General features: G+C 73.8%; 54 protein-coding genes and 1 tRNA gene (1 of these 55 cut by a window edge). 15 read left to right on the top strand and 40 right to left on the bottom strand.

All coding sequences use genetic code 11. From position 1 onward, the window contains the following. Both egtD and CLV92_RS10975 read left to right on the top strand, forming a co-directional pair. Positions 1-736, top strand: partial view of an L-histidine N(alpha)-methyltransferase gene (gene egtD / locus CLV92_RS10980; RefSeq protein WP_211291072.1) — the 3' portion only. The gene continues 236 nt to the left of window position 1, outside the view; only the last 736 of its 972 coding nucleotides appear in the window; the start codon falls outside the window, past its left edge; the stop codon is at positions 734-736. Continuing rightward, positions 733-1,911: an aminotransferase class V-fold PLP-dependent enzyme gene (locus CLV92_RS10975; RefSeq protein ID WP_104433039.1), complete on the top strand. Its 1,179-nt coding sequence runs from the start codon at positions 733-735 to the stop codon at positions 1,909-1,911. Before egtD ends, CLV92_RS10975 begins: the two co-directional genes overlap by 4 nt. A 37-nt stretch (positions 1,912-1,948) precedes the next feature. On the opposite strand, the gene CLV92_RS10970 is transcribed toward CLV92_RS10975, so the two are convergent. Beyond that, entirely contained in the window at positions 1,949-2,551 is a 603-nt protein-coding gene (locus CLV92_RS10970) for a hypothetical protein (RefSeq protein WP_146099493.1), read from the bottom strand. A 444-nt stretch (positions 2,552-2,995) separates the two neighbouring features. On the opposite strand from CLV92_RS10970, the gene CLV92_RS10965 reads away from it, so the two are divergent. After that, entirely contained in the window at positions 2,996-3,259 is a 264-nt protein-coding gene (locus CLV92_RS10965; protein WP_104433038.1) for a metal-sensitive transcriptional regulator, read from the top strand. 86 nt (positions 3,260-3,345) lie between these two features. Here the strand turns inward: CLV92_RS10965 and CLV92_RS10960 are convergent, their stop codons facing one another. From CLV92_RS10960 to CLV92_RS10950, 3 genes are read right to left on the bottom strand one after another with little or no spacing between them, the layout of a single operon-like run. Beyond that, positions 3,346-4,071, bottom strand: coding sequence for a DUF305 domain-containing protein (locus CLV92_RS10960; protein ID WP_104432878.1), 726 nt, complete (start codon positions 4,069-4,071; stop codon positions 3,346-3,348). A 19-nt stretch (positions 4,072-4,090) separates the two neighbouring features. Then, positions 4,091-4,351, bottom strand: coding sequence for a hypothetical protein (locus CLV92_RS10955; protein ID WP_104432877.1), 261 nt, complete (start codon positions 4,349-4,351; stop codon positions 4,091-4,093). Beyond that, a complete protein-coding gene (locus tag CLV92_RS10950; RefSeq protein WP_104432876.1) occupies positions 4,348-4,566 on the bottom strand; it encodes a hypothetical protein in 219 nt (72 codons plus the stop codon). Before CLV92_RS10950 ends, CLV92_RS10955 begins: the two co-directional genes overlap by 4 nt. A gap of 266 nt (positions 4,567-4,832) precedes the next feature. On the opposite strand from CLV92_RS10950, the gene CLV92_RS10945 reads away from it, so the two are divergent. Both CLV92_RS10945 and CLV92_RS10940 read left to right on the top strand, forming a co-directional pair. Beyond that, a complete protein-coding gene (locus tag CLV92_RS10945) occupies positions 4,833-5,558 on the top strand; it encodes a DUF4396 domain-containing protein (protein WP_158257204.1) in 726 nt (241 codons plus the stop codon). A gap of 189 nt (positions 5,559-5,747) precedes the next feature. Beyond that, complete coding sequence (locus CLV92_RS10940) at positions 5,748-8,051, top strand: putative bifunctional diguanylate cyclase/phosphodiesterase (protein ID WP_104432874.1); 2,304 nt, start codon at positions 5,748-5,750, stop codon at positions 8,049-8,051. Between the two features lie 126 nt (positions 8,052-8,177). Here CLV92_RS10940 and CLV92_RS10935 read toward each other — a convergent pair. After that, positions 8,178-8,261: transfer RNA gene (locus CLV92_RS10935), tRNA-Leu, on the bottom strand. 185 nt (positions 8,262-8,446) lie between these two features. Here CLV92_RS10935 and CLV92_RS10930 point away from each other — a divergent pair. From CLV92_RS10930 to CLV92_RS10900, 7 genes are all read left to right on the top strand, one after another. Then, entirely contained in the window at positions 8,447-9,400 is a 954-nt protein-coding gene (locus tag CLV92_RS10930; RefSeq protein ID WP_245886704.1) for an AAA family ATPase, read from the top strand. Continuing rightward, on the top strand, positions 9,397-10,464 hold the full coding sequence (locus CLV92_RS10925) for a DUF58 domain-containing protein (RefSeq protein WP_104432872.1): 1,068 nt from the start codon (positions 9,397-9,399) through the stop codon (positions 10,462-10,464). The genes CLV92_RS10930 and CLV92_RS10925 overlap by 4 nt, the downstream gene beginning before the upstream one ends. Further along, a complete protein-coding gene (locus CLV92_RS10920; protein ID WP_104432871.1) occupies positions 10,461-12,524 on the top strand; it encodes a transglutaminase TgpA family protein in 2,064 nt (687 codons plus the stop codon). The genes CLV92_RS10925 and CLV92_RS10920 overlap by 4 nt, the downstream gene beginning before the upstream one ends. Positions 12,525-12,602: 78 nt before the next feature. Continuing rightward, positions 12,603-13,676, top strand: coding sequence for a 3-oxoacyl-ACP synthase III (locus CLV92_RS10915; RefSeq protein WP_104432870.1), 1,074 nt, complete (start codon positions 12,603-12,605; stop codon positions 13,674-13,676). After that, positions 13,670-16,324 carry an alpha/beta fold hydrolase gene (locus CLV92_RS10910; RefSeq protein WP_211291049.1) on the top strand — a complete coding sequence of 885 codons (2,655 nt, stop codon included), beginning with the start codon at positions 13,670-13,672 and terminating at the stop codon, positions 16,322-16,324. The genes CLV92_RS10915 and CLV92_RS10910 overlap by 7 nt, the downstream gene beginning before the upstream one ends. Further along, positions 16,321-17,292, top strand: a complete 972-nt coding sequence (locus CLV92_RS10905) for an NAD-dependent epimerase/dehydratase family protein (protein WP_104432869.1) — start codon at positions 16,321-16,323, stop codon at positions 17,290-17,292. Before CLV92_RS10910 ends, CLV92_RS10905 begins: the two co-directional genes overlap by 4 nt. A 102-nt stretch (positions 17,293-17,394) precedes the next feature. Beyond that, a complete protein-coding gene (locus CLV92_RS10900; protein WP_104432868.1) occupies positions 17,395-18,624 on the top strand; it encodes an App1 family protein phosphatidate phosphatase in 1,230 nt (409 codons plus the stop codon). A gap of 396 nt (positions 18,625-19,020) precedes the next feature. Here CLV92_RS10900 and CLV92_RS10895 read toward each other — a convergent pair whose 3' ends face one another. The 30 genes from CLV92_RS10895 to CLV92_RS10745 all read right to left on the bottom strand — a co-directional run bounded on the left by CLV92_RS10895 (position 19,021) and on the right by CLV92_RS10745 (position 47,870). After that, positions 19,021-20,760 (bottom strand): diguanylate cyclase domain-containing protein, encoded by a 1,740-nt coding sequence (locus CLV92_RS10895; protein WP_104432867.1) that lies wholly within the window; start codon positions 20,758-20,760, stop codon positions 19,021-19,023. Further along, positions 20,757-20,993: a carbon storage regulator CsrA gene (gene csrA, locus CLV92_RS10890; RefSeq protein WP_104432866.1), complete on the bottom strand. Its 237-nt coding sequence runs from the start codon at positions 20,991-20,993 to the stop codon at positions 20,757-20,759. Before csrA ends, CLV92_RS10895 begins: the two co-directional genes overlap by 4 nt. 116 nt (positions 20,994-21,109) lie before the next feature. Next, positions 21,110-21,364: a hypothetical protein gene (locus CLV92_RS10885; protein WP_104432865.1), complete on the bottom strand. Its 255-nt coding sequence runs from the start codon at positions 21,362-21,364 to the stop codon at positions 21,110-21,112. Next, positions 21,361-22,110, bottom strand: a complete 750-nt coding sequence (locus CLV92_RS10880) for a PilZ domain-containing protein (protein WP_158257203.1) — start codon at positions 22,108-22,110, stop codon at positions 21,361-21,363. Before CLV92_RS10880 ends, CLV92_RS10885 begins: the two co-directional genes overlap by 4 nt. Continuing rightward, positions 22,107-24,737 carry a MurR/RpiR family transcriptional regulator gene (locus tag CLV92_RS10875; RefSeq protein ID WP_146099492.1) on the bottom strand — a complete coding sequence of 877 codons (2,631 nt, stop codon included), beginning with the start codon at positions 24,735-24,737 and terminating at the stop codon, positions 22,107-22,109. Before CLV92_RS10875 ends, CLV92_RS10880 begins: the two co-directional genes overlap by 4 nt. Further along, complete coding sequence (gene flhA, locus CLV92_RS10870; protein WP_211291071.1) at positions 24,715-26,733, bottom strand: flagellar biosynthesis protein FlhA; 2,019 nt, start codon at positions 26,731-26,733, stop codon at positions 24,715-24,717. Before flhA ends, CLV92_RS10875 begins: the two co-directional genes overlap by 23 nt. Positions 26,734-27,018: 285 nt before the next feature. Then, positions 27,019-28,101 carry an EscU/YscU/HrcU family type III secretion system export apparatus switch protein gene (locus CLV92_RS10865; RefSeq protein ID WP_104432861.1) on the bottom strand — a complete coding sequence of 361 codons (1,083 nt, stop codon included), beginning with the start codon at positions 28,099-28,101 and terminating at the stop codon, positions 27,019-27,021. 98 nt (positions 28,102-28,199) lie between these two features. Next, the gene (locus tag CLV92_RS10860; protein ID WP_104432860.1) at positions 28,200-28,964 is read right to left on the bottom strand and encodes a flagellar biosynthetic protein FliR; all 765 of its coding nucleotides are present in this window, start codon (positions 28,962-28,964) and stop codon (positions 28,200-28,202) included. A 2-nt stretch (positions 28,965-28,966) separates the two neighbouring features. Next, positions 28,967-29,242: a flagellar biosynthesis protein FliQ gene (gene fliQ, locus CLV92_RS10855; protein ID WP_104432859.1), complete on the bottom strand. Its 276-nt coding sequence runs from the start codon at positions 29,240-29,242 to the stop codon at positions 28,967-28,969. Between the two features lie 41 nt (positions 29,243-29,283). After that, entirely contained in the window at positions 29,284-30,186 is a 903-nt protein-coding gene (gene fliP, locus CLV92_RS10850; protein ID WP_245886703.1) for a flagellar type III secretion system pore protein FliP, read from the bottom strand. Continuing rightward, positions 30,183-30,683: a flagellar biosynthetic protein FliO gene (fliO, locus tag CLV92_RS10845; protein ID WP_104432858.1), complete on the bottom strand. Its 501-nt coding sequence runs from the start codon at positions 30,681-30,683 to the stop codon at positions 30,183-30,185. Before fliO ends, fliP begins: the two co-directional genes overlap by 4 nt. Next, a complete protein-coding gene (gene fliN, locus CLV92_RS10840) occupies positions 30,680-31,444 on the bottom strand; it encodes a flagellar motor switch protein FliN (protein ID WP_104432857.1) in 765 nt (254 codons plus the stop codon). The genes fliO and fliN overlap by 4 nt, the downstream gene beginning before the upstream one ends. Then, positions 31,441-32,382: a flagellar motor switch protein FliM gene (locus CLV92_RS10835; protein WP_158257202.1), complete on the bottom strand. Its 942-nt coding sequence runs from the start codon at positions 32,380-32,382 to the stop codon at positions 31,441-31,443. Before CLV92_RS10835 ends, fliN begins: the two co-directional genes overlap by 4 nt. A gap of 135 nt (positions 32,383-32,517) precedes the next feature. Further along, complete coding sequence (locus tag CLV92_RS10830; RefSeq protein WP_104432855.1) at positions 32,518-33,036, bottom strand: flagellar basal body-associated FliL family protein; 519 nt, start codon at positions 33,034-33,036, stop codon at positions 32,518-32,520. A 1-nt stretch (position 33,037) separates the two neighbouring features. Beyond that, the gene (locus CLV92_RS10825; protein ID WP_104432854.1) at positions 33,038-34,141 is read right to left on the bottom strand and encodes an OmpA/MotB family protein; all 1,104 of its coding nucleotides are present in this window, start codon (positions 34,139-34,141) and stop codon (positions 33,038-33,040) included. Further along, entirely contained in the window at positions 34,141-34,914 is a 774-nt protein-coding gene (locus tag CLV92_RS10820; protein ID WP_104432853.1) for a motility protein A, read from the bottom strand. The genes CLV92_RS10825 and CLV92_RS10820 overlap by 1 nt, the downstream gene beginning before the upstream one ends. 2 nt (positions 34,915-34,916) lie before the next feature. Next, positions 34,917-35,246, bottom strand: a complete 330-nt coding sequence (locus tag CLV92_RS10815; protein WP_104432852.1) for a flagellar FlbD family protein — start codon at positions 35,244-35,246, stop codon at positions 34,917-34,919. Between the two features lie 439 nt (positions 35,247-35,685). Then, a complete protein-coding gene (locus tag CLV92_RS10810) occupies positions 35,686-36,990 on the bottom strand; it encodes a flagellar hook protein FlgE (protein ID WP_104432851.1) in 1,305 nt (434 codons plus the stop codon). A 77-nt stretch (positions 36,991-37,067) separates the two neighbouring features. Further along, a complete protein-coding gene (locus CLV92_RS10805; protein ID WP_104432850.1) occupies positions 37,068-37,562 on the bottom strand; it encodes a flagellar hook capping FlgD N-terminal domain-containing protein in 495 nt (164 codons plus the stop codon). 90 nt (positions 37,563-37,652) lie between these two features. Further along, the gene (gene fliK, locus CLV92_RS10800) at positions 37,653-39,275 is read right to left on the bottom strand and encodes a flagellar hook-length control protein FliK (RefSeq protein WP_104432849.1); all 1,623 of its coding nucleotides are present in this window, start codon (positions 39,273-39,275) and stop codon (positions 37,653-37,655) included. After that, complete coding sequence (locus tag CLV92_RS10795; protein ID WP_104432848.1) at positions 39,272-40,372, bottom strand: transglycosylase SLT domain-containing protein; 1,101 nt, start codon at positions 40,370-40,372, stop codon at positions 39,272-39,274. The genes fliK and CLV92_RS10795 overlap by 4 nt, the downstream gene beginning before the upstream one ends. After that, complete coding sequence (locus tag CLV92_RS10790; RefSeq protein ID WP_104432847.1) at positions 40,369-40,818, bottom strand: hypothetical protein; 450 nt, start codon at positions 40,816-40,818, stop codon at positions 40,369-40,371. The genes CLV92_RS10795 and CLV92_RS10790 overlap by 4 nt, the downstream gene beginning before the upstream one ends. Beyond that, positions 40,815-42,140, bottom strand: a complete 1,326-nt coding sequence (locus tag CLV92_RS10785; protein WP_104433035.1) for a FliI/YscN family ATPase — start codon at positions 42,138-42,140, stop codon at positions 40,815-40,817. The genes CLV92_RS10790 and CLV92_RS10785 overlap by 4 nt, the downstream gene beginning before the upstream one ends. Before the next feature lie 29 nt (positions 42,141-42,169). After that, positions 42,170-42,967 carry a FliH/SctL family protein gene (locus CLV92_RS10780; protein ID WP_104432846.1) on the bottom strand — a complete coding sequence of 266 codons (798 nt, stop codon included), beginning with the start codon at positions 42,965-42,967 and terminating at the stop codon, positions 42,170-42,172. Continuing rightward, complete coding sequence (fliG, locus tag CLV92_RS10775) at positions 42,951-43,976, bottom strand: flagellar motor switch protein FliG (RefSeq protein WP_104432845.1); 1,026 nt, start codon at positions 43,974-43,976, stop codon at positions 42,951-42,953. The genes CLV92_RS10780 and fliG overlap by 17 nt, the downstream gene beginning before the upstream one ends. Before the next feature lie 3 nt (positions 43,977-43,979). After that, a complete protein-coding gene (fliF, locus tag CLV92_RS10770) occupies positions 43,980-45,572 on the bottom strand; it encodes a flagellar basal-body MS-ring/collar protein FliF (protein WP_104432844.1) in 1,593 nt (530 codons plus the stop codon). After that, positions 45,572-45,898: a flagellar hook-basal body complex protein FliE gene (fliE, locus tag CLV92_RS10765; RefSeq protein ID WP_104433034.1), complete on the bottom strand. Its 327-nt coding sequence runs from the start codon at positions 45,896-45,898 to the stop codon at positions 45,572-45,574. Before fliE ends, fliF begins: the two co-directional genes overlap by 1 nt. Positions 45,899-45,999: 101 nt before the next feature. Next, positions 46,000-46,395, bottom strand: coding sequence for a flagellar basal body rod protein FlgC (locus CLV92_RS10760; protein WP_104432843.1), 396 nt, complete (start codon positions 46,393-46,395; stop codon positions 46,000-46,002). 67 nt (positions 46,396-46,462) lie between these two features. Next, a complete protein-coding gene (flgB, locus tag CLV92_RS10755; protein ID WP_104432842.1) occupies positions 46,463-46,813 on the bottom strand; it encodes a flagellar basal body rod protein FlgB in 351 nt (116 codons plus the stop codon). A 505-nt stretch (positions 46,814-47,318) separates the two neighbouring features. After that, the gene (locus tag CLV92_RS10745; RefSeq protein ID WP_104432840.1) at positions 47,319-47,870 is read right to left on the bottom strand and encodes a glycosyltransferase family protein; all 552 of its coding nucleotides are present in this window, start codon (positions 47,868-47,870) and stop codon (positions 47,319-47,321) included. Positions 47,871-48,148: 278 nt separating this feature from the next. Between CLV92_RS10745 and CLV92_RS10740 the strand changes: the two genes are divergently transcribed. From CLV92_RS10740 to CLV92_RS10730, 3 genes are read left to right on the top strand one after another with little or no spacing between them, the layout of a single operon-like run. Then, complete coding sequence (locus tag CLV92_RS10740) at positions 48,149-49,159, top strand: Gfo/Idh/MocA family protein (protein WP_104432839.1); 1,011 nt, start codon at positions 48,149-48,151, stop codon at positions 49,157-49,159. 1 nt (position 49,160) lies between these two features. Further along, positions 49,161-50,288: a DegT/DnrJ/EryC1/StrS family aminotransferase gene (locus tag CLV92_RS10735; protein ID WP_146099491.1), complete on the top strand. Its 1,128-nt coding sequence runs from the start codon at positions 49,161-49,163 to the stop codon at positions 50,286-50,288. Next, positions 50,281-50,970 (top strand): DapH/DapD/GlmU-related protein, encoded by a 690-nt coding sequence (locus CLV92_RS10730; RefSeq protein WP_211291046.1) that lies wholly within the window; start codon positions 50,281-50,283, stop codon positions 50,968-50,970. Before CLV92_RS10735 ends, CLV92_RS10730 begins: the two co-directional genes overlap by 8 nt. Before the next feature lie 27 nt (positions 50,971-50,997). Here the strand turns inward: CLV92_RS10730 and CLV92_RS10725 are convergent, their stop codons facing one another. The 5 genes from CLV92_RS10725 to CLV92_RS10705 all read right to left on the bottom strand — a co-directional run. Beyond that, positions 50,998-52,530, bottom strand: a complete 1,533-nt coding sequence (locus CLV92_RS10725) for a glycosyltransferase family 2 protein (RefSeq protein WP_104432836.1) — start codon at positions 52,528-52,530, stop codon at positions 50,998-51,000. 187 nt (positions 52,531-52,717) lie between these two features. Then, positions 52,718-53,086, bottom strand: coding sequence for a hypothetical protein (locus tag CLV92_RS10720; RefSeq protein WP_104432835.1), 369 nt, complete (start codon positions 53,084-53,086; stop codon positions 52,718-52,720). Beyond that, positions 53,083-53,487: a flagellar export chaperone FliS gene (gene fliS / locus CLV92_RS10715; RefSeq protein WP_104432834.1), complete on the bottom strand. Its 405-nt coding sequence runs from the start codon at positions 53,485-53,487 to the stop codon at positions 53,083-53,085. Before fliS ends, CLV92_RS10720 begins: the two co-directional genes overlap by 4 nt. 201 nt (positions 53,488-53,688) lie before the next feature. Further along, on the bottom strand, positions 53,689-55,167 hold the full coding sequence (gene fliD / locus CLV92_RS10710) for a flagellar filament capping protein FliD (RefSeq protein WP_104432833.1): 1,479 nt from the start codon (positions 55,165-55,167) through the stop codon (positions 53,689-53,691). Positions 55,168-55,288: 121 nt separating this feature from the next. Beyond that, positions 55,289-56,299: flagellin (locus tag CLV92_RS10705; protein WP_104432832.1), on the bottom strand; the 1,011-nt coding region annotated here is incomplete at its 5' end.

Raw genomic sequence — 56,299 nt, 5'->3', positions numbered from 1 at the left:
CCTCGTCGAGCTCGGCTCCGGCACGAGCGAGAAGACGCGGCTGCTGCTGGATGCGTTGCGTGACAAGAGGACCCTGCGTCGGTTCGTGCCGTTCGACGTCGACTCCGCCACCCTCACCGCGGCCGGCGCGGCGGTCGCGGAGGCCTACCCCGGCGTGGCCGTCCACGCCGTGGTCGGCGACTTCGAGCACCACCTGGACGTGCTGCCCGCCGGCGGCCGCCGCCTCGTCGCCTTCCTCGGCTCCACCCTCGGCAACTTCGAGCCGGAACCCCGCGCGGAGTTCCTGCACGCGGTGGCGGCCACGCTCGGGCCGCACGACGCACTGCTGCTGGGCACCGACCTCGTGAAGGGCCCGGAGCGCCTCCTCGCCGCCTACGACGACAGCGCCGGGGTGACCGCGGAGTTCAACCGCAACGTGCTGCACGTGCTCAACCGCGAGCTCGGCGCGGACTTCGACCCCGACGCGTTCGACCACGTCGTGACCTGGGACGCGGAGCGCGAGTGGATCGAGATGCACCTGCGCGCGCAGGACGCCGTCGAGGTGCGGGTGCCGGCGCTGGACCTCACGGTGCGGTTCGCGCGCGGGGAGACGATCCACACGGAGGTGTCGGCGAAGTTCCGCCGCGAGACCGTCCAGGCCGAGCTCGCCGCGGCGGGCCTGGAGCTCACGCACTGGTGGACCGACCCCGCCGGGGACGTCGCCCTGAGCCTCGCGGTGCCGCAGGAGCGGACCTGACCGCCCCCTTCGACGTCGCGCGGGCCCGCCGCGAGACCCCCGGGTGCGCCCACGTCGCGCACCTGGACAACGCCGGGGCGGCGCTGCCGCCCGCGGTGGTCACCGAGGCCGTGGTGGCGCACCTGCGGCGGGAGGCTCGCACCGGGGGGTATGCGGCCGCCGCGGCGGCCGCGGGCGACGTGGAGCGCACCTACACCGCGATCGCCCGCCTCCTCGGCTGCGCGCCGGAGGAGATCGCCCTCACCGACAGCGCCACCCGTGCGTGGCAGGTGGCCTTCCACGGCCTGGTGTTCCGCAGCGGACAGCGGATCCTCACCGGCCGGGCGGAGTACGCGAGCAACGTCATCTCCCTCCTGCAGGTCGCCGCGCGCAGCGGAGTCAGGATCGAGGTGGTCGACGACGACGAGCACGGCCAGCTCGACGTGGCGGACCTGCGTCGGCGCCTCGACGACGACGTCGCCCTGGTGGCGGTGACGCACGTCCCGACCAGCGGTGGTCTCGTGAACCCCGTCGCCGACGTCGGCAGGGCCTGCCGCGAGGCGGGCACCCTGTTCCTGCTGGACGCATGCCAGTCGGTCGGGCAGATGCCGGTGGACGTGGCCGAGATCGGCTGTGACTTTCTCGCGGCGACTGGCCGGAAGTTCCTGCGTGCCCCGCGGGGAACGGGGTTCCTCTACGCCTCGCCCCGGACCCGGCACGTGGAGCCGCCGTTCCTGGACCTGCGCTCCGCGGAACTCGCCGCCCCCGACCGGTACGTGGTCCGCGGCGACGCCCGGCGCTTCGAGACCTGGGAGAGCGACGTGGCGGGTCGGATCGGCCTCGGGGTCGCCGTCGAGCACGCCCTCGGCTGGGGCCTCGACGTCATCCGCGACCGCGTGCAGGAACTCGCCGCCGGGCTCAGGGCACGACTGCTGGAGCGGCCCGGCACCGCGGTCCACGACCAGGGCGTGCGCCGCTGCGGCATCGTGACGTTCACCGTCGACGGCGTCCCCGCCGCGCAGGTCCAGGGCGAGCTGAGCGCCGCGGGCGTCAACACCAGCGTCGCCGCCGCCGCCTCCGCACGCCTCGACCTCGGCAGCCGCGGCCTGCCCGACGTGGTGCGCGCCTCGGTGCACTACTACAACGACGAGGAGGACGTGGAGCGCCTGCTCGCGGCGCTCCCGGCGGCGCGGTGAGCGGGCCAGCAGCGGGCCCGGCGTTCGCGCCCACGGGTCACTCGGTGCCTTGAACCCGCCCGGGGTGCACGACCGTCACGGGGACGGCCCGCAGGTCGGGGTCCACCGGGTGCCCGGCGAAGGCGAGGAGGAACTCCGCTGCCGCGCGGTCCTCGTCGGTCAGCCCGGCGAGCGCGGCGGCGACCAGGTGTTCCTGCACGTCGCTGCGGACGTGGTCGATGATCTGCTCGGCGAGAGTCGTCGCGGAGTCGGCGGGCCCGAGCAGGGAGACCGACTCCAGGTGGCGGCGGCGCACGTACGCCGACCAGTGCTGCCATCCGTAGGTGCTGCGAGGTGCGTGCGCGGCGGCCGGGGCGGACCTGAAGCGCATGAAGTTTCCGGAGGTCTGGTCGGCGCGGCCCTTGACCGGCATCGTCGCAGCCCACCAGACACCGCGGACGAAGAACACGATGACCACCTCGTGCCTGGCTTCGACGACGAAGGCGCGCTCCCCCGCGTCGACGAGGGTGCGCAGCAGCACCACGGGATCGCGCTCCGCGCGCAGGCGGTCGTCGCTGAGGCGCTCGACGCGCTCGACGAGCCAGGTGTGGTCCGCGCCCCGGATCTCCGGCCCCCCGGACTGCCCGCCGGCCACGCTCACGACGTCCATGGTAGGCGCGGCCGCCTGTGCTGGGGCGGTGGAGTGGAGGACGGGCCGATGCGCGGACCCGTCGACGCCTCCGTGCATCGCTCGCGCAGCCCCCACCACACCTGAGCGTGGGCGGCGGCACGACCGGCAGTGATCCACTCACCGCAGGAGGCGGATCTCACCTACCATGGGGGGGTAGTGGTCGAGGGGACGAGGGAGACGAGCGTGGGCCGGCGCGAGGATGCCCTGCAGGATCACGGACCGCGGGCCGGGAGCGCGGCACCGCCGCCCCCCAGCGCAGACGCCACTGAGGCCCGGTGGTCCTCGGAGGCACTGGCGTCGAGCGTGGCGGCGGCTTCCGCGGCGGCGCAGGCACTCGACGGGGGCTCCGCGTCCCGGCCCGCTCCCGCAACCGCCGACGGCTGCCCCACCGACTGCGCCGACGACGCTCGGCCGATGATGGATCCCGAGCGGCGCAAGGACGTCCTGCTGCGCCTGGCCAAGGCCGCGGGGCAGGTGCACGGTATCGCACGCATGGTGAACGAGGACCGCTACTGCGTCGACGTGCTCACGCAGATCTCGGCAGTCCAGAAGGCGCTGGACGGCGCAGCGCGGGTGATCACACGCAACTACCTCGAGCGCTGCGTCACGGACTCCATCACCAGTGGCGACCCGCTGATCTACGACGAACTGATGAAGGTCATCGACCGCCGTCGCTGAGCGATCTCCACACGCGCGTCTCCGCAGAGCTCGGGCGGCCCTTTCCGTCGCTCGTCCGCTGGCGGTCGCAGCAGGGCGTCTCGGGGTCAGGACCGTCCGGGTGCGGTCGCCCCGGCGAGGTGGCTCTCCATCACCTCGATCTCGGCCGCCCGCTCCGCGCCCATGCTCGCCGCCAGTTCCCGCAGTCGCGGGTGGGTGGCCCGGCGCTGAGCTTCCTCGGCCATCTCCACACCCAGCCGATGGTGGGCGACCATCATCCGGAGGTACATCGCCTCCGCGTCGGCCGACCCGCCCATCATGCGCTTCCCCATCATGGAGCCGCCCATCATCGGCCGGTCCATCATCCCCTCCCCCGTCGGGAACGTCGGGGGCAGATCCGGATACCACTCACCGCGCCAGGACAGCATCCGGTCCAGCTGCGCACGCTGACTCGTGAGCATGCCGGCCGCCAGCTCCCGGAGCTCCGGACGGGCGGAGTCGGCGATCATCGCCTCGGTGGACATCAGCGCACCGCGGTGGTGCACGGACATCTGATCCAGGAACTGCGCGTCGAACGGCTGTTCCGCGCTGAAGGCACCCATCCGGGGATGCCCGTCTCCGCCCATCATCGGCCGGTCCATCATCGGCCGGTCCATCATCGGCCGGTCCATCATCGGCCGGTCCATCATCGGCCGGTCCATCATCGACGGCGAGGGCGACGCCGCCTCGGCGTCAGAGCGGTGTCCGGCGTAGGCCGCCCCGGCTCCGACACCAGCGGTGAGGGTCGCGGCGGCGAGCACTGTGAGTGCGCGCCGGGTGGGTGTGCGGGGCATGGTCGGTCCTCATTCCTGATCAGGGACCCTCGGGGCGGCTCCCGCTCACGCGTGCAGCCGTGTGGCTGGAGGGTCGGGCAGCGGTGACGCGAAGCTGCGCCAACCGCTCACGGGCCTGGGCCAGATCCCGGTCGACGGAGTCGATCTCGTTGCACGAACGACCTGCACCGGCAGCCATGGCCATGGCGCATCGGCCCCGGCGCATCGGCCGGAGGCAGAAGAAGTACGTCGCGCCGAGCACGGCGATCAGGGTGGTCGCCGGCAGCAGGAGCTCGGTCATGCGGGGTGGTTGCCTGCGGGCTCACTGCGGCGGTGGGTGCGCTCCGCCTCCAGCTGGTCGATCTCCGCCTGGAGGCGCATCAGCTCCACCTGCTTGCTCTTGACGTCTGCCGGCGTCTGTTCGGGCTGTCGCATGCCGCGGACCAGGAACCACATCACCAGTCCCATCCCGACCGGGCACGCCAGCAGGGCGAGGGCGTACAGGGCTTCACTCATGTGTCCTCCATCGGCTCGATCTTCCCTCATCGTAGGTCAACCCCCTGGGGGTAGCAACGCGAACAGCCTGGAATCGCCAGTTTGGGACGCACATCGACGAAGTGGCGTTCGCTACCCCCCGGGGGGTAGCGTTGTCGAGGCCGCGGCGAAGAGGCACGTGAGGCCACCGAGCAGGCGTTGCCGCCGCGGAACCCGCCCGTGCCCCCTGAGGGCGGGTGACCGCGGCCCACCGCCGGCAGAACTCCCGAGGCAGGACGACGATGGACATGAACGAGCACGGGGCGGGACTTCCTGCGTGGGTGTCCCCCCTCGCGTGGGCGTACATCGCACTGACCGCGATCTCGACCGCGACGATGCTCTACCTGATCTTCGTCCGGGGCCCACGACAGCGCTCGCGCATCATGGAGCTGGCATGGCTCCTCGGCGCCACGTACCTCGGCCCCGTGGCCCTCTGGATGTTCCAGCGGGCCGGCGAGCCCCGACCACCCGTGGGGCCGGGGATCGACGCCTCCCCGGGGACCGGCCATCACGCGACCCGACGGCACGACTCGGACACCGCGAGTGGTCAGCGGGCAGCCGTGCGCGGTGGCCTGCTCGGCGGGGCGGCCTCGGCGATCGCGCACCTCGTCGGCGTACCCCTCGTCCTGCTCACCGGGCTCACCCTCGCCGGCGACGCGCTCTGGGCGATGATCGCCGTCATCACGCTGCTCGCCGTCGCCGTTCTCACGCTGATGGAGCACTCGCTGCGACAGCGCCGAGCGTCCACGGCCGGCGGCGCGGGGAGCGCAGTGGCCGTCGCCTTCCTCACCGTGCTCGCCTTCGACGTCGGCATGCTCGGCTGGATGCTGGTCCTGCACTTCGCCGGGCTCATGCCGCACCCCACCGACGTCTCCTTCGTGTTCCTCATGCAGGTCGGCCTGGTGCTGGGGCTGATCGCCGGGTACCCGGCGGTCTCCGTGCTCCTCCGGCGAGGCCTGAAGACCCCCGCGTGAGGTGACCGCCGCCCCGTCGGCGGGAGGTCGCCCGACACGGCGGCCAGGACACCGCGAAGCGTCGCGGCTTCGCCGCCGCTCCCTGCTGGGCCCGGGTGGCGATCATGCTGGAGGGCCGCTCGCCGGAGGTCGGGGCGCGGGGTGCGGGCCGCCCCACACCGGACCGCCGCTCACCTAGAGTGAGGTGCTATGACTGATGGTGCGGGGATCGGGCGGCGGGTGAGGGAGCACCTCGCCCGCACCCGCGCACGGCTCAGCGCCCGAGCGCGGGCTCGACCGAAGGGGCCGGCCGCTCGGGACGCACGCCCCGACACCTTCAGCACCGCCATCCTCGAGGCGGTCAACGTGGGGGTGCTCGCGTGCGACGCCGACGGCAGGATCGTCCTCCGCAATGCCGCGCAGCGCCGCATGAGCGGAGTGTCGGGCGGCGACCTGCTCGAGCACGATCACGTCTGGACCCGGCTGCGCATCGTCAGCGCCGAGGGCGCGGAGATGGAGGTGACGTCGTCTCCGCTCCTGCGGGCGCTCGACGGCGAAGAACTGCAGGACGTCTCCCTCCGCTTCGGTCCCGCAGGGTGCGCCGACCACGAGCTCCGCGACGTCCTGGTCACCGCTCGTCGCATCACGGCCGAGGACGGCACCCTCCTCGGTGCCGTCGCGGCGGTCACCGACGTCACCAGCGAACGGCGAGCACAACGGGAACTGCAGGCCAGCGTCGCCTTCCACGACGCCGTCCTCGCCGCCACTCCCGACCTGATCTACCTCGTCGATCCCGCGACGAACGCGATCCTGTGGATCTCCCGCAACGTCTTCGAGGGTTACGGCTACACGGCCGAGCAGCTGCGCGACATGGGCAGCGACATTGTCGCGGCGATAGCCCACCCCGACGACATCGAGACGCTCACGCGCGCCAACCGGCAGATCCGTGAGGTCGCCGACGGCGAGGTGGTGCGCATCCGCTTCCGCGTCAAGGACGCCGGCGGGGAGTACCGCTGGCTCTCCCGTCAGGTCACTCCCTTCGCGCGCGACGCCAGCGGTGCCGTCACCCAGATCCTCGGCATCGCACAGGACATCACGGAGGCGGTCACCGCCGAGGAACGGATCCTCGCCGCCAGCCTCCACGACGACCTCACCGGCCTGCCCAACCGCCGGCTGCTCCTCGACCGCCTGACCAGCGCGCTCTCCAGGGCGGCCCGCAACGGCGCCCACGTCGCGATCCTCTACTGCGACCTCGACGGGTTCAAGCGCGTCAACGACACCTCCGGCCACCGCGGTGGCGACACCGTCCTCATCGCCACCGCCGAGCGCCTCCGCGCCACCCTGCGGCCGGAGGACACCATCGCCCGCCTCAGCGGCGACGAGTTCGTCGTCGTCCTCGAACCCTCCCCGCAACGGACGCCCGACCAGGCACGCATCGACGCCCTCCGCGCAGCGGACCGCATCCAGGGCGCCGTCCGTGAACCCGTCGCCGTCGACGGCGTGCAGCACTACGTCACCGTCTCCATCGGCATCACGTTCGCCGACGCCGCCGCCGACCCGGCCGAGGCGCTCCGCGACGCGGACAGGGCGATGTACCGGGCCAAGTCCCGCGGCAAGAACACCAGTGCCGTCTACGACGACACCTTCACCGCGACCATCGCCCGGCGCGCCCACATCGAGGGCACCCTGCGCGCTGCCCTGACGCGGCGAGCAGGCGCACTGCGCGGCGCAGCCCGCCCGACCGGGGTGACCGTCCCTGCGGGCGCAGGTGGCGACCCGTCAGCCCTCACGGTGGTCTACCAACCCATCCTGGACCTCACCAGCACGCGGGTCGTCGGTGTCGAAGCACTGGCCCGGCTCCACGACGACGCCGGCGAGGCCATCGGCCCCGACCAGTTCATCCCCCTCGCCGAAGAGGTCGGGCTCATCGCCGAGCTGGGCAGACACGTCCTCCAGACCGCCTGTCAGGACCTCGCCGACCTCCACGCCGTCACGCCCGCCTGGCGCCACCTCAGCGTCTCCGTCAACCTCAGCGCGCGCCAGGCCGCCCGCAGCGACCTCGTCCACGACCTCACGACCGCTCTCACACGCAGCGGCCTCGCACCCCACCTGCTCACCCTGGAGCTGACCGAGACGGCACTGCTCGACGCCGGCCCCGCGACCATGGCCGCCCTGCACACGATCCGGGCCCACGGCATCAAGATCGACATCGACGACTTCGGAACGGGTTACGCGAGCCTGCGCTACCTCGCCGAACTCCCCGTCACCGGCGTCAAGGTCGACCGCTCCTTCACCGCGGGCCTCCCCCACGACCGGATCAGCGCCAGCATCGTCACCGCGGTGACCGGCCTCGCTCGCGACCTGCACATCGACTGCGTCGTCGAAGGCATCGAGACGGAGGAGCAGCTCCAAGCCCTCCCCCCGGGAGTCAACGGCCAGGGGTTCCTGCTCGCGCGCCCCATGCCCCCTGCCCAACTCGCCCGGTTCCTCCAGCACCACCACGCACGGCAGTGAGGAGGCGGAACGTCGTCGAGCACATCGGCCAGGACGCCGCGGGGGCACGCTGCCGCCCGCGACGGAGCGAGAAGTTCAGGAGAGTGGACCAAGAAGAACGGCCCGGGTCATGACCCAGGCCGTGAGTGTCCGAGGGGGGACTTGAACCCCCACCCTCTTACGAGGACTAGCACCTCAAGCTAGCGCGTCTGCCAATTCCGCCACCCGGACGAGTGGCCCGACCGACCCTTCCGGGCCGTTCGAAGCGAGCATGACTCTAGCACGGGGACCGTGATCGCTCGTCCGCCGGGGCGGTCCCCCGGGCTGCGCCGGACGGGCCACCGGCGGTGCTCCAGACGGTGGACCGGGCCCCGCTACGGGTGAGGACCGCGGCGGTTCACGCCCATGCTCGAACCGTGGACACCACCCCCGCCGCAGCGGCACGGGCCCTCGTCGACGCCGTCGAGCAGGTCGTGCGGGGACGCCGCGCCGCGGTGGAGCTGGTCGCCACGGCGGTGCTCGCCGGCGGCCACGTCCTCGTCGAGGACGTGCCCGGCAGCGGCAAGACCACCATGGCCAAGGCGTTCGCCCGCGCGGTCGGCGCCGGCTTCGGCCGGGTGCAGGCCACCTCCGACCTGCTGCCCGCCGACATCACCGGCGGTGGCGTCTGGGACGCCGGCCAGGGGGCCTTCCGGTTCGTGCCCGGCCCGGTCTTCAGCCACGTCCTGCTGGTCGACGAGCTCAACCGCACCTCGCCGCGCAGCCAGTCGGCCTTCCTCGAAGCCATGGAGGAGGGCGCCGTCACCGTCGACGGCGTGCGCCACCCGCTGCCGGACCCGTTCGTCGTCCTGGCCACCCAGAACCCCGTGGAGCAGGTCGGCACCTACCCGCTGCCCGAGGGCCAGCTCGACCGCTTCGCCGTGCGGGTCGTCCTCGGCCCCCTCAGCGCCCGCGACGAACGGCAGGTCGTCCGGGAGCAGTTGCGGGCCGCCACGGTCGACCACCTGCCCCCCGTGACCGACCCCGCCGGGCTGCGTGCGCTGCGCGCGGCCGTGCGCGACGTCCACGTCGCCGACGCCGTCGTCGAGCACGCCGTCGACGTGGTCCGCGCCACCCGCTCCGACGCGCGGGTGCTGCTCGGGGCCAGCGCGCGCGCCGCCATCACCCTCGTGCGGTGCGCGCAGGCCCGCGCCGTGCTCGAGGGCCGCGACTACGCCACCCCCGGAGACGTGCAGGCGCTCGCCGTGCCCGTGCTGGCGCACCGCCTCGTCCTCGCCGAACCCCAGCACGGCACCCAGGCCACGGCCCTGCTCCAGCAGGAGGTCGTCGCGCGCATCGTGCAGCAGGTCCCCGTCGCGCTGCCCCGATGAGAGGACGCACCCCCAGGCGGACCGCCCGGGCCGGCGGGCTGCGCCTGACCGTCGGGGGCAGGTGCACCGCGTACGCCGTGGCCGCCGCGGGCCTCGTGACCCTGGCGCTCGGAAACCCCTGGCTGGGAGCCGTGGCCGCCGCGGCCGCCGCGGTGCTGCTCACGGGACTGCTGCTGCGCCCGCGCCTCGACGGCCTCGTCGTCGAGGTCGACGGGCCGCTGCGCACCGTCGCGGGCGCCACGGTCGAGCACCTCGTCACCGTGCGCGCCACCGCCGGCCACCGCGCGCGCGGCACGGGCGCGGCCCGCCTGGTCCTGCGCACCTCCGGCCTCGCCGACGCGGAGGTCGCCGTGCCCGCCCTCGCCCCCGGCGCCTGCGCCGCCGTTGCCGTCGCCCGCCTCGCGGTGCACCGGGCCGCGACCCGGCTCGGGACGGTCCACGTGCTGGCCACCGACCCGTTCGGAGTCGTCGCGCGCGAGGCCCTGCACCCCGTCGCGCACCGCGTCGTCGTCCACCCGAGCGCGCCCGACGGCCCGCGCGCACCCCTGCCCACCGGGGAGACCCGGGCGGCGGCGTCCCGGCCGGCCGGCCATCCCGATGGGATCCGGCCCTGGCGCAGCGGCGACCGGCCCGCCGACGTGCACTGGCGCAGCACCGCCCGCCGGGGCGTGCCCGTGGCGCGCGAGCGCGAACCGGCCTGCCTGCCCCGCCTCGCCGTCGTCCTCGACGGTCCGCTCGGCACTCCGGCCGGCGCGCACCCCGACGCCGCGCACGGGGAGGTGCTCCTGGGCCGGCTGGGACAGGAGCTCGCCGGGCAGGCGCGCACCGGGCGGGAGGTCGCCGTGCTCGCGAACATGCCCGGCGGGGCCGTGGTCACCGCGGGCCTGGATCGCGCCCCCGCCGGGGCGACGGAACTGCTGGACTGGCTGGCCGCGCTCGGGCCCGCCACGTCCGCCGACGAGGAGCTGCTCGCACGGGCGCGGCGCTGGGCGGGCCCGGGCGGCACCGTCCTGCTCGCCTCCTGCGCCGAGGTGGGGGTCCTCCCGCAGCCGGTGCCGGCGTGAGCGCACCGCACCCGGACTCCCGGGGAGCGGCTGGCGACGGGACCGGGGTGCTGCGGGGCTGCGCGCTCGTCACCCTGCTCTGCGGCCCGTGGGCCTTCGCCGCCACGGGCGTGCTGCCGGTGTGGGCGGCCCTGCTCGCGGCCGCCGTGCAGGTCGCAGCCGCCGCCTCCTGCCTGCTGGCCGCAAGCCCCGCCGGCGTCCGGACCCGCCAGCGCGCCGCCTGGGTGCTGCTGGCGCTGTGCTGCCTCCTCACCTGGTGGCTGGCCGGCAGCGGCGGGAACCCGCCGACGGGGCTGCCCGGCCTGCCCCTGCTGGTCCTCGGCGGAGGGGCCAGCTGCGCCGCGGCGGCCACCACCGCCCGGCACCTGCGCGCCCAGCTCCTGCTCGGCACGTCCGCGACGGTGCTCGCGGCGGGGCTGCAGCCCGGCCCGGCGCTGGCGCCCGTGCTCGTGGTGACCTGGCTCGCCCTGACCGTCGGCCTCGTCCGCGCCCACGCCCCGGCGCTGAGCGCCGCGGCCGTGGCGTTCCCGGTGCGGCCCGGCGACGGCGCCGACCCCGCGCAGCGGCGCCCCGCCCGCGCCGGCACCCCCGTGCTGACGGCCACCGCCCTGGCCCTCGCGCTGCTCCTCCTCGTCCCGGTGCCCAGCGGCGGCGGGGCGCTGGAGGCCCTGGCGGAGCGTCTCGCCGGAACCGAGAGCGCCGCCGCTACCGGACCGGGGAGCGGCGGGCAGCGGCGGGCCGCCGCCTACGCCGGCGGCCGCATGGACCTGAACTCCCGCGGCGCCCTGGGCGACGAGCCGCTGCTGGCCGTGCCCGCCGACTCCCCGGCGTGGTGGCGCTCCGGCGTCCTCGACACCTACGACGGGCGGGGGTGGACGGCCTCGCGCCCGAGCACGTCCTGGTACGCCGACGCCCAGGGCTATGTCGCCGTGGACGCGGACGTGCCGCAGGCCGCGGCCGAGCGCACCGACCAGGTCGTCACCCTCGGCGACTACCCCGCGGCCGTCTTCCCCGGCTTCCCCCGGGCGGCGCGCGTCGACTCCCCGGTCGGCGTCGACGGCTCCGCGCTGCTGCTGGTGGCCGGCACCGCGGGCAGCTACACCGTCGTGGCCACCGAGGTCCCCGGCTCCGGGGCGCGGCCGGGGTCCGAGCCGGGGGCAGCCGCGCACCCCGCGGACACCGCGTCCGCGCTGCACCTGCCGCCGGAGCTGCCGCAGCGGGTGCACGACCTCGCGGCCCGGCTCGCCGCCGGGGCACCGGACCGGTGGGCCCACGTGCGCGCCGTCGAGGAGCACCTGCGCGCCACGGCCCGCTACACCCTCGACGCGCCCGTCCCGGCGCCCGGGCAGGACGCCGTCGACGCCTTCCTCTTCGACCAGCGGCTCGGCTTCTGCGAGCACTTCGCCAGCGCCGAGGTCGTCCTGCTGCGCTCCGCCGGGGTCCCCGCGCGCATCGTCACCGGCTTCGCGGGCGGCGAGACCCGGGATGACGGGCGCCGGGTGCTGCGCGCCCGAGACGCCCACGCCTGGGTCGAGGTGTGGATCCCCGGCCAGGGCTGGACGACCTCCGACCCCACGGCCGGCAGCACCGCAGCCCCCGCCACGGCGTGGGCCGCGGCCGGCTCCTGGCTGCGGCAGCTCCCGCCCGACGGATGGCCGCTGCCGGCGGGTGTCGCGCTGGCGGTCGCCGCCGGCCTGCTGCTGCGCCGGCGCCGGCGCCCGGGCCGACCCATCGGGCCCCCGGCGCCCGCGGCGGCCCCGACCGCACTGCTGGCAGCGCTCGCCGACCTCGACGCGGCCCTCGCCCCGCACCGGGCGGCACGGGGGCCGGCGGAGGACCTGCGCACCTTCGGGTGGCGGCTGCGCGCTCTCGGGGAGCCGGCCGCCGCCGAGGCCGTCGCCGTCGCCGAACGGGCCTGCTACGCGCCCGCGCCGCCCGCCGCAGCGGAGACCGCCGCAGCACGTGCGGCCCTGGCGGCGGCGGCCGCGCGCTGGCGGTCGGCCGGCGCGCGCGTCCCCACCCCCACCCGTGCGGGCGGCGGCGCGCCGGGCCCCCGCTGAGGGCGACGGGCCGAGGGGGCGGTTGCCGGTTAGCCTTGCCCTCCACATCACCTCGGCACCACGGACTTGGGGACGCCCTTGAACGGCAACTCGCACGGGAGCTCCACGCCCAACGCGCAGCGCGCGGGCCGCGCTGGAAGCACCCTCTACCGGCAGAGCAACGCCGCGCTGCTGTCGATCGCGAGCCTGGAGGCGCCCGTCGTGGTGCCCTCCTCCTACTTCGACGAGGTGCTCGCGCCCACGCTGGAGCGGCTACGGCTCAGGCCCGGCCTGCTGGAGAAGGTCGCGGGCGTCTCGGAGCGCCGCTGGTGGTCCAGCGACAGCGGCGCACCCGAGGCCGCGGCCGAGTGCGGGCTGAAGGCGCTGTCCGAGGCCGGGGTCCAGCCCGGCGACGTCGGCCTCATCATCAACACGACGGTGACGCGCCCCCACCTGGAGCCCGCCGTGGCGACCGCCGTGCACCACGCGATGGACCTGCCCAGCTCGGCGCTGAACTTCGACATCACCAACGCCTGCCTCGGCTGGGTCAACGCCCTGCAGGTCGCGGCGACGATGATCGACGCGGGGGCGGTGCGCTACGCGGTCGTGCTCGGCGCGGAGGACGTGCGGCCCATGCACCAGGGCACCATCGAGCGCCTCTCGCGCCCGGAGGTCACCCGCCGCGACTTCCTCGACCAGTTCGCGACGATGACCCTGGGCTGCGGGGCCGCCGCCGCCGTGCTCGGCCGCCTCGACGAGCACCCCGAGGCACACCGCGTCGTCGGTGGCTCCGCCAAGGCCGGAACCGCGCACCACGAGCTGTGCATCGGCGACCTGAACCACATGCGCACCGACGCCAAGCTCATGCTGACCGAGGGCATCGAGATCGTCGCGGACGCCTTCGCCGACGGCGACGCGGAGTTCGGCTGGGCCGACGCGGACCGCTTCGTCATCCACCAGATCTCCAAGGTGCACACCGACACCGTCGTCAAGCGCCTCGGCATGGACCCCGACAAGGTCCCCGTCACGTTCCCCCGCTGGGGCAACGTCGGGCCGATCTCGCTGCCGATGACCCTCGCCGTGACGGCGCCGGAACTGGCCCGCGGGCAGAAGGTCATCGCGATGGGCGTCGGCTCCGGACTGAACTCCGCGATGATCGAGATCGCGTGGTGACGTCCGCGCGGGGAACCGCCCCCGCCCAGCTGCCCCCGGCGGGGCTGCCCGGCCTGCGCCCGGAGTGGTCCCGCCTCGTCGAGGGCCGCGACGCCGAGGGGCAGGTGCGGACCTGGCACGTGCTCGACACGGGATCACCCGAGGACAGCCGGGGCACGCTGCTGTGCCTGCACGGCAACCCGACGTGGTCCTACCTGTGGCGGGACCTGCTGGCGCGGGCGGAGGGCTGGCGGGTGATCGCCCCCGACCACCTCGACATGGGCTTCTCCGAGCGCACCGGAACCCGGCGCACCCTCGCGCAGCGCATCGGCGACGTGCGCGGCCTCGTCGCGGCGCTGGAGCTGACGGGGCGGGTCGTCGTCGTCGGGCACGACTGGGGCGGCGTCATCGCCATGGGCTGGGCGGAGTCGGTGCACGGTCCCGGCAGCCGCCCCGACGGGATCGACCTCGACGGCATCGCGCTGTGCAACACCGCGGCCTCCCACCCCGCGGGCGCGCCGCCGCCCGGGCCGCTGCAGGTGGCGACGGCCCCCGGGGTGCTGCCCCTGGTGACGAGCCGCACCGACGCGTTCCTGCGCACCGCCCTGGCGCTGACCCACCCCCGCCCGCCGGCGGAGGTGCAGGAGGCCTACCGGGCGCCGTACCGCACGCCGGAGCGCCGCCAGGGCATCGAGGCGTTCGTCGCCGACGTGCCCACCGGCGTCCACCACCCCACCCAGGCGCGGCTCGACGAGCTCGCCGCCGACCTGGTGCACCTCGCCGACGTGGACGCCCTGCTGCTGTGGGGACCGAAGGACCCCGTCTTCACCGAGCACTACCTGCGCGACCTGCGCGCCCGGCTGCCGCACGCGGTGGTGCACCGCTTCGAGGGCAAGGGCCACCTCCTGCCCGAGGACGCCGACGTGGCCGGTGCGGTGCTGACCTGGCTCGCCGAGCGCGGTCGCGAGCGGGCGCAGCCGGGCGGGGTGCCGAGCGAGTACCGCCCCCTGTGGCGCTTCCTCGAGGAGCGCGCCGACTCCGACGCCGACGTGGTGGTGGAGGTCCGGGGCGGCGACGACGGCCCGAGCGTGCGGCGCATCTCGTGGCGGCTGCTGCATCGGCGCACCACCGAGCTCGCCGCCGGCCTGGCCGCGCACGGCGTGCTGCCCGGGCAGCGGGTGTCGCTGCTCGTGCCCCCGGGTGCGGACCTGACGGCGGTGCTCTACGCCTGCCTGCGCATCGGTGCGGTCGCGGTGATCGCCGACGCGGGGCTGGGCGTGAAGGGGCTCACCCGCGCGGTGAACGGCGCCGGGCCCGACCACGTCATCGGCATCGAGCGGGCGCTGCTGGCCGCCCGCGCCCTGCGCTGGCCGGGCCGCCGGATCGCCGCCGGGCCGATCTCCGACGCGAAGCTGCGGCTGACGGGCGCGACGACGACGCTGCTGGAGGTCGCCGAGATCGGCGCCCGCCTGCTCGCCGGCCGCGACCCCGCCGACGTGCTGCCCCCGGAGCCCGACCCCGAGGCGCACGCGGCGATCTTCTTCACCTCCGGCTCCACCGGGCCGGCGAAGGGCGTCGTCTACACCCACCGGCAGATGGCCCTCTTCGCCCGCGCCATGGGGCAGGTCACCCGCACCGGGCCCGACTCCGGGCTGGTGACGGCCTTCGCGCCGTTCGCCCTGATGGGCCCCGCCCTCGGCGCCACCTGCGTGGTGCCGGACATGGACGTCACGAAGCCGCGGACGTTGACGGCGGCGGCCCTCGCCGACGCGGTCGTGGCAGGCGGCTCCTCCTCCGCATTCCTGTCGCCGGCGGCCATGGCCAACGTCATCGCCACCGCGGGCGACCTCGACGCGGCGCAGCGGGAGGCGCTGGCCGGGGTGCGCACGCTGCTGTCCGCCGGCGCCCCCGTGCACCCGCGCCTGCAGCAGCGGGCGAAGGAGCTCATGCCGCTGGCCGAGCCCCGCACGCCGTACGGCGCCACGGAGGTGCTGCCGGCCACCGACATCTCCCTGGCCGAGGTGCTGGCGGCCGGGGAGGGCGAGGGCATCTGCGTCGGCCTGCCGCTGCCGGGGGTGACGACCGCCGTTGCGCCGCTGGACGCCGACGGCGCCGCCGCGGAGGAGGTCGTCACCACCGCCGGGGTGACCGGTGAGGTGTGCGTGCGCGCCGAGCACGTCAAGGACCACTACGACCAGCTGTGGCTGACGCAGCTCGCCAGCACCCGCGTGCGGGCCCCGCAGGACCTCGGGGTCGGCCGCTGGCACCGCACGGGCGACGTCGGCCACCTCGACGAGCAGGGGCGGCTGTGGATCGAGGGCCGCCTCGCCCACATCGTGGTGACCGGCGACGGCGTGGTGACCCCGGTGGGCATCGAGCAGCGGGCGGAGACCGTCGACGGGATCGCGCGGGCCGCCCTGGTGGGCGTGGGTCCGCGCGCGGCCCGCCAGCTGGTGGTCGTCGCGGAGGCGAACGAGCCGGTGGCCCGCACCACGGTGGCCGCCCCGCCGCTGGCCCGGGCGGTGCGCGCCGCGACCGGCCGGGACCTGGCGGCGGTGCTCCTCGTCCCGGCGCTGCCGACCGACGTGCGGCACAACTCCAAGATCGACCGGGCGCGCGTGGCGGAGTGGGCCGAGCGGGTCCTGGCCGGGGAGCGGGGAGAGCTGTGAGGGTTCTGGTCACGGGTGCCAGCGGGATGCTGGGCCGGCGCACCGCCGAGGCGCTGCTGGCGCGCGGCGACGAGGTGCGGGTGCTGCAGCGCCGCCCCGCGGGCATCGACGGCGCCGCCGAGGTGCTGGGCAGCGTCAGCGACCGCGCGGCCGTGGACCGGGCAGTGCGGGGCGTGGACGGCGTGATCCACCTCGCGGCGAAGGTGTCCATCACCGGGCCGCTGCCGGAGTACGTCGAGGCGAACGTGCGGGGCACCACGACGGTCGTCGACGCCTGCCGCAGGGCGGGTGTCGGCCGCCTGGTGCACGTCTCCTCCCCGTCGGTGGCACACACGGGCTCGGCGATCGTCGGCGAGGGGGCGGGGCCTGCGCAGCCGGAGCACGCCCGCGGCAACTACGCCCGCACCAAGGCTCAGGCGGAGCTGCTGGCGCTCGCGGCGGACTCCCCCGGCCTCGCGGTCACCGCGATCCGCCCGCACATCGTCCTCGGACCGGGTGACACCCAGCTCGTGCAGCGCATCGCCGACCGGGCCCGCGCGGGCAGGCTGCCGCTCCTCGACGACGGCACCGCCCTCATCGACACCACCTACGTCGACAACGCCGTGGACGCCCTCCTGGCGGCGCTGGACCGCATCGAGCACGCGCGCGGGCAGGCGCTGGTCGTCACCAACGGCCAGCCGCGCACGGTGGCGGAGGTCTTCTCCGCGATCTGCGAGGCGGCGGGGGTCCCGGCCCCGGCGCGGCGGGTGCCCTCGGCGGTGGCGAAGTCGGCCGGCGGCGTGGTGGAGCGCGCCTGGACGCGGCTGCGCCTGCCGGACGAGCCGCCGATGACGAGCTTCCTCGCGGAGCAGCTGTCGACGGCGCACTGGTTCGACCAGCGCCACACGCACGAGGTCCTGCAGTGGTCGCCCAGGGTGGGCATCGACGAGGGGCTGCAGCGGCTGCGAGAGGGCTTCGCACCCGCCTGATCCGGGCCGGCTGCGGCACCGGCCGAGGTTCCGGCGGTGCCCTGCGGGCGCCCGGGGGCACTTCGAGGTGACGTCGCGCCGTCAGCGGGTAGCGTTCCGGACATGACCTCCGGAACCACCAGCACCGGCCCGGCTCCGCTGCGCCGCCTCCCGGAGCACGTGCAGGAGCGGCTGGCCCGCCACTCCCCCGAGCTCGACGCGGACCTCGCGGACCTCACCTCCCCCCTCGAGCCCGGGGAGCACGGCCTGCACCGTGCCGCCCGCATCGAGGACGCGCTCAAGGGTTTCCTCGGCGGGCGGCTGCGGGCCCGGGGATGGCGCTCGCGGGTGCTGGCCTATCCCGGCTACGGCGGGCCCGGCTGGGTGCGGGTGATGGGCCGGGTCCTGCTGTCGCAGCGGCCCACCTCGCCGCTGCGCCAGGAGTCGGCTGCGGAGCGCGCTGTCCGCGGCTGGCGCAACTTCATGACCGTTCCGGTGGCGGGTGCCTCCGTCGTCGTCCAGTTCCCGGGTGCTCCGGGCGTGCCTCCCCGGGTGCTCACGACCGACCGCGGCGGCTACGTCGACGAACGCATCGAGGTGGACCTGCCGCCGGGGGTGCACCAGGTGCACCTGTCCCTGGCCCGCCGGGGCGGGGAGCGCCGCGGCGGCGCGCACCGGTTCGACGCGGCCCCGGAGTCGAGCGGTGAGGCCGCGGTGATCGTCGTGGGGCCCGAGCCCGTGCGGGGCCTGCTCAGCGACATCGACGACACGGTCGTCGTCACCCGCCTGCCGCGTCCCCTGCTCGCGGCGTGGAACACGTTCGTCCTGACGGAGAAGGCCCGTGTGCCGGTGCCGGGCATGGCCGAGCTCTACCACGAGCTGCTCGCCCGCCACGACGGGGCGCCGGTGGTGTACCTGTCGACGGGCGCGTGGAACGCCGCCCCGGCGCTGATCCGCTTCCTGGACCGCTCGGGCTACCCCCCGGGGCCCCTGCTGCTCACGGACTGGGGCCCGACGAACACCGGCTGGTTCCGCGACGGCAGCACCCACAAGCGGACCACGCTGGAGCGCCTCGTCGAGGAGCTGCCCAACGTCACGTGGCTGCTCGTCGGCGACGACGGCCAGCACGACCCGGCGATCTACGGCGACTTCGCCGCGGCCCACCCGGAGAAGGTGGCTGCGGTGGCGATCCGGCGGCTGACGCCGACGGAGAAGCTGCTCGCCAGCGGCCTGTCCCCGACGGAGCCGCTGTCGGTGCCCGCGGGGGCGGAGTCCGTGACGCGGGTCTCCGGCGGCGACGGGTTCGAGCTCATGCACCGCCTGCGCGGGGCCGGTGTCCTCGACGACTGCTGAGGGCGCCCGGACGAACGACGGCGGGGCCGCTCCTCGAGAGGACCGGCCCCGCCGGAGCGTCGTCGACGCGTCGCTGGATGCTCAGAGGCGCACGCGACGCGGGTTCGCCACCGACGTGAGGCTCACCTCGTCGCTGGTGCTGCTCTGACGGTCCTGGGCGGTGACGGTGACGTCCATGGTGACCCCTCTCGTTGCATGAGCCGCGCTGGTTGCGCGGCGGGAGCTCGACTCGGCCTGGACTGCACTGTCCACTCACCCCACGGGGGTGACGGGCCTTCCACCGGCGGATGGCAGATGCCTCACACCGGTGGCCAGAGTCTAGGGACTCCCGACAGCGTCGGCCTCTCGAGAAGGCGGAACTTGAGGCTGCAAATTCGTGACATGCGTCACGTCGGCTCAGGCGGCGCGCCAGCAGGCCCGTCCGGCGGCCTTCGCACGGTACATCGCCTTGTCGGCGGCCTGCAGCAGCTCCTCGGCGTCGAGGCTGCCGTCCGTCATCGCCGCGCCGACGCTGCCGGTCACGAGGATCTCGCCCTTGTCACCGAGGTCGACCGGGATCTGCAGCGCGTCGCAGACGCGGGTCGCGAAGGCCGCCAGCGCGAGCGGGGCGGTGATCTCCTCGCAGACGACGATGAACTCGTCCCCGCCGAGGCGCGCGGCGGTGTCCCCGGCGCGCAGCACCCCGGTGAGGCGGTCGGCGACGTCGCGCAGCAGGTCGTCGCCGGCCTGGTGCCCGAGCGTGTCGTTGACCTCCTTGAAGCGGTCGAGGTCGACGAAGAGCACCGCCACCCCGCCGCCGCGGCGACGGGTGCGGGTGAGGGCGTTGCCGAGGCGCTCCTCCGCCCCGGCGCGGTTGGGCAGTCCGGTCAGGGCGTCGTGCATGGCCGCCCTGATCAGCTCCTCCTCCTCGCGCTTGCGGACGGTGATGTCCTCCACGAACGCCAGGAACGCCAGCTGCCCGTCGCTGGTCGTCGTGGCGGAGATGTGCAACGCCCCCCAGGCGACGTTGCCGTCGGGCATCGGGAAGCGCCGCTCGCGGCGCACCACGTCGGCGCTGCCGTCGAGCAGGGCCTGGAAGTCCGCGGCCGCGGCGCGCAGCGCCTCCTCGTCGGCGTCGGTCAGGGGCTGCCCCTCGTCGCCGAGTTGCACGACGGGGTCGACGAGCTCGGCCGCGGGCGCACCCACGAGTTCGGCGCGGTCGCGCTGCAGGAAGGCGCAGAGGGCGTCGTTGACCTCGTTGATGTAGCCGTCGAGGCCGTAGAGGAGCATGCCGACGGGCCCACGGGCGAAGACCTCGTGGAAGCGGCGCTCGGAGGCGGCCAGGGCGTCCATCGCGTTGATGGTCTCGGTCATGTCCTGGGCGATCCCGACCGCGCTGACCGGGCGGCCCTCCACGTCGCGGTCGGAGACCGTGCTGCGGGCGTGGATCCAGCGCCAGTCCATGCCGGCGGAGATGCGGTACGTGCACTCGACGATCCCGGCGTCCGGCGCGGTGCGCAGCTGCCCGACGGCCCGGGCCAGCGCCGGGGCGTCCTCCTCGTGGACGATCTCGGCGGCTCCGGGCGCGTCCTCGGGGGGCATGCCGAGGACGGAGACGGGCCCGGCGTTGGACCACTCCACGACGGCGCTGGTGAGGTTGACGCGGAAGATGGTGTCGGGGCTGGCGGCGATCACGGCGTCCTGGCGGGCGATGGTCTCCCGTGCCTCCCGGGCCGCGCGCCGCTCCTCGGTGACGTCGCGCAGGACGAGCACCGCTCCGGCGGCGAGGGGGGCGACCCGCACGTCGAGCAGGAGTCGGGCACCCGCCGCGGTCGCCTCGACGTCGAGGCGCAGCGGTTGCGCGCTGGCCGCCTCGACCAGCCACGCGCCGTGCGGGGCCCCCGTCGTCAGTCCGGGGGTGAGGTCTCCCCACGGCTGCTCGGCGGCGGCGCACAGCCACCACTCCAGCCCGCTGCCGGCGAGGAGGTCCTCGGTGTCACGGCCGAGCAGGCGCGCCGCTCCCGGGCTGGCGAAGGCCGGCCGGCCGTCGGGGCCCAGGACGAGCAGCGCCTCCCCGGTCGCGTCCAGGAGCGGGAGGAGTTCCAGGTCGGCACCCGCAGGGCCCTGCACCCGCGCGCCCACGTGCGCGGTGGTCACTGCTGCCGCTTGCGCACTGCCCCCTGGAGGGCGGTGATCGCGTCCTCGCTGGCTGCAGCCGCGGCCACGTTGGCGTCCCGCACGGCGTCGTACACCTCCTGGCGGTGCACCTGGACGTCCCGCGGGGCCTCGATCCCGACGCGCACCACGTCACCGCGCACCTCGAGCACGCGCACGACGACGGCGTCCCCGATGACGAGGCTCTCTCCTGCCCTCCGCGTCAAGACCAACATGGAGTCAGCATAGGGTGACGATGCGTCATGCGCCGCCGCTCCCACCAGGCGTGTCCGGCGGCGGGCGCCCGCCCCGACGAGGCGGCCGGGTCAGGCAGCCGGGTCAGGCGGCCGGGTCAGGCAGTCGGATCGATCGCGTCGCTCCGGCGGCGCCCCGCCTTGCGCAGGGCGTCACCCGAGCCCCCCGCACCGGCGGCCGGCTCGGCGTAGCCGAGGAAGATGTTCCGCACGAGCCGTCCGCCGACCGCCGCGACCAGCAGCGCCAGCGCGAGGTGCAGCAGTGCGGTGTCGACGTCTCCCGTGCCCGTGAGGGCGGCGAACAGCGACGGCGAGGCCATGAGCAGGCCCGCCAGGACGACCAGGCCGGTCATCGGACCCCTTTGCGTCGGTTCTCGATCTGGAGGCGCAGCACGTAGCGGCGCAGGTGGTCCGCCTGCTTGACGGGTTCCACGAAGTTCAGGATGGCTTCGAGCAGGCCGTCCGCGGCGTGCGCGGCCGGCCGGGTGCGCAGGACGGTGACGAGCTGGGCGACCTCGACACCGTCGAGGGTCGCCCGCAGCTCCGCCTGCGTTCCTGCGGGCAGGTAACCCTCCTCGACCAGGACGACACGGGCGCCGCCCTCACTGAGGTCGACGAACCGTGCGCGCACCGGCTTCAGCGGTCCGCCGGGGACGGCCCCCTCCTGGACATCGGCACGCTGGCCCCGGGACTGCAGCGCCTGCACCGGAACGGGCACCGGCACCGGGTTCAGCACCGCGACACCCGTCAGGGCGGCCCGGACGTAGCGGCGCCGCTGCTCGGTGGTGACGGGGGCGAGGGGCGCCAGCCGCCACACCGGGATCGGCGAGCGCTGGACGTCCACGATCTCGAGGCGCTGGTAGCACGCACCGCGATCGCTGCCCCAGGTCAGGAGGACGCCGCGGCCGGGCCCGGCCCAGTCGAGGTCACCGGAGAAGCGGGGCGCGGCGACGATCAGCGTGTCGTCCTCGACGTCCTCCACGCGCGTCGGTGCCTCGACGTCGGGGGCCGACTCGCCGAAGCTCATCGTCACGGTGACCCGGGCGTTGACGGCGGGCCACGAGTCCGTCCAGCCCGCGACCCGCGCCCCCTTGTTCACCGGGCTGCCGTGCCGTCCGCGGGCAGCGCCGCGTCGAGGAGCAGCCCCACCCATGCGCCCGTCGTCGCGGGACGCCCGTCGAGGTAGCCCACGGGCACGCCCAGGGACAGCACGTCCAGCGGGTCGGTGCTCTCCACCGAGCGCGTCACCGCGACCCGCTCCACGGGCGCGCCGGCCTGGCGCAGCGCGGTCACGAGCTCGGTGGCGGTGCTGGCACGGCGGGTGGCGTCGACGGCGACGACGACCGCGGTGGGGCGGAACTCGGCGGCGAAGCGGGCGGCACGCTGGGCGTCGGCCGCGGTGGGCCGTGCGGGGATCGTCACCGTGAGGGGTGCGCTCCAGCCGCGGGCCTGCTCCAGGCGGGCGGCGAGGTCGCCTGCACCCACGCTGGTGTGGCCCTCGGCGCGGCCGATGACCACGGGGGTGTCGGAGCCGATCTCGTCGGCCACCAGGAGGCCGGCCGTCACGACCGCGTCGGGCTCGCCCACGACGAGCACGAGGTCACCCGGGCCGGCGCGCAGCGGAGCCGGGACGGGGATGTCCTGGGCGATGCGGATGGCGGCCTGGGGGTCGATGTGCTCAGCAGCGGCAGCGTGCCCGGTCGGCGCAGAAGTCTCGCTGTAGGTAGTCACGCCATTACCGTACGACGAATCCATGATCTGCGCGCCGGAAGCTGCGTGGTCGCCGACGACGGCCGGGGCGGGCTGCTGCGACGACACCGCGACGGGGGCGGCGACGGGAGCCGCGGACAGCGCCTCCTGGTGCGCGACGGGCTGCACCACCACGGGAGCGGGCTGGATGATCACGGGAGCCGGCTGCACCACGACGGGCGCCGGCTGCACGACCTGGGGCTGCTGCACCACCGGCTGCGGGGCGTAGTGGACGGCAGGCTCCGGCTGCACCACGGGCTGCGGGGCGACGGGCTGCTGCACCACGGGCTGCGGGGCGTAGTGGACGGCAGGCTCCGGCTGCACCACGGGCTGCGGGGCGACGGGCTGCTGCACGACGGGCTGCTGCACCACGGGCTGCGGGGCGTACTGGACGGCAGGCTGCTGCACCACCGGCTGCTGCACCACCGGCTGCTGCACCACCGGCTGCTGCACCACCGGCTGCGGGGCCTGCTCCTGCGGGGCCTGCGCCACCGGCTGCTCCTGCGGGGCCTGCGCCACCGGCTGCTCCTGTGCGGGCTGCTGGGGGGCCTGCTCCTGCGGAGCCTGCTGGGCGACCTGCGGCTGCTGCTGAATGATCGGCTCCTGCTGAACGATCGGCTCCTGCTGGGCGGGCTGCGGCGGGGCGGCGTGCGCGGGCACGGAGGCCTGCGGCTCGACCTGCTCGGGGGCCGCCTCCGGAGCGGAGTGCGCGGCGACGGGCAGGGCGGGCTCGGCGGCCGGTTCAGGCTGCGCCACGGGGGCGGCGTGCGCGGCACGGGGCGCCTCGGGCGCCACCTCGACGTGCGCGGGCGCCGGCTGGGCGGCCTCCTGCTCGCGGGCCGCGACGGGCTGCTCCGGGGTGGGAGCGGCGGCCTCCTCGGCGGTGGCGTAGCCGAGGCCGGTCGTCGGGAAGGTGCGCTCCTGCTCTCCCGCGAGGCCGTGCTTGGAGGCGTACTGGATCGGGGTTCCGTTGGGCTCGGTCACGGCGTCCTCCTCGGGGTGCCGGCCACCGGCGGCCGGCAGGTCGGTGCCCGCCTGCGCTGCGGAGAGCGCGGGGTCGACCGGGAGGGGCCGTTCCGCGGAGGGCGCTGCCTCCGCGGGAGCCGCCTGCTCGGCCGTAACGGAGGGTACCGCGGGAGTGACGTTTGGTGCAGAAGAAGGCATTCCGTCGGTCAGGTGCCGGCGCATGGTGGCCAGGGTGAAGGCGAAGTCGTCGCCCTCGGTGGAGATGGGGCGGTGCGGGGTGGTGACGCGCGGCGCCTCGGCCGCAGCCGCGGCCGCGAGCACGGGGGCGGGGACGGAGGGAGCAGCGGCCACGGGAGCGGCGGCCACGGGGGCCGGCATCGCGGGGGCCGGCATCGCGGGGGCCGGCATCGCGGGGGCCGGCATCGCGGGGGCCGGCATCGCGGGGGCCGGAGCCTCGGGAGTGCCGCGGAAGGCGGCGGCGGTGAAGCCGCCGGCGACGGGGGCGGGGAGGACGGGCGCCACCGACTCCGCCGCGGCCGCGAAGCGGGCGGCGGCGAGGGCGCGGGCGGAGGGCTGTTCCCCGGACTCGGCGGCCGGCGCCGCGACCACACCCACGAGGGAGGCGAGGCGCTCGGAGCCGTCGGCCGCGTCGGCGGCGGCGAGCAGGTCACCGAGGCTGCGCGGTGCCGGCACCTGGTGCACGGGCGCCTGCTGGACGGGCGCCTGCTGGACGGGCGCCTGCTGGACGGGGGCCTGCTGGACGGGGGCCGGGACGGCGGGCGCGGCGGGCCGTGCGGCCTCGGCGGCCTGGGCCGACAGCGGAGCCAGGATCTCGCCCGGCTCGGGAACCTCGACGGTCACCTGGTAGTGCTCCTTCGCGAAGAAGCCGCCCACGCCGCCGGAGCGGACGCGCTCGGCACGGACGATGCGTGCCCCCTCACCGTGCTCCTCGCGCGCCTGGGCGAGGAGGGCGTCGAGGTCAGAACCTTCAAGAAGCAAGTGCGTGGACACTCTTCACCGATCCGATGGTCTCGATGCGGGCGTGGGAGCTGACTTCGCTGTACGAGAGGACGTGCAGTCGCGGCAGCGCGACCTTCAGCAGGCGCCGCAGCGGGGCCCGCAGCGACGGGGCGCAGACGAGGACCGCCTGCAGGCCGGCCTGCTCGACGCGGGCGAGGCAGGTGCTGGCCTCGGTGACGAGGTGGTCGACCGTCCCCGCATCGAGCGCCAGGTTGCTGCCCAGCTCCCCCGGCCGGAGCGCGTCGGCGAGCGAGTGCTCCAGCAACGGGTCGAGGGTCAGGACGTGCAGGACGCCGTCCTGCTCGTGGACCGCGGCGACCGCGGCGCCGAGGGCGACGCGCGCCGACTCGACGAGCCCGTCGAGGTCGGAGCCCTGCTTCGCCTTCAGCGACAGCGCCTCGAAGATGCGGGCGAGGTCGCGGATCGGCACGCCCTCGTCGAGCAGGGCCTGCAGGATCCGCTGGACCTCACCGAGGGTGAGCAGCGCCGGCGTCAGCTCCTCGACGACGACGGGGTGGGTGCGCTTGAGGGTGTCGACGAGGGAGCGGACGTCCTCGCGGCCGAGCAGGCGCGGGGCGTTGCTGCGGACGATCTCGCCGAGGTGGGTGATGAGGACGCTGGCGCGGTCGACGACCGTGGCGCCCATGAGCTGGGCCTGCGCCCGCAGCTCGCCCGGGACCCACTTGCTGGAGAGGCCGAACACCGGCTCCACCGTTGCGCGGCCGGGGAGGCCGTCGAGGTTGTCGCCGAGGGCGAGGACCTGGCCGGGGGGCGCCATGCCGCGGGCGACCTCCACCCCGGAGATGCGCACCGCGTAGGTGGACATCGGCAGGTCGAGGGAGTCGCGGGTGCGGACGGGGGGCAGGACCAGGCCGAGCTCCAGGGCGACCTTGCGGCGCAGGGCGCGCACCCGGTCGAGCAGGTCGCCACCGCTGGAGGTGTCGACCAGGTCGACGAGGTCGGCGGCGAGGACGAGTTCCAGGGCGTCGACGCGCATCTCCTCCAGCAACGTCTCCGTCGGGTCCGGGGCGGGGCCGGCCGGGGCGGGGGCGATGGCCTCGGCGAGGGCGGCCTTGGCGTCGCGCTTGGCGATGGTGGACGCGGCGACGAACGCGAGGACACCGACGATGAAGAAGGGCAGCTTCGGCATGCTGGGGATGAGGCCGAGGACGATGGCCGCGCCGCCGGCGATCTGCAGGGCGGCCTTCTGCTGGGACAGCTGCGTGATGACCTCGGTGCCCATGTCACCGGTGCCGGTGGAGCGGGTCACGATGAGGCCGGTGGCCACCGAGAGCAGCAGCGCGGGGACCTGCGAGGCGAGGCCGTCGCCGATGGTGAGCAGCGCGAACTTCTGGATGGACTCCGCCGGCGCCAGGCCCTGCTGGACCATGCCGATGGTGAAGCCGCCGATGAGGTTGATGATCGTGATGATGATCGCGGCGATCGCGTCGCCCTTGACGAACTTCGAGCCACCGTCCATGGCGCCGTAGAAGTCGGCCTCGGCGGTGACGTCCGCGCGGCGGCGGCGGGCCTCCGCCTCGTCGATCAGGCCGGCGTTGAGGTCTGCGTCGATGGCCATCTGCTTGCCGGGCATCGCGTCGAGGGTGAAGCGGGCGCCGACCTCGGCGACGCGCTCGGCACCCTTGGTGATCACCACGAACTGGATGACGATGAGGATGAGGAAGACGACGAGTCCGATGACGAGCGAGCCCGAGATCACGAAGTGCCCGAAGGCGTCGATGACCTTGCCCGCGTAGCCGTCGGAGAGGACGAGCCGGGTGGCGGCCACGTTGAGGCCGAGTCGGAACAGCGTCAGCACGAGGATGAGCGACGGGAAGACCGAGAAGTCCAGGGGCCGCTTGACGTACATGCAGATCAGCAGCGCCATCAGCGAGCAGACGATGTTGATCGCGATGAGGAAGTCGAGGAGCGCCGCCGGCAGGGGCACGACCAGCAGCATCACGATCCCGACGACGCCGATCGGCATCGCCAAGTGGCTGAGGTTGCGAGGTTGCACTGCACCGTCCCGGTTCCAGCAGCGGTCCCCCGGGGGGTTCCACCGTCCGACAGGCCCGTCCGTGGCCCTGGTCGCCGTCCTGGCTTCCCCTTCCTCGGCACATGGCCCCGCGGACTTGAGCCTCCCCCGGGGTGGCGCCACCGGCGTGGCGACCGCACACGGAGCGCGACGGGGCGGCGGGCGGGGCGCGCGGACGCCCCGGGATCCGCGGCAGGGCGGTCCCCGGGGCGTCCGGGAAGGGGTGGGGCCGGGGTCTCAGCCCGGGACGGTGTGCGGGTCGCTGCTGGCGCGCAGCGCGCCGCGGGTGCGCAGGTTCATCACGAACGCCAGGACCTTGGCGACCGCGGCGTAGAGCTCGACGGGGATCTCGTCGCCGATCTTGACGTCCTTGTACATCTGGCGGGCGAGGGGGACGTCGCGCACGAGGGGGACGCCGTTCTCCCGGGCCTTCTCGCGGATCTTGTCGGCGATGATCCCGGAGCCCTTGGCGACGACGCGCGGTGCGCCGTTGGCGGGGTCGTAGCGCACGGCCACGGCGATGTGGGTCGGGTTGACGATCACGGCGTCCGCGCTGGCGACGTCGGCCATCATGCGGTTGCGGCTCATGGCCATCTGCTTGGAGCGGATGGCGCCCTTGAGCAGCGGGTCGCCTTCGGAGTTCTTGTGCTCTTGCTTGATGTCGTGCTTGCTCATCTTCAGCTTGTTCATGACGCGGCGGCGGGCCATGGCGTAGTCCGCGGCGGCGATCAGCAGGCCGACGACGACCACGACGATGATCATCGTGCTGATGGAGGCGGCGGTGGTGGCCAGGATCGTGGTCAGCGGCAGGGCGGCGGAGCCGACGAGGGCGGGCGCGAGGCCCTTGACCACCGACCACAGGACGAGGCCGAGCAGGACCGCCTTGAGCAGCGTCTTGGTGCCCTCCCAGATGGCCTGGGGGCCCCAGTGCTGCTTGAAGCCGTTGATCGGGTTGAGCATGGAGAGCTTGGGCGTCAGCTTCTTCGTGGCGAGCTTGGTGCTGCCCTGGGCCGCGCCGGCGACGAGAGCGGCGAGGACGGTGGCCAGCGCCACCGGCGCCACGACGGCGGGGACGCCGGCGAAGGTCTCGACGAGCAGGGCGAGCACGCGGGCGGGCTCCGGCTGGGCCGCGACGTCGGGCAGGCGGCGGAAGACGCGGGTGGTGAGCTCCTGACCGGCGCTCAGCGACATGGGGATCATGAGCGCGCCGGCGCCGGTGCACAGCCAGGCGCTGAGGTCCGGTGTCCTCGGGGTGTTGCCCTCTTTGCGGGCCTCCTCGAGCTTCTTCGGTGTCGGCTTCTCGGTCTTCTCGCCGCTCATGGCTCACCTCCTCCCCTCGTCGTCGCTGCTCCCGGCGGTGCTGCCGGTGCCCGTGCTTGCGGGTGGTGCGTGTGGTGCGGTGGTGCAGTTGCCCGGCGTCAGCTGACGGCGCGCCCGATGCTCTCCACCGCGGTCTCGACCAGCTGCGGGTGCACGTGGGGCAGCAGCGCCATCGCGAAGCCGCCGAGGGTCAGCGTCACCAGGATCTTCAGCGGGAAGCTCATCGCGAACACCTGCAGGGCGGGGGCGGCGCGGGAGAGCAGGCCCAGACCGACGTCGGTGACGAAGAGCACCGCGATCAGCGGGGCGGCGATCTGCAGGGCGGAGGCGAAGAGCCGCACGACTCCATCGGTCATGAGCGCGGAGATCGCGCCGAGGGAGACCGCCTGGTTCAGCGGCACGACGTCGAAGGTGCCGAGGAAGCCGTTCAGCACGATCAGGTGGCCGCCGGTGGTGACCAGCAGGGCCGTGCTGACCCAGCCGTAGAGCTTGCCGAAGACCGCCGTCTGCGACTGCTGCAGCGGGTCGTAGGCGGAGGCGAGCTGGAAGCCGCCGAAGAGGTCGATCAGGTCGCCGGCCGCCTGGACGGCCGCGAAGACCAGTGCGCAGAGGGCGCCGAGCGCGACGCCGACGAGGACCTGCTGCGCCACGGCGGTGACGATCGCGGCGGGGTCGCCCACCGGTGCCTGGCCGCGCAGGCGCTCCGCCATGGGCAGGGCGATCGCGAGGCCCAGCATGGCCTTGACGCGGGCGTTGACGGCGCGGTTGGAGAAGGGCGGCGCGAAGACGAGCCAGGCGGTGATCCGCACGGAGGCCAGCAGCAGGGCCAGCAGCAGGTCCAGCGGGACGTGCACCTGCTCCACGCTCAGCCTCCGCTGACGAACTGCGGGATGCGCTCGTAGAGCGCTGTCGTGAAGGACGTCAGCTCGTGCAGCATCCACTTGCCGCAGACCACCAGGGCGATCCCGCAGGCGATGGTCTTGGGCACGAAGGACAGCGTCTGCTCCTGCAGCTGCGTCACGGACTGGAAGAGAGAGATCACGAAACCCACCGCGAGGGCGGTCAGCAGCAGGGGCGCAGCCAGCTTGGCGGCCAGGATGAGTGCGGTCGTCACGATGTTGACGACGGTCACGTCGGTCATGCGGGCGCTCCTCGGTCGGCGGGTCGGCGGGCGGGTGGGTGTCAGCCGGGGTAGCTCGACACGAGGGCCTTGATGATCAGACCCCACCCGTCGACGAGCACGAACAGCAGCAGCTTGAAGGGCAGCGAGACCGTGACCGGGGGCAGCATCATCATGCCGAGCGACATCAGCGCCGCGGAGACGACGATGTCGATCACCAGGAACGGAATGAAGATCACGAAGCCGATGATGAAGGCCGAGCGCAGCTCGGAGAGGGCGAAGGCCGGCACGAGGGTGGTCAGCGGCACGTCCGCGCGGGTGGCGGGCAGGTCGCGCTTGGCGGCCTTCGTCATCAGGGCCAGCTCCTCCTGGCGCGTCTGCTTGAGCATGAACTCCTTCAGCGGCTTCGACCCCTCGTCGAACGCGACCGTGGCGGTCTTCTCGCCCTTGAGGTAGGGCTGGATCGCGATGTCGTTGATCGCCGTGAACGTCGGCGCCATGATGAACATGGTCAGGAAGAGCGCGAGCCCGGCCAGCACCTGGTTCGGCGGGGTGCCGGTCAGGCCGAGGGCGTTGCGGGTCAGGCCCAGCACCACGAGGATCTTGGTGAAGCTGGTGGTCAGCAGCAGCAGTGCCGGCGCCACCGACAGCACCGTCATCGCGATGATGATGGTGATCGACTGGCTGGGCTTGCCGTCGGTGCCGTTGATGCCGTTCACGGTGACGTCCACACCGGCGGGCCCCTCGGGGGCGCCGGGGCCTGCGGGGCCCTGCGGGCCGGTCGCGGCGGGCAGGACGACGGGCAGCGCGGCCGGGGCGGCGGCGGTGATCCCCGTGCTGATCCCCGTGCTGATCCCGGTGGGAACCGCGGCGCCGGCCGGGGCCGCGCCGAGGAGCAGGCCACCCGCGAGGACGGTGGCCGCCACGGTCCCGCGCAGCAGGCGGCGGGCGTTGGTGCTGGTCACCGGCGGATCGTCCTCTCGCGCAGAACTCGCAGGGCTGTGGTCCAGGTGGCGGGCGAGAGGGCCGACCCGGCGAGGGCCGTCTCACGCTGCCGGGGGTGCTCGGTGGCGCTGTGCAGCAGCTCCGGCTCGTCCGAGGTGGACGCCTTCTCCAGGGACAGGGCCTCGTCGAAGGCGGCCGCCGACTGGGTCGGGATCCGGATGGTGCGGGGGGCTCCCTCGCCGCGCTCGTCCCGGCCGGCGGGGAGGACCTCGTCGAGGTCCACCTCCGACAGGAGGCTGACCTGGTGCTCGGTGACCCCCACGACGAGGGCCCGTCCGCCGACCTTCACGACCGCGACGCCGGCCTTGTGGCCGATGGCGGTGCGGGAGATCACGCTGACCTCCCCGCCGGCCACGGCGCGCGAGCGCCGCAGCCAGCGGGTGATCAGCCAGACGAGGCCGAGGACGGCGATCAGCGAGACCGACATCCGCCCGAGGGCGGCGAGGGAGTCGATCAAGAGATGGGCTCCGCGCCCGGCACGACGATCTCGGTCACGCGGATCGCGTAGTCCTCGTCCACGACGACGACCTCACCGCGGGCGACGAGCTGGCCGTTGACGAGGATGTCGGCGGGGCTGCCGGCCGCGCGGTCGAGCTCGACGACCGAGCCGGGCGTGAGCGCCAGCAGGTCGCGCACGGTCATGTGCGTGCGGCCCAGCTCGACGGTGACGTCCATCTGCACGTCGCGCAGCAGGTCCATCGTGCGGGGGGCGCCGGTGCTGGAGGCGACCGGCGCACCGGCGGCGGGAACGGGGGTGGAGGCGGCGCGGGCGGCCGGCTCGGTGGTCATCGCGAGGCCGATGAGGGCCAGGGTCTCCCCCGCCGCGTCGACGACCGCGACCGCTCCCCCGGCGCCCTGCAGGGCCGCCATCGCCTCGGCGGGCTCGCGCTCCACGCCGGCCTCGAGGGTGCAGCCGCCGAGGGTGGCGACGGCGGTCTCGAGGGCCGGGCGCAGCGCGTCGACCGGGTCGAGGGCGCCGACGGGGCTGGTGAGGAGGGCGTTGAGCGTCTCCTCGCCGATCACGACGACGACGGTGCCGTTGTAGGCGCCGGCGAAGCGGGCGGAGACGGCGGTGGCCTCGTCGCCGAGGTCCGGGGCGGCCGAGGCGGGCACGACGTCGGTGATGCTGCCCGGCGCGGAGAGGGGCAGGACCGACAGCGCCGCCTCGGCGGCCTGGCTGACGTACGTCCGGGCGTCGGTGCTGACGGCGGTGCTCATCGGGTCTCCTCGGTGTTGGGAACGATCAGGCAGGCGAGCCGCGGGCCGCGGGCCCCGGCGACGGCGAGGCCGACGCGGGCACCGGAGGCCACGACGTCGAGGGGGGTGTCGGCGCGGTGGCGCAGGCGCAGCAGGTCGCCGGGCACGAGGGAGAGGATCTGGTCCGGGCGCAGCTGGGTGGCGTTGAAGCGGAAGGAGACCTCGACGGGGATGCTCTCGACGTGGTCGTCGAGGCGGTCGCGCATCTGGCGGCGCATCCGCAGCTCCTCGGGGCTGGCGACGCGCAGCTCCGCGGCGGTGAGAGCGGCGGAGAGGGAGTCCAGCGGCATGGCGAGGGTCGCGGCCCCGTGCTTGCCGGCCATCTCCAGCTCGAAGTTGGCGACGATCATCACGTCGGTGGCGGCGGCGGCCTGCGCGAAGGCGGGGTTCTGCTCCATGCCCGTCACCTTCGGCTTCAGGTCCATGAGGGTGCTCATGGAGCCGGCCAGCTCGGTGAGGGTGCGCTCGACGACCCCGCGGGCCAGGGAGGCCTCGATGTCGGTGAGGGTGCGCGCGGGCTGCTCGCCGGCGCCGGTGCCACCGAGCATGCGGTCGATGCAGCGCAGCAGCATCTGGCTGTCGAGGTGGAGGATGCCCGACCCGGCCAGCGGCTGCGGGTCGAAGACGGCCATGACGGTGGGCGTCGGCAGGGACGCCGCGTACTCGTCGTAGCTGTACTGCTGGATGCCGTCGAGCTGGACCTGCACGGTGGTGCGCAGCGTCGAGGACAGCAGCGTCGCCCACTGGCGGATGAAGCTCTCGTAGGTGATCTCCAGCACGCGGGCGTGCTGGCGCGACAGCTTGGTCGGCCGCCGGAAGTCGTACGGGACGGGGACGCCGCGACGCCGTGAGCGTCGGCCGCCGGTCCGCTCGGCGCTGATGGAGGTCTCGGGTGCCACGCTGCTTCTATCGGCACGAACGGCCGTCACCCTTTAGCGCTACGCCGGGTGGGTGAGCGGCGGCGTCCCCGGCATCGCGACCGGCCGGCCCGTCCCCCGGGGGGACGGACCGGCCGGTCGCCGTGGATCAGGGGGTCAGCGGGTCTTCTGCATGACGAACTGGCTGAAGTAGATGCCCATGACCGTCTTGTGCATGGTGCCGTCCTCGGCCTTCTCCTCGTAGGCGTGGACGATCTTCTCCTGCAGGGCGAGCTTGTGGGCCTCGCGCTTGGCAGGGTCGGACAGCTCCGCCATCGGCAGGCCGCTGAAGTGGCTGATCACCAGGTCGAGGGCCTTGTTGCCGTCGGGGCCGGAGGAGCCGCCGTGGGCGCCGGCGGCCTCGGCCTTGACGCCCTGCAGGGCGATGCCGATGCGCAGGTAGCCGTCGGCGAGGTTGAGGCTGACGGGGTCCAGGGCGGTGACGTCACCGGGGACGAGCACCTCCTCGGCCTTGACGGCCTCGGCGGCGCTGGCGCTCTTGGTCATCATGAAGACCCCGCCGCCGGTCCCGCCGGCGAGCAGCACCGCGGCGACGGCGCCGATGATGATCATCTTCTTCTTCTTGGGCGCGGCCGCGGTCTCGTCGGCCTTGCCGTCGTCCTTCTTGCCGGCCATCTCAGTGGCCTCCTGTCGCGGTCTCGGTGGAGTGGGTGTCGGGAGTGCTGTGGGCGGTGGTGCTGGTGTGGGTGGCGCCGGCCACGACGGGCTCGGCGAACTCGGGGGCCAGGTCCAGGACCAGGTCCGGCGCGGCGTCGCCGGTGGTGGCCTCGGCCTCGGCGGCCTGCTTCGCCTCGGCGTCGGCGGGGGTGTGCAGCTCCGCGGGCCCGTCCGTGGGCAGCGACGCGGCCACCTCGGGCAGGAGCGCCCGCACGGCGTCCGAGGAGGGCGAGGCCACGACGAGGTCGACGCGGCGGTTGCCGGCCAGGGCGGCGGGGTCGCCGTCCGGGTACAGCGGGCGGGTCTGCCCGAAACCGGTGGACGACAGGCGCCGCTCGGCGAGCTGATGCACGCCGATGAAGCGCGTCACCACGCTGTTCGCGCGGCCGGAGGACAGGTCCCAGTTGTCGCGGAAGCGGGAGGTGCTCTTCAGCGGCAGGGAGTTGGTGTGCCCCTGCACGGCGATGTCGTTGGGCAGCCCGGCGAGGATCGGCCCGATCGCGTCGAGCACCTCCAGGCCGGTCCGCTCCACGTCCGCACTGGCGTTGGCGAAGAAGACCTTGTCCGCGACCAGGCCGACGATGAGCCCGTCGGCGGTGATCCGGTAGGTGACCTGGTCCTGGTTGCCGTCGGCGGCCAGCGCCGCGTCGATCCGCTTGATGATCTCGCGGTAGTTCTCGACCTCGGCGCGCGCGGCCTCGAGGTCACCGGCGGCGAGCTCCTTCTCCTCGACCAGCCGTGCCTCCTCGATCATGCGCTCGACGGACTTCGGCTGGAGCGGGTCGCCGACGTCGAACATCTCCAGCGACATCGGGTCCTGCCCGTTCTGGGCGTCGTTGATCCCCTCCTCGCCGGTGATCGCGACGTTGGTGGTGGAGAAGCCCTCCGTGAGGCCCGCCTTGAACTGGGCGAACTTCAGCTGGTCGACCTGGCTGAGGGCGAAGAGGACGATGAACAGCGCCATGAGCACCGTCAGCATGTCCGCGTAGGACACCAGCCAGCGTTCGTGGTTGACGTGCTCGTCGTGCTCCTCGTGCTTGTGGCGGCGCTTCCCGCTGGACATCAGGCCGCCTTCTTGTCCGGCACGACGGTGCCGGGCGGCAGGAGGCTCTCCAGCTTCTTCGCGACGGAGCGGGGGTTCGAACCGGCCTGGATGGCCAGGATGCCCTCGACGACGAGCTCCATCTGCGCGACCTCGAGGCCGGACAGGCGCATGAGGCGGCTCTGCAGCGGCAGGAAGAGGAAGTTCGCGCTGGCCACGCCCCAGAAGGTCGCGACGAACGCCGCACCGATCATCGGGCCGAGGGCCGCGGCGTCGGTCAGGTTCTGCAGGACGACGACCAGGGAGATGACGGTGCCGCAGATGCCGACGGTGGGCGCGTAGCCACCCATGTCACCCATGATCTTGGCGGACTGCTTGTCGGCGGCCTTCTTCGCCTGGATCTTGCCCTGGAGGATCTCGTAGAGCTCGTCCGGGTCCGTGCCGTCGATGGCCGTCTGCAGGCCGTCGCGGAGGAAGTCGTCCTCGACCTGCTTGATGGCGTCCTCGAGGGCGAGGAGGCCCTCGCGGCGGGCGCGCTCGGCGAGCTTGACGATGACCCCCACGGTCTCGGCGGCGTTGGTCGCCTTGCCGAGGAAGGCCTTCTTCGTGGTGCCGATGACGGCGAGGCCGTCCTTCAGCGTCCCACCCATGAGGCCGACGCCGATGGTGCCGATGAACACGAGGACGAGCGGGCCGGGGAGCATGATGTCGCCGACGGAGCCGCCCTCGTGGGCCTGCATCCAGAGGACGGCTGCCGCGGCGACGACGAGCCCGACGATGCTGGCGATGTCCATGGTCACGGCCTCCTGCGGTGCAGCGGCACCGGGGCGGGCAGCTCGCTGTCGGTGTCGGCGGCGCTCTCGGCGCCGTTGTTCGGGGTCTCGGCGACCGGGCGGACCAGCTCGAGGCGGTCGGCCGGGCCCTGCTCCTCGAGCGCGTGGGCGGTCGCGACGACACGTGCCCGGAACGCGAGGACGCGCTCCACGACATCGGCCAGGGGCTCGCTGATGACGAACTTCGCGCCGTCGACGAGTGTGATGACCGTGTCGGGGTTGGCGTCGACGCGCTGGATCAGGTCGGGGTTCAGGGCGAACACCGACCCGTTGAGGCGGGTCACGAGTATCACGGGATACCGTCCTTGGCGGTGGGGGGCCCTTCCGTGGGCCGCTGTGCTCCCTTCCATCGGCCCCCCGCGCGGGGAGCTGAGCGGAGGTTGCCAGCGCCACCCGTTCGTGCTAACGGCAACTGTGAGCGACGACGGTTCGTGCTCGGGAGCGCCGGCCGCTGGGCCGTTCGGGTGCCTCCTCCCTGTTCCCCGGGCGACCCCTCCCCCGGCGTCCACGGGGTCGCACCGCCCTCCCCCTCCCACCGCAGGACGCCAGGCCTCCGCTGCGGCACAGCGCCTTGGGGCGGCGGCGGACACGGGAGCGGAACCAGGGCGGGGCCGCGCGGCGTGGCGACGCTCCGCCCGGCCCCGAGCCCGCCGGGGGTCCCTCCCCGGCAACGCCGACGCCCCCGGTCCGCGCGGGGGCGCGGTCCGGGGGCGTCGGGTCAGGCGGCTGGCGTCAGCGCTTGAGGTTGACGAGGTCCTGGAGGATCTCGTCGGAGGCGGAGATGATGCGGGAGTTCGCCTGGAAGCCGCGCTGGGCGAGGATCAGGTTGGTGAACTCCGCGGACAGGTCCACGTTGGACATCTCCAGCTGGCCGGCACCGAGGGTGGCTCGCCCGGCTGCACCGGGGGCGCCGACGTTCGGGACGCCCGAGTTGGTGGTGACCGTGAACATCGAGCCACCGGAGCGCTCGAGGCCCGCGTAGTTGTTGAACGTGGCGACCGCGACCTGCCCGAGGGCCCGCTTGAGCCCGTTGGAGTAGGAGCCGGTCAGGACGCCGTCGGTGCCGAAGGCGAAGGACGTCAGGGTGCCGATGGGCGCGCCGTCCGCGGTGGAGCTGATGGTGCTCGCGCCGTTGCTGCTCACGGAACCCGTCATCTTGGACAGGTCGATGCCGACCTCGCGTCCGTTGAAGTCGAATGCCGTCGGCAGGGTGCCGGTGGGGGCCCCGTTCGCGTCGAAGGCCATGGTGGCGGCGGGCGTCGTCGACGTGATGGTGGCGCTCGGGTCGAGCGGGTCGGGCCACGAGAAGGTGACCTGCCAGGAGTCGCCCGGCTGGTAGGCCGACGCCGGGGTCGCGGTCGCCGAGCCGCCGGCGGCCGGGTCGTTCTTGAACGTCGCGGTGACCTTCGTCCTGGCGCCCTGGGCGTTGAAGAGGTCGAAGGAGGTGGTCACGACCGGACCGCTGTAGGTGGTGCCGTCGGCGTTGAGCACCGGCTTGCCCGTCTTGTCCAGGTTGCCCTTGAACGTGCCCAGGGTGGTCTGCGCGGCCGGCATCACGGTGTCGGACGGGACGATCAGGGGGGTGGTGGGCCCGTTGACGTTGATCTCACCCATGGCGTCGGCGCGCCAGCCCTGCACGTAGGCCCCGTCTGCCGTGGTGACCGCACCGGTCTGGTCCAAGGTGAACGCGCCGGAGCGCGTGTACAGGGTCTGCTCGCCCTGCTTCACGACGAACATGCCGTCACCGTTGAGCATGAGGTCGGTGGCCCGGCCGGTGGACTGCGAGGAGCCCTGCGTGAAGTTCTGCGAGATGCTGTTGACCCGCACGCCGAGGCCCACCTGCGCCGGGTTGGTGCCGCCCTGCCCGTTCTGGGGCGCGCCGGCGGCCTTGGTGAGCTGGCTCATCGTGTCGGCGAAGACCACGTTGGAGCTCTTGTAGCCCGTGGTGTTCACGTTGGAGATGTTGTTGCCGACGACGTCCATCATGGTCTGGTGCGAGCGGAGGCCGCTGACGCCGGAGAACATGGAGCGGAGCATTCGATCTACCCTTCGGTACGACTGGCGGGGGGTCCTGCAGTGCGGTTCGCGAGGTGTTCGGTGCTAGGGGCCCGGCGTCAGGCGGCCGGCGGGGTGGTGCTCGTTGGGGCGTCGACGCTCACGACCTTCGAGAGCGCGATCTCCTTGCCGTCGACCTTGAGCACGGGCTCCCCCGTCCCCGCGAACGAGGCGGAGGTGACGGTGCCGGTGACGATGCCGTCGGCGCCGGGGTAGCTGACCGACTGGCCGACGAGGCTGCTCGCCTGCAGGCGCAGCTGGGCGGCGAGCATGGAGGTGTTGTTCTTGCTCATGCCCTCCAGCGTCTCCAGCGACGAGAACTGCGCGGTCTGCGCGATGAACGTCGAGGAGTCGACCGGCTTGGACGGGTCCTGGTAGCGCAGCTGCGCCACCAGGAGCTTCATGAAGGTGTCCTTGTTCTTCTGGGTGTCCCCGGACGCCTTCGTGCCGCTCGGCCCACCGGTCCTGGCCACGTCCCTCGCGGCCTGGGCCGCGTTGGAGGCGTCCAGGAGCGATCCGTGGCCGGACGCGCCGCTCGCCGCATCAATGCTCATGGCTTGTCCTTCGGTCGTTCGGGGGAGGATCTGTAGCCCGTTCGGGGTGCTTCCTGCTCCGGCCGCTTCAGCGCGCGGAGCAGTGGCCGGTCAGGCGTGCAGGTCCAGGCGGCCGGCGGCGGCCGCGACGGCGCTGCGGTGGGCGGCGCGCTGCTCGTCGGCGGCGTAGAGGGAGCGGCGGTCGGCGCCGGGGCCGGTGCCGCCCTGCTGCCCCGAGCCGCCCTGGCGGTGCCCGCCGCCGGAGTGGGCGTCGCCGGCGCCGCGGGACTGCTGCTGGGAGCCTGAGTCGGCGCGGACGTCGACCGTCGTCTGGTTGAAGGTGCTGCCCGCGAGCTCGCGGATCAGGTCCGGCACGGCCAGGCGCAGGGCCTGGCGGGCCAGGTCGGAGGCACCGACGAGCTGGACGTGCAGGGACCCGTCGAGCACCTCGGCGGTGACCTTGACCGGGCCGAGGCCGAGCGGCGTGACCTCGACGGTCATCCGGTGGTTGCCGTCGGCGGGGGGCAGCGCCTCGAGGCGGCGGCCGAGTCCGCCGGCGAAGGCGGCGGGGTTGGTCAGCGGCAGCGGCACGGGCGGGGTGGACGTGGCCGGTGCGGCGGGTGCGGCGGCCGCGACGGAACCGGTGGGCGTCGTCGTGGCTGCGGTGACGGGTGCGACGTCCGTGGCGGCCTCGGCGACGGCCTCGGCGACCGCGGCCTGCAGCAGGGTGGCGCCGGCGGGCTGCGGCACGACGGGGCTGGCGGCGAGGATGACCGGGGCGGGGGTGGCGACCGCGCCGGCGACCTGCGCGAACGCGGGTGCCGGGGCGGGTGCGGCCGTGCGCGGTGCCTGCTGCTGGGCGGAGCCGTCGGAGGACTGCCCGGAGCCGTCGGGGGTGCTCCCGCCCGCGCCGCCGGAGGACGCGCCGCCGGTGACGGCCGCGTTGGGGCCGGCCGGGGCGGGGGTACCCGCCGTGGGGTCCTGGCCGGTGACGGCGGAGGCCGACGTCGCCGTTCCCTGGACGGCGGCCTGGGCGCTCGCCTGGGTCGTCGCGGCGGCGGTGCCGAGCTGGGCGGCGTCCGCGTCGGCGGCGACGGCGACGGCGACGGCAGCGGCCTGCTGGGTGGCCTGCCCCTGCACCGCAGTGATCGGCGGAGCCGCGGTGGCGATGGCAGCCTCGCCGGTGGCGGCGGTGCCGGTGCCGGTGGCGATGCCGGTGATCCAGGGCATGGTGGTCGCCGAGGCCTTCTCGGTGGCGAGTTGCGCCGGGCGCACGAGGTCCCCGGCGGCGGGAGTGGGGGTGGTTGCCGGTTGCGCCGCCAGAGCCGACTGCGCATCCGTCACAGCGCCCCCGCCGGTCGCGGGGACCCCGGGAGCACCGGGCACCACGGCAGATCCGGACGCGATGCCGGCAGCGGTCTCGCCGCCCCCGCCGGTCACCGCGGTCGGCACGGCGCCGGGCATGAGGTGTGCCAGCGGCAACCCCAGCAGGGCCGGGTCGACGACGGCGGTCACGGCCGGGTCGGTCCCGCCGCAGACGCCCTGCGGCGCAGCGCCCTGTCCGCCCTGCTGGCCGGGGGCACCGGAGTCGGCGGTGCCCTCCTGCCCGAGCTGGGCGACCGCCTGGCCGAAGGACTGGGCGAAGCCGGCGCCGCCGTCGGCGGAGCCGCGCGACGCGGAACCCTGACCGGTGGTGGGGGCGACCGGCAACGTCGCGATGGTCGGAGTGCTCACGCGGACCTCCCGAGGGTTCCGATGATCTTCTTGACGTAGTTCTGGGTCTCGTCGAACGGCGGGATGCCGCCGTGCTTCTTCACGTTGCCGGGGCCGGCGTTGTAGGCGGCCAGCGCCAGCTCCAGCGACCCGAAGGACTTCAGGTGCTTGCTGAGCAGGCGGCCCGCGCCGTCGATGGCGGAGGCGGGGTTCAGCGGGTCCACGCCCATCTCCCGGGCGGTGCCCGGCATGAACTGCATCAGCCCGAGTGCTCCGACGGGGCTCTTGGCGTGGGGGTTGTAGCCGGACTCCTGCTTGGCGACGGCGGAGAGCAGCCCTGCGGGCAGGCCGTACTTCTGCTCGGCGGCGGTGAAGGCGGCGTCGTAGGGCGCGGACTTCGAGCCGACGGGGCCGCTCGGCGCGCCGGCCAGCGCGGGCGGGCGGACGTACTCGGAGGCTCCGGCGGAGGACGCGCCGAGGGCGGCACCGGCCACCGCCCCCCCGGCCACGGCGCCCGCGGCGACGACGCCGGCGGTGACGCGCCGGATCGCCGTGGGCGTCTCCCAGATCTTGGCGATCTTCACGACTCCGCCCGTCCTGGGGGCGTGCAGCATCTGCCCGTCCCCCGCGTAGATGCCGATGTGGCCGCCGTTCTCCAGGACGACCAGGTCCCCGGGCTTCGCCTGGGCGAGGCTGGGCACGGCGGTGCCGGCCTGCGCCTGCTGGGCGGCGGTGCGCGGCAGCGGGATCCCGACCTGCTTGGCGGCGAGCTGGATGAGGCCGGAGCAGTCCAGACCCGTGGCCGGGTCGGTGCCGCCGTAGACGTAGGGCACGCCGAGGTGCTTGCGGGCCGCGGCGAGCAGCGCCTCCCCGCCGGCTGCGGAGCCGGGCGCGGACGCCGTCGCGCCGCTCGTGGGGACGGGCGCGAAGGTGGAGACGCGGCTGGCGCGCCCGGGCTCGCCGGCGGAGGTGAGGGCGCTCGCGAAGTCGGAGCCGGTGGAGGCGCCCGCCGCGGACGTCGCGGCGCGGGCCTGCGTCGCGGGGGCCGCGGTGTCGAGGGCGGCGATGCGGGAGCGGATGTCGGCGATGCGCTCGCTGATCTCGGCGACGGGGCTCATTCCTGTCCTCCTTCGAGCTCGGCGCGGCGGCGCGCGCGGGCGGCGAACTCGGCCACCGTGCGGTCGTCGAGCGCCTTCTGGTCGGCGGCCAGCGCGGCCTTCTCCTGGGCCTCCTCCTGCCGCTCGACCACGCGCTCCAGCGAGCGTTCGGCGCGGCGGGCGCGGGCCCAGGCGGCCTGCTTCTCGGTGAGGCCGGCCTCGGCCAGCTCGGTGAGGGCGCGGGCGGCGTCGAGGTCGGCCATCAGCGCGGAGCGGCGCAGCACGCCGATGGTCCACGCGTTGTGGGTCTCGTCGGAGAGGTGGGCGTCGCCGAGCTCGCGCTGCACGCGGGCGGCGCGCTTCTGCTGGTTGCGCACCAGTGCGTTGGCGGTGGTGACCTCGCCCTTGGCCTGCTCCTGCTGCAGCCGCCGCAGCTTGAGCACGGCCAGCAGGGAGCGGGCGATCACGCGGGGCCGCCGAGGTGGGCGACGAGCTGGTCGAGCATCGCCCACGCCTGCGGGGCGGGGGTGATCTCCTCGATGTCCTGGCGCAGGAAGGCGTTGATGGCGGGCATCGCGGCCACGGCGGCGTCGACGTCGGGGTTGGCGCCGGGGGCGTAGGCGCCGACCTCGATGAGCTCCTTGACGTCGCGGTGGGCGGCGAGGACCTGCCGCAGCCGGGTGGCGACGGCCCGCTGCTCGCGGGTGGTGACGCGGGAGGCGACGCGGGAGACGGACTCCAGCACGTCGATCGTGGGGAAGTGCCCGGCGGTGGCCAGCTTGCGGTCGAGGGTGACGTGGCCGTCGAGGATGGAGCGGGCGTTGTCCGCGATGGGCTCGTTGTGGTCGTCGCCGTCGACGAGGACGGTGTAGATGCCGGTGATGGAGCCGGTGATGCCCGGTCCGGCGCGCTCCAGCAGGCGCGGCATGAGCGCGAACACCGACGGCGGGTAGCCGCGGGTGGCGGGGGGCTCGCCGACGGAGAGGCCGACCTCTCGCTGCGCCATGGCGACGCGGGTGAGGGAGTCCATCATCAGCACGCAGTCGGCGCCGAGGTCGCGGAACGACTCGGCGATCGAGGTGGCGGTGAACGCGGCGCGCAGGCGCAGGGCCGGGGCCTCGTCGGAGGTGGCGATGACGACGACGGAGCGGGCCAGGCCCTCGGGGCCGAGGTCGTCCTCGAGGAACTCCCGGACCTCGCGGCCACGCTCGCCGACGAGGGCGAGGACCGAGACGTCGGCGGCGGTGCCGCGGGCGATCATCGACAGGAGGGACGACTTGCCGACGCCGGAGCCGGCGAAGATGCCGAAGCGCTGACCGCGTCCGGCGGGCACGAGGGTGTCCAGCGCGCGCACGCCGAGTCCGAGGGGGCTGTCGACGCGGGCGCGCTGCATGGCGGGCGGCGGCTCGGCGTGCAGGTGGGCGCGCGGCGCGGTGACCAGCGGCGGACCGCCGTCGAGGGGATTGCCGAGGGCGTCGACGACGCGCCCGAGCAGGGTGGGGCCCACGGGGACCGTGGAGGGCTTGCGGGTGGCGACGGCCGGGGCGCCGGCGGCGAGGCCGGTGAGGTGGCCGAGCGGCAGGCAGCGCAGCCGCCCGCGCTCGGCGGCGACGACCTCTGCGGGGGTGCGGTGCCCGGCGGGGTCGCCGAGGAGGATGGTCTCCCCCACGGCGGCCTCGACGCCGGAGACCTCCACGGAGAGGCCGATGAGGGACGTGACGCGGCCGCTGACGAGGGGCCGGGCCGCGTCCACGGCGCGGGAGACCTGGGGCCGGAGCAGCTCGCGCACACCTGCCGCGAGGCTGCTCGACACCAGGCTCACTCAGCCCGCCCGAACCCCTCGTTGCCCGCGAGGGCATCGAGGGCTCGGGACACGCTGGCGCGCAGGCTCGCGTCGACCTCGGTGTCGCCCTGTCGGGCGATGGCGTCACCGGGCTGAAGGCTGCTGTCGCTCACGTACGTCACGAGCCCTGCATCGGCAGGTGCGCCGTCCTCCTTGAGGCCGTCACCCACAAGGACGCTCAGGTCCGCCGGATGGACACGGACGGTGACCGGCTCGGAGGGGGCCAGGGGGCGCAGGGCGCGCCGGACCGCCTCCAGGACCGGATCGGCCATCAGGGACACCTCCCGGTCGAGCACGGCGCCCGCGAGGTCGCAGGCCAGCTCCAGGACGGTGTCGGCGAGCGACGCGACCTCGGGGTCGCGGCGGTCGCGCAGGTCGTCGGCCGCGGCCAGGACGGCCAGCTCGAGGCGGCGCAGGACGGCGGCGCGCTGGGCGTCGTGCGCCCGCTGGGACGCCTCGGCGGCGGAGCGGTCGGCGGCCCGGTCCAGCGCGGCCTGCTCGGCGGCCTTGCGCATGCCCTGCGCCCAGCCCTCGGCGAAGCCGGCGGTCTTGGCGGACTCGCGCAGCTTGGCCGCCTCCTCCGCCGCGGCGCCGGTGGTGGGCAGCTGCATGCCGTTGAAGGCCTGCGGGGTGCCGCCTCCCGCGGGTGCCGCGACGAAGGTGCGCGGCGCCGGGGCGGGGGCGGTGTCGGCGGCGACGAACCCGGAGCGGACGTGCAGCGGGAGGAACTCCCCCGCCGGCGCCTGCCGGGCGAGATCAGGAGACGAAGTCATCGTCACCGCCGCGCGTCAGGACGATCTGGCCGGACTCCTCGAGGCCACGGATCACCGTGACGATCTTGGACTGGGCCTCCTCGACCGCGGACATGCGGACCGGGCCGAGCATCTCGATCTCCTCGAGGAGGTTCTCGCGGGCCCGGGAGGAGACGTTGCGCAGGATCTTGTCGCGCACGACCTCCTTGACGCCCTTGAGGGCGGTGGCGAGGTCGGCGGTCTCCACCCCGCGCAGGACGAGCTGGATGGAGCGGTCGTCGAGGTTGGTGATGTCCTCGAAGACGAACATGAGGGCGCGGATCTCCTCGGCGAGCGCGGGGTTGAGCTTGGCCAGGCCCTCGAGGACGCTGCGCTCGGTGCCGCGGTCGGCGCGGTTGATGATCTCGACGAGGGGGGCGACGCCACCCACGGCGGTGTTGTTCTTCTGCTGCAGGACCGTGGAGGTGCGCCGCTGCACGACGTCCTCGACCATCCGGACGTACTCGGAGCTCGTGGACTCCATGGTGGCGATGCGGTAGGCGATGTCGGCCTGCATCTCCGGGGAGAGCCCGGACAGGATCATCGAGGACTGGTCGGGCCGCAGGTGGGCCACGACCAGGGCGATGGTCTGCGGGTGCTCACCGGTGAGGAAGGTGAGGATCTGCTGCGGGTCCGCCTGGTGCAGGAACGCGAAGGGCGCGATGTGCTGCGTCTCCGCGACCCGGCCGAGGACCGCTGCCGCACCGTCCGCGCCCAGGGCGCCCTCGAGGAGGGCCTGGGCGAAGTCGAGGCCGCCGCTCCCGCCGCGCAGCGGCGAGACGATCATCTCGTGGAACTCCTCGAGGACCTTGCCGGCGATCTCGGGGGCCACGGAGCGGAGGCGGAGCAGCTCGGCGGTGAGCTCCTCGATCTCCGCCGGGCGCATGTGGGAGAGGACCTTCGCGGCGTTCTCCTGACCGACCTGCACGAGCAGGACGGCGGCCTTCTGCGCCCCGGTGAGGGGGACGACGGCGAGTTCGGTGGACGACAAGGCTCAGGACCTCCGGTCGGCGAGCCAGCCGCGGAGCAGCTCCGCGACCTCCTCGGGCTGGCGGGAGACGAGTTCCACGACGGTGTCGCGGCGGAAGGCGGCGGCCTCGAGGGCCGGGTCCACCGGAGCGGCCGGGAGGGCCGGGACGGGCGGGGCGGGCGGGAGCACCGGCTCGTGCAGGGTCTCGTCGGTGATGTCGCCGAGGTGGATCGGGAGGCTGGCCACGTCGATCTCCTCCACCTTGCGGCGGCGGAAGGACAGCAGCACCACGATCAGCATGATGAAGACCAGCAGGGCCAGGGCGGCCGTCTTGCCGTAGCTGAGGAGCTCGTCCTGCTTCTCGGCCTCCTCGGCCTCCTTGAGCGCCTTGGCGGCCTCGTCGGCGGCGGAGGTGTCGAAGGCGGTCTTGATGACGTTGACCGTGTCCCCGCGGTTGGGGTCGATGCCCACCGCGCTGGTGACGATCGCCTGGACCTGGGCGACGTCGGCGGTGCCGGCCTTCTGCGCGTCGAGGACGACCGCGACGTTCTTGCGCTTGACCGAGCCGGGGGCGGCCTTGGTGGTGGTCTTCTTCGTGTCGAGCTTGTTGTCCACCGTGCGCTCTTCGCTGCGGTACTGCGAGGCGCCTTCCTGGCCGGCGGGGGCCTGGATGTTGTCCGGGCCGAGGACGCCGCCGACGGCGGGGGCGCCACCGGTGTACTCCTCGATGCGCTCCGTGGAGGCGGCCGGGGGGATGTCCGTCGGGCGGGTGAACTCCTCCGACTCGATGATCCGCTCGTCGAAGTCGAGCTCGGCGGAGACGGTGGCCTTGACGTTGCCGGGGCCGAAGACCTGCTCGAGCATCGCCTGCAGGCGGGTGCTCTCGGCGTTGTTGTACTCGTCGGCCTGCTTCTGCTGGGTGCCGCCGCCCTGGCCGTCGGTGGAGAGCGTGTTGCCCTTGCCGTCGACGACGGAGACGTTCTTGGGGTCCATGCCCGCCACGCCGCCGGAGACGAGGTTGACGACGGAGCGCACCTGGTCGTCGGTGAGGCTGGTGCCCGGCTTCAGCCCGAGCAGCACGGAGGCCGTCGTGGGCTGCTGCTCCGCGATGAAGACGTCCTTCTTCGGGATCGCGAGGTTCACGACCGCCGTGTTGACGCCGTCGATGGACTCGATGGTGTCCTCGAGCTCGTTGGCCAGGTCCTTGCGGATCGCCTCGTTCTGGATCTCCGCCGAGGTGGTGACGCCGGCCTTGTCCAGCAGGGAGGCGGACTCCGACTCCTGGATGAGCCCGTCCTTGGCGATCTCCAGGCGGGCCTCGTAGACGTTGGCCTGCGGCACGGAGATCGTCGAGCCGCCGTCACCGAGCTCGTAGGGGGTGCCGGACGCCTTGAGCTTCTCCACGACCGCCGCGGCGTCCGCGCCCGAGAGGTTGGTGTACATCGGCGTGTACGAGGGCGTGGAGGCCCAGCGGGAGAAGGCCACCCCGCCTGCGATGAGCGCGACGACCACCGCGATGACGACGGCCTTCTGGCCTGCCGTGAACTCCCCGAAACCCGTGAGGAAGCGCTTGGCGCCCTCGGCGATCGCCGCCGGGCCCTTGTTGGCGTTCGCCATCAGATCTGCATCCTCATGATCTCGTTGAAGGCCTCAACGGCCTTGTTGCGGACGGCGACGGTGAGCTGCGTGGCCAGCTGGACCTCGTTGCTCGCGATCATGTAGTCGTGCACGTTCGTGAGGTTCCCGGTGGCGGCCTTGATCGCCAGGTCGTCGGACCGGGACTGCATGCCCTGCAGGCGGTCGAGGCCGCCCGAGAGCAGGGAGGCGAAGTCCCCGGCGTCACCGGCGGTGGCGGCCTCGGGGGCCGCGGTGCCCCGCACCCCGCCGACCTGGCCGACGCCCGCGGGCGGGATGGTGGCGGTGTCGGTGACCCCGCGCGTCATCTGCGCGTTGTCCATGTTCCCCAGGCCCACTCCGTACCCGAAGGCGGAGGTCCCGGAGGAGGCTGCGGTACCGCCGATGCCGGCGATCGACTCGATGCTCATCAGTTCTTGCCCAGCTGCAGGGCCGCCTGGTAGGCGTCCTTCGCACGGTCGACGACTGCGAGGTTGGCCTGGTACGCGCGCTGCGCCATGAGCAGGTTCGTCATCTGGGTGCCCATGTCGATGTCGGGCATCTTGACGTTGCCGTCGGCGTCGGCGAGGGGGTGGCTCGGGTCGTAGACGATCCGGCCCTCGGTGCCGCCGAGCGCGATGCCGCCGACCTGCACGCCCTTGCCGTCAGCGGCCTCCTGGGCGACGACGTAGCGCTCGCGGAAGCCGGCCTCGTTCGTGCGGCTGGCGGTGTTGAGGTTGGCGAGGTTGTCGCTCACCGCGTCCATCCACTTGCGGTTCACCGTCACTCCCGTGCCGGCGATGCCGATCGCTTCGAAGATGCTCACAGTTCAGGCTCCGTGCTCGTGGTTTCCGCGGCTGACAGGTTCGTGGTGAGGATGCGAGGGCTGCGCGTCACTGACCGGAGATGGCCGTGCGCAGCAGGGAGTACTTCGAACCGAGGGCGTTCAGCGCGGTCTGGTAGCTGAGCCCGGTGGAGATGTTGGAGAGCGTCTCCTGCTCGAGGTTGACGTTGTTGCCGTTCTCGCGCGTCGGCTCCAGCGACTTCCGCGTCGCGATGCCCGACGTCGCGGCGGCGGCCGCACTCCCGGAGCGCACCGCACTGGCCAGGGAGTCCTCGAAGGACACCTTGTTGGCCAGGTAGCCGGGAGTGTTGATGTTGGCGACGTTGTCGGCGATGGCGCGCTGGCGTGCCTGCAGACCGTTGAGCGCCGTGTGCAGCGCCACGCTGGTGAGATCGGACACGGGGCCACCCTCCGACGGGCCTCGGCGGCGCTGGGATGCGCCGACAGCTTCTAGTGGTCTCGGCCGGTCCGTGGCCTGTCCTGCACGGCGCTTCCTGCGCCACACCACTCCATTCGGCTCAACGGGCCGCGGGCTTGAGCCTCGGCCCGTCGCTGAGGGCGTGTCGCCTGTCCGCGCGTCGCCGTTCACCCGTGCGGAGCAGCGCGGGACGGTGCGGGGTGGACAAGGGGGTGACGGGTCCCCGACGAGCCGCCCCTCGCCGGTGACGCTGGGTGAGCGCCGGCGGCCGCCGGGGTCGCCCCGGCGGCCCGTCCGCCGCCGGAGGTGGCGCTCGGGGTGGTGGAGGTCCGGCGGCGTGCAGCCCCGCGCCCGCCCCCTCTCGACGGAGAGGGCCTTCCCCGTCGCCGGTGGGACTCACCCGCCCCACGCACCACAGGCGCCCCACCTCGGGGGTGGGGCGCCTGTGAGTGGTGCGCCTGTCGGGGCAGCCGGTGCTGCTGTGAACTCAGACCCTGTCGAAGATCCCGCGCTGGCGCGGCAGCCGAGCGGTCGTGGCGACGGGCTGGTGGATCGCCAGGAGCCGGCTCGGCACCCCCGGCAGCTCGACGCCGCCGTGGACCGCACCGGGGGCGGACCGGGCCGCGCGGCCCCGGTGGAGCAGGCGCGCCGAACGGTGCGTTCCCCGGACCACGTCGTCGACCCGCACCGACAGGGCCACGGCATCTCCCGCCGCCGCCAGGTACGACCGCAGCTCCTCCACGGACGCGCTGGCCCGCTCCCCCGCCAGGACGCACAGCGCCCAGTCGGCCCGCACGTGCGCCAGCGCCGCCTCCTGGGCCCGGTCGCGGTCCTCCGCCCAGGCGCCGCTCACCACGGTCACCCCCGGCCGCAGGGCCGCCTCGAAGACCGGTGTCCCCGGCGCCAGGTGGTCGGCGGTGTCGTACACCACCACCTCGTCGGCCACGGCGGCGAGCGCCCGGACATCCGCGTCGAGAGTGGGCAGCGCGTCCCCCTGCACGACGAGGCAGGCGGCGATGCTGGTGGCGGGGCTCGGCATGGTCGTCTCCTGACGCTCCGGGGGCGGTGCTTCCACCAGTGGCATCGGCAGGAACGGGGCGCGGGTTACGTGCGACGTGCCAGGTTCCCACGGCGGTGACCCCGTCGTGACGGGGCCTGGCGGGCCGTCCCGCGAGCGGGGTGCCCCGCGGCTGCCGCGGCGGGACGCGCTCCGTCCTCACCGGTCGTGGGCCTGCCTGCGACCCGGGAGACGGGTAACGTGTGATCAATCCGTTGCAGTCGGTAGCGGCGCCGAAGACATGTGAGGGCTCGGGCACCATGCGCGTTGCGGTTGTCGGGTGCGGGTACTGGGGGGCCAAGCACGTGCGCGTCCTCAGCAACCTGCCCCAAGTCGAACAGGTCGTCGCCGTCGATCCCGACCGCATCCGGACCGCCGAGCTGCAGCGGAGCCATCCGGATCTCGTCACGCGCGGGACGGTCCGCGAGGCCGCGCCGCTCTTCGACGCAGCGGTCGTCGCCACTCCCCCGGGCAGCCATGCGGCGGTCGCCGGCGGGCTGCTCAACGCCGGGAAGCACGTCCTGGTGGAGAAGCCCATGGCGACCCGGGTCGTCGACGCCGAACGACTGATCACCCTCGCCGCTGGCCATGGGCTCACGCTCATGGTCGGCCACACCTTCGAGTACAACCCGGCGGTCGCGGTCCTCCGCGAGGCGGTCCGCACCGGTCACCTGGGGCGGATCCGCCACATCGAGACCGCCCGGCTCAACCTGGGCCTCTTCCAGCGCGACGTCAACGTCCTGTGGGACCTCGCACCTCACGACCTGTCGATCCTGGGCTTCCTCCTGGGTGAACAGCCGGACAGCGTTCAGGCATGGGGCCGCCCCCACGTCCACCCCGTGCTGGAGGACGTGGTCCACCTGAACCTGCACTACCCCACCGCCGATGTCACGGCCCACGTCCACGTCAGCTGGCTGGACCCCTGCAAGGTCCGCCGTGTCTCGGTGGTGGGCACCAGGCGCATGGCCGTGTACGACGACCTCCTGGAGGAGGGTCGCGTGCAGTTCCACGACAAGAGCGCGACCTCGGTGGACCCGAGGGGAGCCGAGCCGGTGGTCTACCGGGACGCCGGCGTCGACGTGCCGGCCGTCGACTGGAGGGAACCGCTGGAGGCGGAGGTGGCGCACTTCCTGGAGTGCTGCGCGACGGGGCGTGCTCCGAGGAGCGGAGGCAGCAGCGGCCTGGCCGTCATCAGGGTGCTGGCCGCTGCCGAGCGCTCGCTCCGCAGGGGGGCGGCCGTCGAGCTCCGCGAGATGGCCCCGGCGGCCTGACGTGCCGGAGATCCCCTTCTCGACCCTCGCGCCGACCACAGCGGAGGTCCGCGCGGAGGTGGAGGCGGGCTGGCGGCGGATCCTGGACGGCGGATCGTACGTGGGCGGCGTTGAGGTGGACCGGTTCGAGCACAGCTTCGCGGGCTTCTGCGACCGCCGGCACGCCGTGGGCGTGGCCAACGGCACGGATGCCCTGCATCTGATCCTCCGCGGCCTCGGGATCGGTCCCGGCGACGAGGTCCTCGTTCCGGCCAACACCTTCATCGCCACCGCGGAGGCCGTTCTCCTCGCAGGGGCGCGCCCCCGGTTCGTGGACGTCGACCCCCGCACGCTGCTGATGAGCGCGCAGGCCGCGGCCGACGCCGTGACACCCGCGACCGCCGCCGTCATCGCGGTCCACCTCTACGGGCACGTGGCGGACCTGGGCGGTCTGCGGGAGGTCGCCCACCGGTTCGGACTGGCCTTCGTGGAGGACGCCGCCCAAGCCCACGGCGCGTCTCGGGACGGGACGGCGGCGGGCGCCGCGGGCGTCGCGGCGGCCTTCAGCTTCTACCCCGGCAAGAACCTCGGCGCCTTCGGCGACGGGGGGGCCGTCGTGACGGACGACGCTGCGCTTGCGGACCGCGTGCGCTCCTTGGCGAACCACGGCCGCTCCGAGGTGGATCGCTACATCCACGAGCGAGTAGGGATGAACAGCCGGCTGGATGCCCTGCAGGCGGTCGTGCTCAGCGCGAAGCTGCGCCACCTGCCCGCCTGGACCGCGGCCCGCCGCACGGTCGTCGACGCCTACCGCGAACAACTGCGCGACGCACCGCTGCGGCTGGTCGAGCCTGAGCCGGGCGTCGTCAGCGCCTGGCACCTGCTGGTCGCGCGGACATCGAGCCGCGACCACGTGCGCCGGGAGCTGGCCGCCTCCGGCATCGAGACGGGCATCCACTACCCCCTCCCCTGCCCCGCGCAACCGGCGTTCCGGCAGTGGTCGGACGGGAGCTTCCCGGTGGCGACCGCCGCGGCGGCGGAGGTCCTGTCGCTGCCGTTGCATCCGCACATGACCAGCGGGGACGTCGCAACGGTCTGCGCGGGTCTGCGTGCAGCGCTCGCCTCGGAGGATGCCGGTGCCCGTGCCTGAGCAGCACGGCGCGGACGGGAACCGGGTCCTCGGCGCGGCGGAGCTGGTGACCGACCGGGGGGTCGAGGTCGGCTACCCCGCCGAGCGCGGCGGCGGCGGGCCGCTGGTGCTGGGCCCGCGCGCCCGGCTGCGCTCCGGGACGGTCCTCTACACCGGGAGCACGATCGGGGCGGACCTCAGCACCGGGCATGGCGTCGTGGTCCGCGAGGACTGCCGTATCGCTGAGCGCGTCTCCGTCTGGTCCGGGACGGTCGTCGACTACGCGTGCGACATCGGGGACGACGTCAGGATCCACTCGAACTGCTACATCGCGCAGTTCACGGAGATCGAGCGGGGAGCGTTCCTCGCACCCGGCGTGAGCCTCGCCAACGACGTGCTTCCCGGTGACGCCGAGTCCGCCCGGCTCATGATGGGCCCGAGCATCGGCGCTGGAGCGCAGCTCGGCGTGAACGTGACGGTCCTGCCCTACGTCCGCATCGGGGAGGGCGCCGTGGTGGGCGCAGGCGCGGTCGTCACGCGGGACCTGCCCCCGGGCTGCTTGGCTTACGGCAACCCGGCGCGGGTGGTGGGGCCCCGGCCCGGCAACGCCGACGCGATCCGGGCGCGTCTGGCCGCAGCGCCGGCTCTGCTGGCCAGGTTGGCCCGGTGGGGCCGGGTCCTCCGCGTTTCCGACGAGGACTGACGCCGACCTCCTGCGCTGCGGCCGGCCCTAGCCGGCGATCAGGGCGGCGGTGAAGCCCGGCGCGAACTGCCGCAGCTCCTCGACGAGGGCACCAGCGGCGTCGTCGTCCACCCGCGCGAGCAGGGGTTCGAGCAGTGGGAGGGCGGCCTCCTCGCCGATCTCCACGAGGGCGGCACCACACATGATCCTGGTGCGGTCGTCACGCTCGGTCGAGCGCAGGATCCGCCACAGCGGGCAGTGCTCCCCCAGCCCCGCCTCGCGCATCCGCAGCGACCACAGGAGCGCCTTCTCGAAGGGCAGCGAGCCTCCGAGGCCGCTGATCGCGACGAGCACCGCCGTCCTCGCGCGACCGGCGTCCCACATCGCCTCGAAGAACGGCTCGCCGTAGGCGAACCCCGTGGCCTGCAGCTGGCCGACGTAGGGCAGGACCAGCGACTCCGGCAGTGCGTCCACGAGGCGCCGCGAGTCGGTCCGGGACTCGTGGACGCGCGCGAGCACCACCGCCGCGGCGATGTGGGACTTGCCGGTGGCGAGGTGGTCGAGCAGCAGCTCCACGGACTCCTCGTGGCGGTCCTGCAACCAGAGGCAGTCGATGAGGGAGTCTGTGAAGGAGAGGTCCGTGAGGACCACCCCTCCCTGGTCGCCGGACTCGACGTAGGGCCTCAGGAGCGCTTCGGCGCGCTGGAGGTCCCCGGTCGCCATGGCGAGCTGCCCCTCCATCGCGCGGAGGACATCGGGGGATTCGCCCCACTGCGCCATCGACGCGAGCCAGTCCAGGCCGAGCGCCATGTCGGCGTTGGCCACGGCGATGCCCAGCGCTGTGTGCCCTGCGAGGATGCCCTGCTGGGGGGCGACGGCTGCGCGGTCCACCAGGGCCAGCGCCTCGAGGGAGCGCGACGGATCGCCTTCGAGCTGGCCGGAGCGGGCGACGTTGATCAGGAACCGCCACGTGTCTGAGGCACCGCGGGCCAGGGCGTCCGCCAGTTCCCGCTCGGCGACCCGCAGGTTCCTACCGCCCTTGTTCCGCTCGCGGGTCCGGACCGGTGTGTAGCCGGAGTGGTCGAGTTCCAGGTCCGTGGTCTGCTCCCCCGACAGCTCGCCCCAGCGCCCGACGACTCGCTCGTGGATGGCGCCCTCCCAGCGGCACCGGGCACGTCGGAAGACGCGCACGGACCAGACCGACAGACCCACGCCGGCCCCCTGCCAGGTGTGGGACACCTGCATGACCGAGAGCGCGTCGGCCGGGGTGAGTCGCAGTCGGCGGCGCAGCGCCCGGGGGTTGCCCCGCGCCACCTCGTCGGCGTCGACGATGACCACCCACTCCCCGGCGCAGTGCTCGAGCGCGCGGTTGCGGGCAGCGCCGAAGTCGTCGTCCCAGTACCCCTCCACCACGCGTGCTCCGTGGGCGCGGGCGACGTCGCGCGTGGCGTCGGTGCTGCCCGTGTCGTAGACGACCAGCTCGTCGACGAAGGGACGCAGTGCGTCGAGGGATCCGCCGAGGAGCTCCTCCTCGTCCTTGACGATGTAGCTGCCGCTGATGAAGACCTCGTCCCCGTGCACCGGCTCCTCCTCCTGCGATCCGACTCACCGCGGTCCCGACGCCAGGACGTCAGCTCCTCACCCGGCGCTACCGCGATCTCACTCTAGGTCCAGTGCGCGTCACAGGCCGGGCGGAGAACGCACGAGGCGGACGCCGGACCCAGAAGTCCGGCGCCCGCCTCGGCGAGTGCTTCGCGCAGTGGTGCGCTCAGAGCGGCCGATCGAAGTAGACGGGTCGGTGCTCCGCCTGCTCCAGCTTCGCCATGGCCCGCCGCTGCGAGCGTGCCTGGACCATGGCCTCGGCGAGGCGCTCGCTGACGTCCATCTGCCGTTGCAGGAGACGGCGTGCGCGCTCTGCGAAGTCAGCCGGCAGTGGCGCGAGCATGCTGGGCTCGATCCAGTCCTGCGGGACCGGCACCTCGGCGACGTCCGTGTCGACGCCGGCGTGCAGCCGGGCGAGGAGGTCCTCAGCGGCCTCGACGTCGAGCTCCACCGCATGCAGAGCCGAGCTCCACGCGTCGCGCCAGCCCGGTTCCTGCGTCCGCTGAGGGGCGGCGGTGGAGTGGCTGCCGATCACCTGCCACCGGTGAGGTGCTCGGTCGCGGCCTGCCGCCACGCCTCGGCCAGCGGCTCCACCAGCTCCACGCGGCAGGCAGCCGCACGCGCAGCGTCCTGGGTGGTGTTCGTGGCGATGAGCTCCTTCATGAGCCAGGAGTAGAGGGACATGAGTCCCGGCCCGCCGTCCCATGCGTCGACGCGGAGGCTGTTCTGCAGCTCCAGCACGATGTCCTGGGCGTGGGTGAGGCTGGTGTGGGCCGTCTCGCGGTCGCCCGCCTCCAGGGCCTGCTCGGCGCGCTGGAGGTCGATCACGAGGCGGTCGTAGAGCATGACGAGGAGCGCCGCAGGACTGGCCGTCGCGAGGCTCTCAGCGACGTACCGGTTGGCCTTGGAGCGACGGCCGTGGGTCATGGAGCTCATTCAGTGGTCCTCCTGGTTCTCGGGCTCCCCCCTCCATCGGCAGGGAGAGCCCGGGTCGGAGCGGTACGGTCGCCGCAATCCGTTTTCACCTGACCGGGCGCCGCGTCGCCATCGATCGCGACCTCTGCCTCCCCCACAACGCCGGAAGGGCCGGTCCCGGTGCTCATGGCACCGGGACCGGCCCTTCCGGCGTTCGGCGGTTCAGGCCTGGAGGCTGGCGAGCTGGCCGGCGAGCCAGCTCGACTGGCTCTTCAGCTTGCCGAGCGAGACCTCCATCGCACCGTAGTACTTCTGGTACTGGGCCTTCTTCTGCTCGAGCCGGACGTCCCAGTCGGCGATGCGCTTGGTGAGGTCCGAGATCGAGTTGTTCTGGCCGGAGATCGCCGCGGTGAGGGTGCCCCTGGTCGGGTCCTGGACTCCCGTCGTGCTGTTCTTGCCGGTGCTGACCTCGCCCAGCATCTGCAGGCGCGTGGCCAGGCCGTCCTTGCCGTCGGCCGGCACGGCCACCGACTTCGTGGCCACGAGGTTCTTCACCCCGGTCGGGTTCGCCTCGTAGGCCGAGAGGAACTTGGCCTTGTCGAAGGTGATCTTCCCGTCGCGCGTGGACTGCACGCCGATGGTCACCGCCGAGGTGGCCGTGCCCGTCGCCGTGATCGCCGAGGTCACCGCGTTGATGATCTGGCCCTGCAGGCTGCGCAGGCCGCTGTCGCCGCGCAGGGAACCTCCGCCGGTGAACGATCCGTTGGCATTGGGGGTGCCGGCGCGGGTCTGCAGGGCGATGTCGCTCAGCACCGCGTTGGCCGCGGTGACGAGCCCCTCCATGGCCGAGGCCACAGCGGCGCTGTCCTGGGTCACCGAGATCTTGACAGGCGATGCCGTGACCTCCGAGACGGTCAGGGAGAGCCCCGTCATGATGTTGGCGAAGGTGTTGGTCTTCGAGGTGAAGTCGGGGTCACCGGTGCCGGTGTTGATCGAGGCGTTCGTCGCGGCGGTGCTGGTGTAGCCGTTCCCTGCACTGACGTCCGTCACCGAGGCGTAGTCGCTGCGGGTCAGGCCGTCACGACCGTTGCTCACCACGCCGCCGTGAGCAGCGATCTTGAACTCGCCGACGTCCGTTCCGGTCCGGGTCGAGGTGATCTGCAGGCGGTACTTGTTCTCCCCGACACGGATCGCCACGGCCTTGATGCCGAGGTCCTCGGCGCGGTTGATCGCGTCGGCGACGTCGGTGAGGGTTCCGGAACTCGGCGTGATGGTGACGAACTTGCCGTCGCTGCGCATGACGTCCAGGGGCGAGCCGCCGAGGACGGTCGACAAGCTGGTGACGCCCGGCTCGTGCACACCGCTGGTGGTGGTCTTGCCCTTCGCGATACCGGTCACCGTCACGTTCACCGAGCCCACGGCAGCGCCGGATCCGGCGCTGACGGCGACGCTGGCGTGCGACGACGTCGCCTTCGTGGGGTTCCAGGACGTGGCGTCCTGGAGCTTGGCGGCGGCGTCCTGCATGGCGAGAATCTTGGTGTTGATGGACTGGAACGCGGTGACCTTCAGCTGCGCCGCACTGACGCTGCTCTTCATCCGCGTCTGCGGAGCGGCGTCCGCGGCGATGAGCGAGGTGATGATGCCGCTGGTGTTGAGGCCGCTGACAAGTCCGTCAACGGCAGACGACGAGATGCTGGACATCACGGCCTCCTTTCGTGTAGGTGGAGCTCGAGAACGGGACGGGCGGGGGTCCGGGTTCCTCCGGGCCCCCGCCCGGTGAGGTGCGGCTTCTTCGCGTCAGCCGACCTCAGGAGTGGTTCGATCAGCCGCGCAGCAGGGAGAGGACGTTCTGTGCGGCGGAGTTGGCCTGGGCGAGCATGGAGGTGCCGGCCTGGGTCAGGATCTGGTTGCGGGTGAACTTGGTCATCTCCGCGGCCATGTCGGTGTCGCGGATCGCCGACTGCGAGGCGGTGATGTTCTCGATCGAGACGTTCAGGTTGTTGATCGTGTGCTCGAAGCGGTTCTGCACCGCACCCAGCGTGGCGCGGGTGGAGGAGATGGAGCGGATCGCGGCCTCGACCTTCTTCAGGGCGGTGGCGGCGTTGGCGGAGCCGTCGGCGGCGTTGCCCACCAGCGACAGCCCGCTCGTGCCCAGGGCGGAGGCGTCCATGTCGTCGATCGACACCGTGATCGTGTCGTTCGCCGTGCCGTTGGCACCCACCTGGAACGTCTTGCGCTGCGCCACCGTCTCGGTGACCGCCGCGGAGGTCAGGTTCCCACCGAAGATGGCAGCGGCGTCGGTGCCCGCGACGGCGAGGGAGTCGCTCGTGGAGGAGGCCTTGGAGCTGAGGGTGATCGCACCGTCGCTGGCGCTCACCGAGACGTTGACGTTGGCGAGGCCGGCGGCGTCGAGGTCCTTGCGCAGCGCGTCCTGGACCTTGGTGGCGTTGGCCGAGCTCCACGCACCGGCGAGGTCGACCGTGGTGAGCGCGCCGAGGTTGGTCAGGGTGACCGTCTTGGCGCCGGTGGCGTTGATGTTGACGGTGAAGCTCTGGGTGGTGGTGAGGCCCGCGGCGGCGGTGGTGGTGAGGGCGGCACCGGCGGTGGTGGCCACCTTGCCGGCGAAGCCGCCGTAGGTGCCGTCGAGGAGCTTGGTGTTGCCGAAGGAGGTGGTGTCGGAGATGCGGGTCAGCTCGTTGTTGAGCTGGTCGAACTCCGTCTGCGCCGCCGCCTGGGCGGAGGGGTCGGACGAACCGGTGTTCGACGCCTGCACAGCCAGGTCACGCATGCGCTGCAGGATCGTCGTCGCCGTGCCGAGGGCACCGTCAGCGGT

Origin of the sequence: Kineococcus xinjiangensis (assembly GCF_002934625.1) — a bacterium.
GTDB lineage: Bacteria > Actinomycetota > Actinomycetes > Actinomycetales > Kineococcaceae > Kineococcus_A > Kineococcus_A xinjiangensis.
The sequence above is the reverse complement of the archived record's forward strand: the minus strand, read 5'-3'. Positions and strand labels throughout refer to the sequence as shown.

Excerpts from the sequence above, each read along its gene's own strand:
- CLV92_RS10945 (WP_158257204.1), top strand. The coding sequence starts at position 4,833 with ATGAACGAGCACGGGGCGGGACTTCCTGCGTGGGTGTCCCCCCTCGCG.
- fliE (WP_104433034.1), bottom strand. The coding sequence starts at position 45,898 with ATGACGCGCGGGGTCACCGACACCGCCACCATCCCGCCCGCGGGCGTC.
- fliS (WP_104432834.1), bottom strand. The coding sequence starts at position 53,487 with ATGAGCTCCATGACCCACGGCCGTCGCTCCAAGGCCAACCGGTACGTC.
- CLV92_RS10965 (WP_104433038.1), top strand. The coding sequence starts at position 2,996 with ATGATGGATCCCGAGCGGCGCAAGGACGTCCTGCTGCGCCTGGCCAAG.
- CLV92_RS10955 (WP_104432877.1), bottom strand. The coding sequence starts at position 4,351 with ATGACCGAGCTCCTGCTGCCGGCGACCACCCTGATCGCCGTGCTCGGC.
- CLV92_RS10740 (WP_104432839.1), top strand. The coding sequence starts at position 48,149 with ATGCGCGTTGCGGTTGTCGGGTGCGGGTACTGGGGGGCCAAGCACGTG.
- CLV92_RS10830 (WP_104432855.1), bottom strand. The coding sequence starts at position 33,036 with ATGGCCGGCAAGAAGGACGACGGCAAGGCCGACGAGACCGCGGCCGCG.
- fliD (WP_104432833.1), bottom strand. The coding sequence starts at position 55,167 with ATGTCCAGCATCTCGTCGTCTGCCGTTGACGGACTTGTCAGCGGCCTC.
- CLV92_RS10960 (WP_104432878.1), bottom strand. The coding sequence starts at position 4,071 with ATGCCCCGCACACCCACCCGGCGCGCACTCACAGTGCTCGCCGCCGCG.
- fliQ (WP_104432859.1), bottom strand. The coding sequence starts at position 29,242 with ATGACCGACGTGACCGTCGTCAACATCGTGACGACCGCACTCATCCTG.
- CLV92_RS10805 (WP_104432850.1), bottom strand. The coding sequence starts at position 37,562 with ATGAGCATTGATGCGGCGAGCGGCGCGTCCGGCCACGGATCGCTCCTG.
- CLV92_RS10865 (WP_104432861.1), bottom strand. The coding sequence starts at position 28,101 with ATGAGCGGCGAGAAGACCGAGAAGCCGACACCGAAGAAGCTCGAGGAG.
- CLV92_RS10795 (WP_104432848.1), bottom strand. The coding sequence starts at position 40,372 with ATGAGCCCCGTCGCCGAGATCAGCGAGCGCATCGCCGACATCCGCTCC.
- CLV92_RS10810 (WP_104432851.1), bottom strand. The coding sequence starts at position 36,990 with ATGCTCCGCTCCATGTTCTCCGGCGTCAGCGGCCTCCGCTCGCACCAG.
- CLV92_RS10820 (WP_104432853.1), bottom strand. The coding sequence starts at position 34,914 with ATGGACATCGCCAGCATCGTCGGGCTCGTCGTCGCCGCGGCAGCCGTC.
- CLV92_RS10745 (WP_104432840.1), bottom strand. The coding sequence starts at position 47,870 with ATGCCGAGCCCCGCCACCAGCATCGCCGCCTGCCTCGTCGTGCAGGGG.
- CLV92_RS10950 (WP_104432876.1), bottom strand. The coding sequence starts at position 4,566 with ATGAGTGAAGCCCTGTACGCCCTCGCCCTGCTGGCGTGCCCGGTCGGG.
- CLV92_RS10780 (WP_104432846.1), bottom strand. The coding sequence starts at position 42,967 with ATGACTTCGTCTCCTGATCTCGCCCGGCAGGCGCCGGCGGGGGAGTTC.
- fliN (WP_104432857.1), bottom strand. The coding sequence starts at position 31,444 with ATGAGCACCGCCGTCAGCACCGACGCCCGGACGTACGTCAGCCAGGCC.
- CLV92_RS10825 (WP_104432854.1), bottom strand. The coding sequence starts at position 34,141 with ATGTCCAGCGGGAAGCGCCGCCACAAGCACGAGGAGCACGACGAGCAC.
- CLV92_RS10900 (WP_104432868.1), top strand. The coding sequence starts at position 17,395 with ATGACCTCCGGAACCACCAGCACCGGCCCGGCTCCGCTGCGCCGCCTC.
- CLV92_RS10925 (WP_104432872.1), top strand. The coding sequence starts at position 9,397 with ATGAGAGGACGCACCCCCAGGCGGACCGCCCGGGCCGGCGGGCTGCGC.
- fliF (WP_104432844.1), bottom strand. The coding sequence starts at position 45,572 with ATGGCGAACGCCAACAAGGGCCCGGCGGCGATCGCCGAGGGCGCCAAG.
- flhA (WP_211291071.1), bottom strand. The coding sequence starts at position 26,733 with ATGCCGATCGGCGTCGTCGGGATCGTGATGCTGCTGGTCGTGCCCCTG.
- csrA (WP_104432866.1), bottom strand. The coding sequence starts at position 20,993 with ATGTTGGTCTTGACGCGGAGGGCAGGAGAGAGCCTCGTCATCGGGGAC.
- CLV92_RS10940 (WP_104432874.1), top strand. The coding sequence starts at position 5,748 with ATGACTGATGGTGCGGGGATCGGGCGGCGGGTGAGGGAGCACCTCGCC.
- CLV92_RS10885 (WP_104432865.1), bottom strand. The coding sequence starts at position 21,364 with ATGACCGGCCTGGTCGTCCTGGCGGGCCTGCTCATGGCCTCGCCGTCG.